This window comes from Kitasatospora sp. NPDC048545, assembly GCF_040651155.1.
GTDB lineage: Bacteria > Actinomycetota > Actinomycetes > Streptomycetales > Streptomycetaceae > Kitasatospora.
The window spans coordinates 1-57032 of the sequence record NZ_JBEZIQ010000042.1 but is presented as its reverse complement, the minus strand read 5'-3'; the positions used below and the strand labels follow the sequence as shown (position 1 = coordinate 57032).

At 72.3% G+C, this 57032-nt stretch carries 48 protein-coding genes and 3 pseudogenes (1 of these 51 running past the window's edge); 23 read left to right on the top strand and 28 right to left on the bottom strand.

Annotation, left to right across the window (positions count from 1 at the left end; genetic code table 11):
- Window positions 1–1056 carry the 3' portion of a hypothetical protein gene (locus tag AB0D10_RS32115; RefSeq protein ID WP_360262478.1) on the top strand. Its footprint begins 123 nt before the window's first position, so only the last 1056 of its 1179 coding nucleotides appear in the window; the start codon falls outside the window, past its left edge; its stop codon occupies window positions 1054–1056.
- A 531-nt stretch (window positions 1057–1587) separates the two neighbouring features.
- A pseudogene (locus AB0D10_RS32110) lies at window positions 1588–2052 on the top strand (maleylpyruvate isomerase N-terminal domain-containing protein); the annotation flags it as partial.
- 86 nt (window positions 2053–2138) lie between these two features.
- Here the strand turns inward: AB0D10_RS32110 and AB0D10_RS32105 are convergent.
- Both AB0D10_RS32105 and AB0D10_RS32100 read right to left on the bottom strand, forming a co-directional pair.
- Complete coding sequence (locus tag AB0D10_RS32105) at window positions 2139–2564, bottom strand: hypothetical protein (RefSeq protein WP_360262477.1); 426 nt, start codon at window positions 2562–2564, stop codon at window positions 2139–2141.
- 314 nt (window positions 2565–2878) lie between these two features.
- Window positions 2879–3316, bottom strand: a complete 438-nt coding sequence (locus tag AB0D10_RS32100; RefSeq protein ID WP_360262476.1) for a hypothetical protein — start codon at window positions 3314–3316, stop codon at window positions 2879–2881.
- Window positions 3317–3436: 120 nt separating this feature from the next.
- On the opposite strand from AB0D10_RS32100, the gene AB0D10_RS32095 reads away from it, so the two are divergent.
- Window positions 3437–3586, top strand: a complete 150-nt coding sequence (locus AB0D10_RS32095; RefSeq protein WP_360262475.1) for a hypothetical protein — start codon at window positions 3437–3439, stop codon at window positions 3584–3586.
- Window positions 3587–3683: 97 nt separating this feature from the next.
- Here the strand turns inward: AB0D10_RS32095 and AB0D10_RS32090 are convergent, their stop codons facing one another.
- From AB0D10_RS32090 to AB0D10_RS32080, 3 genes are all read right to left on the bottom strand, one after another.
- Window positions 3684–4370 (bottom strand): hypothetical protein, encoded by a 687-nt coding sequence (locus AB0D10_RS32090; protein ID WP_360262474.1) that lies wholly within the window; start codon window positions 4368–4370, stop codon window positions 3684–3686.
- Between the two features lie 167 nt (window positions 4371–4537).
- Window positions 4538–5053 (bottom strand): hypothetical protein, encoded by a 516-nt coding sequence (locus AB0D10_RS32085; RefSeq protein ID WP_360262473.1) that lies wholly within the window; start codon window positions 5051–5053, stop codon window positions 4538–4540.
- Between the two features lie 422 nt (window positions 5054–5475).
- Window positions 5476–8607 carry a BTAD domain-containing putative transcriptional regulator gene (locus AB0D10_RS32080; RefSeq protein ID WP_360262472.1) on the bottom strand — a complete coding sequence of 1044 codons (3132 nt, stop codon included), beginning with the start codon at window positions 8605–8607 and terminating at the stop codon, window positions 5476–5478.
- Between the two features lie 438 nt (window positions 8608–9045).
- Here AB0D10_RS32080 and AB0D10_RS32075 point away from each other — a divergent pair, with 438 nt between their 5' ends.
- Window positions 9046–9636, top strand: a complete 591-nt coding sequence (locus tag AB0D10_RS32075; RefSeq protein ID WP_360262471.1) for a hypothetical protein — start codon at window positions 9046–9048, stop codon at window positions 9634–9636.
- 1364 nt (window positions 9637–11000) lie between these two features.
- Here the strand turns inward: AB0D10_RS32075 and AB0D10_RS32070 are convergent.
- Window positions 11001–11951: a hypothetical protein gene (locus AB0D10_RS32070; RefSeq protein ID WP_360262470.1), complete on the bottom strand. Its 951-nt coding sequence runs from the start codon at window positions 11949–11951 to the stop codon at window positions 11001–11003.
- A 275-nt stretch (window positions 11952–12226) separates the two neighbouring features.
- On the opposite strand from AB0D10_RS32070, the gene AB0D10_RS32065 reads away from it, so the two are divergent.
- Both AB0D10_RS32065 and AB0D10_RS32060 read left to right on the top strand, forming a co-directional pair.
- Window positions 12227–13132, top strand: a complete 906-nt coding sequence (locus AB0D10_RS32065) for a hypothetical protein (RefSeq protein ID WP_360262469.1) — start codon at window positions 12227–12229, stop codon at window positions 13130–13132.
- A 363-nt stretch (window positions 13133–13495) separates the two neighbouring features.
- Window positions 13496–14158, top strand: coding sequence for an SGNH/GDSL hydrolase family protein (locus tag AB0D10_RS32060; protein WP_360262468.1), 663 nt, complete (start codon window positions 13496–13498; stop codon window positions 14156–14158).
- Here AB0D10_RS32060 and AB0D10_RS32055 read toward each other — a convergent pair.
- A complete protein-coding gene (locus AB0D10_RS32055) occupies window positions 14116–14373 on the bottom strand; it encodes a hypothetical protein (RefSeq protein ID WP_360262467.1) in 258 nt (85 codons plus the stop codon). The genes AB0D10_RS32060 and AB0D10_RS32055 overlap by 43 nt on opposite strands.
- Before the next feature lie 1866 nt (window positions 14374–16239).
- Between AB0D10_RS32055 and AB0D10_RS32050 the strand changes: the two genes are divergently transcribed.
- Genes AB0D10_RS32050 through AB0D10_RS32040 form a run of 3 tightly spaced genes read left to right on the top strand, consistent with a single transcriptional unit; the run spans window position 16240 to window position 19390 of the window.
- Window positions 16240–17343, top strand: coding sequence for a bifunctional DNA primase/polymerase (locus AB0D10_RS32050; protein ID WP_360262466.1), 1104 nt, complete (start codon window positions 16240–16242; stop codon window positions 17341–17343).
- A complete protein-coding gene (locus tag AB0D10_RS32045; RefSeq protein ID WP_360262465.1) occupies window positions 17340–18989 on the top strand; it encodes a phage/plasmid primase, P4 family in 1650 nt (549 codons plus the stop codon). Before AB0D10_RS32050 ends, AB0D10_RS32045 begins: the two co-directional genes overlap by 4 nt.
- The gene (locus AB0D10_RS32040; RefSeq protein WP_360262464.1) at window positions 18986–19390 is read left to right on the top strand and encodes a DUF6009 family protein; all 405 of its coding nucleotides are present in this window, start codon (window positions 18986–18988) and stop codon (window positions 19388–19390) included. The genes AB0D10_RS32045 and AB0D10_RS32040 overlap by 4 nt, the downstream gene beginning before the upstream one ends.
- A 108-nt stretch (window positions 19391–19498) precedes the next feature.
- Here the strand turns inward: AB0D10_RS32040 and AB0D10_RS32035 are convergent, their stop codons facing one another.
- The 3 genes from AB0D10_RS32035 to AB0D10_RS32025 form a co-directional block, all read right to left on the bottom strand.
- The gene (locus AB0D10_RS32035; protein WP_360262463.1) at window positions 19499–19777 is read right to left on the bottom strand and encodes a hypothetical protein; all 279 of its coding nucleotides are present in this window, start codon (window positions 19775–19777) and stop codon (window positions 19499–19501) included.
- Between the two features lie 411 nt (window positions 19778–20188).
- Entirely contained in the window at window positions 20189–20350 is a 162-nt protein-coding gene (locus AB0D10_RS32030) for a hypothetical protein (RefSeq protein WP_360262462.1), read from the bottom strand.
- 681 nt (window positions 20351–21031) lie between these two features.
- The gene (locus AB0D10_RS32025; RefSeq protein WP_360262506.1) at window positions 21032–21571 is read right to left on the bottom strand and encodes an HAD domain-containing protein; all 540 of its coding nucleotides are present in this window, start codon (window positions 21569–21571) and stop codon (window positions 21032–21034) included.
- Window positions 21572–21877: 306 nt separating this feature from the next.
- On the opposite strand from AB0D10_RS32025, the gene AB0D10_RS32020 reads away from it, so the two are divergent.
- Window positions 21878–22312, top strand: a complete 435-nt coding sequence (locus tag AB0D10_RS32020; RefSeq protein WP_360262461.1) for a hypothetical protein — start codon at window positions 21878–21880, stop codon at window positions 22310–22312.
- Between the two features lie 41 nt (window positions 22313–22353).
- Here the strand turns inward: AB0D10_RS32020 and AB0D10_RS32015 are convergent, their stop codons facing one another.
- The 3 genes and pseudogenes from AB0D10_RS32015 to AB0D10_RS32005 form a co-directional block, all read right to left on the bottom strand.
- Complete coding sequence (locus tag AB0D10_RS32015) at window positions 22354–23064, bottom strand: DUF6193 family natural product biosynthesis protein (RefSeq protein WP_360262460.1); 711 nt, start codon at window positions 23062–23064, stop codon at window positions 22354–22356.
- A gap of 178 nt (window positions 23065–23242) precedes the next feature.
- Window positions 23243–23602, bottom strand: a pseudogene (locus AB0D10_RS32010) (transposase); the annotation flags it as partial.
- A gap of 1183 nt (window positions 23603–24785) precedes the next feature.
- Window positions 24786–25349 (bottom strand): GNAT family N-acetyltransferase, encoded by a 564-nt coding sequence (locus AB0D10_RS32005; RefSeq protein ID WP_360262459.1) that lies wholly within the window; start codon window positions 25347–25349, stop codon window positions 24786–24788.
- A gap of 2348 nt (window positions 25350–27697) precedes the next feature.
- Between AB0D10_RS32005 and AB0D10_RS32000 the strand changes: the two genes are divergently transcribed.
- Window positions 27698–28333: a hypothetical protein gene (locus AB0D10_RS32000; protein ID WP_360262458.1), complete on the top strand. Its 636-nt coding sequence runs from the start codon at window positions 27698–27700 to the stop codon at window positions 28331–28333.
- A 1237-nt stretch (window positions 28334–29570) separates the two neighbouring features.
- Here AB0D10_RS32000 and AB0D10_RS31995 read toward each other — a convergent pair.
- A complete protein-coding gene (locus AB0D10_RS31995; RefSeq protein ID WP_360262457.1) occupies window positions 29571–33083 on the bottom strand; it encodes an NACHT domain-containing protein in 3513 nt (1170 codons plus the stop codon).
- A gap of 191 nt (window positions 33084–33274) precedes the next feature.
- On the opposite strand from AB0D10_RS31995, the gene AB0D10_RS31990 reads away from it, so the two are divergent.
- The 4 genes from AB0D10_RS31990 to AB0D10_RS31975 all read left to right on the top strand — a co-directional run bounded on the left by AB0D10_RS31990 (window position 33275) and on the right by AB0D10_RS31975 (window position 36165).
- On the top strand, window positions 33275–33562 hold the full coding sequence (locus AB0D10_RS31990; RefSeq protein ID WP_360262456.1) for a hypothetical protein: 288 nt from the start codon (window positions 33275–33277) through the stop codon (window positions 33560–33562).
- A gap of 237 nt (window positions 33563–33799) precedes the next feature.
- Complete coding sequence (locus AB0D10_RS31985) at window positions 33800–34033, top strand: hypothetical protein (RefSeq protein WP_360262455.1); 234 nt, start codon at window positions 33800–33802, stop codon at window positions 34031–34033.
- 1115 nt (window positions 34034–35148) lie between these two features.
- Complete coding sequence (locus tag AB0D10_RS31980) at window positions 35149–35862, top strand: hypothetical protein (protein WP_360262454.1); 714 nt, start codon at window positions 35149–35151, stop codon at window positions 35860–35862.
- 57 nt (window positions 35863–35919) lie between these two features.
- A complete protein-coding gene (locus tag AB0D10_RS31975; RefSeq protein WP_360262453.1) occupies window positions 35920–36165 on the top strand; it encodes a winged helix-turn-helix domain-containing protein in 246 nt (81 codons plus the stop codon).
- Window positions 36166–36272: 107 nt separating this feature from the next.
- On the opposite strand, the gene AB0D10_RS31970 is transcribed toward AB0D10_RS31975, so the two are convergent.
- The 6 genes from AB0D10_RS31970 to AB0D10_RS31945 form a co-directional block, all read right to left on the bottom strand.
- Complete coding sequence (locus tag AB0D10_RS31970; RefSeq protein ID WP_360262452.1) at window positions 36273–36578, bottom strand: DUF6087 family protein; 306 nt, start codon at window positions 36576–36578, stop codon at window positions 36273–36275.
- Window positions 36579–36610: 32 nt separating this feature from the next.
- Window positions 36611–36880, bottom strand: coding sequence for a hypothetical protein (locus tag AB0D10_RS31965; RefSeq protein ID WP_360262451.1), 270 nt, complete (start codon window positions 36878–36880; stop codon window positions 36611–36613).
- A 21-nt stretch (window positions 36881–36901) separates the two neighbouring features.
- Window positions 36902–37762: a cupin domain-containing protein gene (locus AB0D10_RS31960; RefSeq protein ID WP_360262450.1), complete on the bottom strand. Its 861-nt coding sequence runs from the start codon at window positions 37760–37762 to the stop codon at window positions 36902–36904.
- 89 nt (window positions 37763–37851) lie between these two features.
- Window positions 37852–38091, bottom strand: a complete 240-nt coding sequence (locus AB0D10_RS31955; RefSeq protein WP_360262449.1) for a hypothetical protein — start codon at window positions 38089–38091, stop codon at window positions 37852–37854.
- Window positions 38092–38690: 599 nt separating this feature from the next.
- Window positions 38691–38951, bottom strand: coding sequence for a hypothetical protein (locus tag AB0D10_RS31950; RefSeq protein WP_360262448.1), 261 nt, complete (start codon window positions 38949–38951; stop codon window positions 38691–38693).
- 283 nt (window positions 38952–39234) lie between these two features.
- Complete coding sequence (locus AB0D10_RS31945) at window positions 39235–39594, bottom strand: hypothetical protein (RefSeq protein ID WP_360262447.1); 360 nt, start codon at window positions 39592–39594, stop codon at window positions 39235–39237.
- 282 nt (window positions 39595–39876) lie between these two features.
- Here AB0D10_RS31945 and AB0D10_RS31940 point away from each other — a divergent pair, with 282 nt between their 5' ends.
- Together AB0D10_RS31940 and AB0D10_RS31935 are read left to right on the top strand one after the other, a co-directional pair.
- Window positions 39877–41163, top strand: coding sequence for an XRE family transcriptional regulator (locus AB0D10_RS31940; RefSeq protein WP_360262446.1), 1287 nt, complete (start codon window positions 39877–39879; stop codon window positions 41161–41163).
- Complete coding sequence (locus tag AB0D10_RS31935; RefSeq protein WP_360262445.1) at window positions 41141–41659, top strand: NUDIX hydrolase; 519 nt, start codon at window positions 41141–41143, stop codon at window positions 41657–41659. Before AB0D10_RS31940 ends, AB0D10_RS31935 begins: the two co-directional genes overlap by 23 nt.
- 61 nt (window positions 41660–41720) lie before the next feature.
- Here AB0D10_RS31935 and AB0D10_RS31930 read toward each other — a convergent pair whose 3' ends face one another.
- The 5 genes from AB0D10_RS31930 to AB0D10_RS31910 form a co-directional block, all read right to left on the bottom strand.
- Window positions 41721–42005 (bottom strand): hypothetical protein, encoded by a 285-nt coding sequence (locus tag AB0D10_RS31930; protein WP_360262444.1) that lies wholly within the window; start codon window positions 42003–42005, stop codon window positions 41721–41723.
- A 507-nt stretch (window positions 42006–42512) separates the two neighbouring features.
- A complete protein-coding gene (locus AB0D10_RS31925) occupies window positions 42513–43193 on the bottom strand; it encodes a fasciclin domain-containing protein (protein WP_360262443.1) in 681 nt (226 codons plus the stop codon).
- Window positions 43194–43342: 149 nt separating this feature from the next.
- Window positions 43343–45112, bottom strand: coding sequence for a molybdopterin-dependent oxidoreductase (locus AB0D10_RS31920; protein ID WP_360262442.1), 1770 nt, complete (start codon window positions 45110–45112; stop codon window positions 43343–43345).
- Window positions 45113–45358: 246 nt separating this feature from the next.
- Complete coding sequence (locus tag AB0D10_RS31915; RefSeq protein WP_360262441.1) at window positions 45359–45784, bottom strand: hypothetical protein; 426 nt, start codon at window positions 45782–45784, stop codon at window positions 45359–45361.
- A complete protein-coding gene (locus AB0D10_RS31910) occupies window positions 45781–46038 on the bottom strand; it encodes a hypothetical protein (protein WP_360262440.1) in 258 nt (85 codons plus the stop codon). The genes AB0D10_RS31915 and AB0D10_RS31910 overlap by 4 nt, the downstream gene beginning before the upstream one ends.
- 421 nt (window positions 46039–46459) lie before the next feature.
- On the opposite strand from AB0D10_RS31910, the gene AB0D10_RS31905 reads away from it, so the two are divergent.
- From AB0D10_RS31905 to AB0D10_RS31895, 3 genes are all read left to right on the top strand, one after another.
- Window positions 46460–47044 carry a sigma-70 family RNA polymerase sigma factor gene (locus AB0D10_RS31905; RefSeq protein ID WP_360262439.1) on the top strand — a complete coding sequence of 195 codons (585 nt, stop codon included), beginning with the start codon at window positions 46460–46462 and terminating at the stop codon, window positions 47042–47044.
- Complete coding sequence (locus AB0D10_RS31900) at window positions 47041–47799, top strand: anti-sigma factor (RefSeq protein ID WP_360262438.1); 759 nt, start codon at window positions 47041–47043, stop codon at window positions 47797–47799. The genes AB0D10_RS31905 and AB0D10_RS31900 overlap by 4 nt, the downstream gene beginning before the upstream one ends.
- A gap of 63 nt (window positions 47800–47862) precedes the next feature.
- A complete protein-coding gene (locus AB0D10_RS31895; protein ID WP_360262437.1) occupies window positions 47863–48249 on the top strand; it encodes a creatininase family protein in 387 nt (128 codons plus the stop codon).
- Window positions 48250–48320: 71 nt separating this feature from the next.
- Here the strand turns inward: AB0D10_RS31895 and AB0D10_RS31890 are convergent.
- Window positions 48321–48518, bottom strand: a pseudogene (locus tag AB0D10_RS31890) (antibiotic biosynthesis monooxygenase); the annotation flags it as partial.
- Between the two features lie 225 nt (window positions 48519–48743).
- On the opposite strand from AB0D10_RS31890, the gene AB0D10_RS31885 reads away from it, so the two are divergent.
- Window positions 48744–48869 (top strand): hypothetical protein, encoded by a 126-nt coding sequence (locus tag AB0D10_RS31885; protein ID WP_360262436.1) that lies wholly within the window; start codon window positions 48744–48746, stop codon window positions 48867–48869.
- Entirely contained in the window at window positions 48869–49351 is a 483-nt protein-coding gene (locus AB0D10_RS31880) for a hypothetical protein (RefSeq protein WP_360262435.1), read from the top strand. The genes AB0D10_RS31885 and AB0D10_RS31880 overlap by 1 nt, the downstream gene beginning before the upstream one ends.
- 66 nt (window positions 49352–49417) lie before the next feature.
- Here AB0D10_RS31880 and AB0D10_RS31875 read toward each other — a convergent pair whose 3' ends face one another.
- Complete coding sequence (locus AB0D10_RS31875; RefSeq protein ID WP_360262434.1) at window positions 49418–49813, bottom strand: hypothetical protein; 396 nt, start codon at window positions 49811–49813, stop codon at window positions 49418–49420.
- A gap of 276 nt (window positions 49814–50089) precedes the next feature.
- Here AB0D10_RS31875 and AB0D10_RS31870 point away from each other — a divergent pair, with 276 nt between their 5' ends.
- Window positions 50090–53122 (top strand): BTAD domain-containing putative transcriptional regulator, encoded by a 3033-nt coding sequence (locus tag AB0D10_RS31870; RefSeq protein WP_360262433.1) that lies wholly within the window; start codon window positions 50090–50092, stop codon window positions 53120–53122.
- Between the two features lie 98 nt (window positions 53123–53220).
- On the opposite strand, the gene AB0D10_RS31865 is transcribed toward AB0D10_RS31870, so the two are convergent.
- Window positions 53221–56298, bottom strand: a complete 3078-nt coding sequence (locus tag AB0D10_RS31865; protein ID WP_360262432.1) for an AAA family ATPase — start codon at window positions 56296–56298, stop codon at window positions 53221–53223.
- Window positions 56299–57032: the final 734 nt, after the last annotated feature.

Here is a 57032-nt window from a genome sequence, read left to right as displayed (position 1 = left end):
GTGCGCCGGCTGCAGCTGGCGGGGCACCGGATCGACGAGCCGCTGCTGTCCTACTGGCTGAAGGGGCACCGGCAACTCCTCGTCGCGAAGGCCAACCGGGTGCCCTCACCGGCCGACTCGGCCGCGCTCGCCCAGGTGCTGCGTCCGGACGCCGCCACGACGGCCGACCTGCTGATCGGGCACGGCGAGGAGATCGCCGCGCTTCGCGCCCGGCTGGTGGAGTTCGGCGGCGCGGGGTGGCGACGGAAGGTGGTCGCCCACCTCGGCGACGCCGACGGCGGGGACGCGGACGAAAGCGCAGACGCGCACGACAGCGCGGACGCAGACGACAGCGCGGACACGGACACGGAAGCGACCCCGAGCGCGCGCATCACGAGCGGCACCGTCGAGGGGCTTGCGACGGCGCACACCATGGACGCGCGCCTCCACCGCGCCACCGTACGCCGGTGGTTGCCCGCGACCGCGGCCGTCCTGGTCGCGGCCGCCGTCCCGCCGTTGTTCCTCCTGTCGGAGCGCGGCGGAACCGGCACGGACCGGGCGACGTCGGCACCACCGCCGCAACCGCCGGCCGCGAGCGTCCCGGCGGACCTGTCGACAGCTGCCCCGGAGCGTCCGGATCTGCCGCTGTTCTCCCCGGCCGCCGGGGCACGGACCGAGATCGGCGGCAATCACCGCTGCGGGCGGGTCCGGTACGTCAACGGTCTCGCGTGGACGCCGTGCACCCGGGTGGACGAGTCCGGCCTGAGCTTCGCGGTCCTGTTGACCAACACCGGTCCCGCGGCGGTGACGGTACGGGCCAAGGTCGGCTGGGTGCGCGCCCGCGACATCCACCCGTGCCCCGGGTCCTGGGGCACGGGTGTGCGGGTCGTGGTGGCGCCCGGCCAGTCGTTGCTGAGCCCCCCGGAGCAGTGCGTCCATCCGCTGCTCCCGGCGACCGCGTTCCAGGCACGGGCCGAGGTCGGCGAGCCGGACGACGTGTCCGTCTACCGCGAGATGTCGATGACGGTCCACATCCAGCCCGACGGCCGCAGGGCGATCTGGGCCGACGAGGCCTGAGGACCGACCGGATCCGGAGGAGACGAGCCGGTGGTCGTCGGGGCAGTCCTCGTGGGTGTGCCGGACGAAGCCGGTGATCACAGCTACCTTGGCGCTGTTCACTCGACGTCGGAGGTTCGCAGCATGGCTCCGGCGAACAAGGACGGCATCGTCTCCGTCACAGGAACCGCTGTCGAGATCTTCACGGACCGCGACGTCAAGGGCGTCGGCCTCGTGCTCCACGACGGCAACGACGACCCGGAGACCGACGGCGGCTCGGTGGGCTCCACGGGAGCACCGCGTACGTCGGAGACGAGTTCGACGACACCGTCTCATCGCTCAAGGTCCGGTCGGAGCACGGTCCCCCTTGGTGGTCGACGAGACGATCAACGGATCGCGCTTTCAACTCGTGGGGCTGCAGCAGCAGAACTCCCTGAGGGTGGATCTCTGGCCGGATGCGGTGACCGAGTCACCACGGCTGCGGCTCGGTCGGGCCCGGCCGAGCCGCGCGCCGTCCTCACCACCGACCGCTCGACCGCGTTCCGCGCCGCGATCGCGTCCGCCCCCGACCTTGACGTCCAGGTCCCGTCCTGCCCGGACTGGACGCTGCGCGAACTGGTGCAGCACCTCGGCGACGGCCGCCGCCGCCAGGCCGCCATCGTCGCGGCGGGCCCGGACGCTGAGCCCCCGGCGAGGACGGACCCGAAAGGCGCCCCGACCGCGCCCCGCGACCGCGAAGCCCTGGACGCCTGGCTCGCCGAGTCGACCGAGCTCATGCTCGACGCGATGCGCGATGCGCGAGGCCGGCCCGGACCGCGGCTGCTGGACCTGGTGGGGCCGCTCGCAGGCCCCGGAGACCAGCGGAGCCGTGGCCCGGCACCAGATCCAGGAGATCGCCGTCCACACCTACGACGCCCAGCCCACCCAGGGGGCCGCACAGCCGCTGCCGACGGACGTCGCGGTCGAGGGCGTCGACGAGTTCCTGACGACCGTCTCGCGACGACCGTCCCCTGGCCGTCCGCCGCGGCGGACGCCCCCTTCTCCGTGTGCCCATGGCCCATGGCCCATGGGCTGATGGGCTGATGGGCTGATGGGCTGATGGGTCAGCGCACGGTGACGGTGAAGACCGGGGAGGCGGTGCTCCCGCTGATGATGCGCAGCTCGTTCAGGCCCTTGAGGCCGAGCTTCACACCGAGCGAGTAGGAACCGGTGCGGGTGGTGTGGACAGAGGCGGGCAGCGTGACCCAGGCGCCGTGCTGCTTCTGCTGCAGGGTCACGGTGTTGCCCGCCTTGAGGCCGGTGGTGGTGCCGGTGACACGGAACAGCTGCCACGCCTGGACGGAGGACACCGACGGCTTGGCGGTGATCCCGGCCTGCGCAGCGTCCGCCTGCACGACGGCCGCGGGCTGGGCGGCGCTGGTGGTGGCGACGGGGGTGGCGGCCACGGCGGTGCCCGCCAGCCCGAGGGAGAGCACGGCGAGGGTGGTCACGGCGGCCAGGCGCAGGTGGTTCCGCTTGGAGGCGATCACGGGTGCACCCCTTTCGAGGGGAGGTGGTTGTTCGGCCCGAAGGCGTCGATGCCGCGGTTCGGGCTCGGCCACCCATAGAGACGCCATGTACCGGACATCAGTTGTCGACGGATCGTCACCAACGTGTAACAGTCGGCGATCATGCGGGGCAGGGACGTCATGCCCCCGTTTCACCCCGACACGCTGGCGTGACGGCCCCTCACCGCGCCGCGTCCCAGGCGGTGACGGTCAACCGGAAGGCACCGATGCCGGAGGGAACCGCCGTGGTCGTCACAAGGACCGAACGGCCAGGGCCAGATCACCGCAGGCCCTTCTCAGTCGCCGCTCCGCAGCTCGTCCAGCCCTGCTGCGAAGACCGGGAGGACGTACTGCTCCGTACCGTGCCCCGGCATCTCGATCTTCTTGAGCTGCCCGCCGACGACATGGGACACCACCGGTACGGGCAGGGCCTCCGGCCAGAGGCCTGTTCGCTTGCCCTCCGAGAGCACCCGGCGGAAGGCGCCGGTGGATCCCCGCAGGCTCCGGCCGTTCGCCTTCAGTTGTTCCGCGGCACACTCGCCTTCGCCTTCGACGATCTGGAGCAGGATCTGTTGCGCCCTTGGCGGCAGGCGGTCGTAGTACGAGCGGGCCCGCTCCGGGGTCCAGTGGTCGTCGGCCACCGCGGTCACGACGGCGGCCGGCATGGCGGCGAGGGCGAGCAGCTTCTCCAGCACCTCGGGGGTCGGATTCTCCACGGTGATCGTGATCTTCATGGCGCACACCTTGGCAGCCAGAGATTCTGAGCACAAATAACCACGGCAAACACGCTACAGACGAAGCGCGCCTCACGGCGGGGCACGGACCTCTCCCGGGCCGACGTCAGGGACCCGGCCGTGCTCGCAGGGCTCCCCGCCCTGCGCCGGTATCTCCCGCCCCGGGACGGCGGGAGAGCGGACAGCGGACAACGGGAGAGCGGCGACGGCGCCCACACCCAGCGCGTTCACGCCACCTGGCGCGCCTACCTCGACGCCACCCTCACCTGAGAAGGCGGGCGCCGGGCGACCGATCGACTGCTCCTTGTGAGGTCGGTCGTGGTCTTCGCGGTCGAGGCGTCCGCGAAGACCACGTCAGAAGGCCCGGTCAGTGGACCTCGACCTCGACGGCCGTACGGATCTCCAGGGCACGTCGGGCGAGGTCGTCCAGGCGGGTCACGCCCTGCTCGTCGATGACGCCGCCGACCGTCATTCCGTCCGCCCAGATACAGATCGTCCGGGACGCGGTCGGAGCCGTCAGGACCGCGCAGTCGAGCGCGCCGCCGAGCGGGCCGGCCGGGTAGTCCTTGCGGCCGGTCACGGTCTCATTGATCCGGCTGGACACGTCGGACCCCCAGATCCCGCCGAACTGCCGGTCCAACTCCCCGCGGGCGTCCGGGAAGCTGCCGGTCATCCCGGCCACCAGGAGGGTGCTCCGGCCCGATCCGGCGGGGCCGTAGCCCGCCACCGACACGTCCCGGTAGCGGCTCAACGCCGTCAGGTTCTTCTGCAGGTGGCCGCGTTCGGCCACGACCACCTCGTCGTCCGGCATCCGTTCGTGGTCGCCGATCCGGTCCGCGAGGACGATCCGGTGCGGGGGCGGGGCTCCCGCACCGGTCACGGCGGCCACGGTCAGGGCGGTGACCAGGGCGACGACCACCCCGCCCCCGATCCAGGCCCTGCGGGGCACCGTGCGGTACCAGGGCAGCGGGGCCACCGGCTCCAGGGTGTTGGCCCAGATCGCCTGGAGGCCGCTGCGCTTCTCGGGCGGCTGCTCGGTTTCCATTCCCACCATGTCATCTCATTCATGCAAACAAACGTTCAACGGATTGCCGGATGGTACGTCAGCACTCGAATGATGCGCAGCGCATTTCCGGGCCCGACGGACGTTCACCACCCCCGCTGCCCCGCCGGTCGCTGCCGGTCGCTACTGGTCGCTACCGGTCGAGCGGACGCCACCGGTCAGCCGGTCCCCCCGCCGGTCCCCGACCCGTGCACGGCCTGCTCCCAGAGGTCCAGCCCCGCGCGGAGGAGTTCGCGCACGGCCGCGGTCTCCTCAGCCGTCCACGCGCCCTCGCCGGCGGCCGGTTCGAGCGCTTCACCGCCGAAGACCTTCTCGTAGGCGCTGTCGTGAACCGTTCCCTGCACCGGGAGGGGCGGGCCGTCGCTCAGGCTGCGGGACAGGTCCTCGAAGAAGTTCCACGCTTCCAGCAGCAACCCCGCCGAAGCCGAGCCGAGGTCCGGGTGCTCGACCCACCGCCGTACGACGCCCAGGTCGAGAGTGCCCTCGCCCTCCTGGAGGAGCCTCCAGCCGTTGCGGTCACAGTGTTCCTGCAGCGGCGTGTGCTCGTGGAACGCGAGGAGCCTGCCACGTTCGTCGACGGCGAACTCATCGGAGGCATCGCCCTCTCCAGGCCGCCATATCAGCGTCAGGTCCCCTCTCCTGGTGACGATGCGGTACGGAAAGTGGTCAGCCATGCCGGTCTCCCTGGTGCCGGGCGGCACGTGCCACCTCGGTCGTCCTGCCCGCTCGTGCCCGCCGCGTGGTGCCGTCGGATCCGGTGCAACGGCGGGGTGCCGGGTCTGCGGGTCCGGAAGCCGCCCGGACCCGGGACAGCGGAAGAAGGGGGCGGCACCTCCGGTCGGGTCCGTCCCCTGCGCGGACCCGACCGGCAGCCCCCGAGGGGGCGTGGGTGGGACAGGGACGCGTCGACCGGGCTCTGATCGTGTGCGCCTGTCCTGTGCCGTGGGGGTCGAGCTTAGGGAGGTGCGTCTTACCGATCGCTTACCGGTCGCCTTCTGGCCCCTTCCGGTCACCTCTGGTCGGACGGTCGTCGCCAGGCGTGCGGTGAGTGAGGGCCGAGCAAGCCGGGCGGACCCGGCCCCGGGTGGGAGCGCCGTCAGGTGCCGTACGACGGGGTGTCGCCGGGGCCGGTAGCCGGGGTGTCGCTCAGTTCACGGGCCTCGGCGACCACGCGGCCCGCCGACTCGGGCAGCCCGGCGGCGTCGTAGGCCCGGCCGAGCGCCCGGAGCGCCCTCGCGAGGAAGGAGCGCCAGCCACGGGCGCGCCACACCAGGACCGACTCTTCGAGGTACGCGACGGCCGAGGCGTGGTCGCCCGCCGCGAGGTCGAGTTCGCCGAGGATGCCGAGGGCCTGGGCGAGGTGGTGTCCCAGGTCGAAGCGCCGGGCGATGGCGAGTGCGGCCTCCGCGGTGTCGCGGGCGCGGCCGTCGCCGATGGCCGCGTACAGGGTGGCCAGGTAGAGGAGGGAGAACGCTTCCACGTAGCGGTCGTCGAGGGAGCGGGCCATGGCGAGCGAGCGGGTGAGCAGTTCGTCGCCCCGCTCGACCTGGCCGGCCCGGCCGTGGGCGGCGCCCAGGAACTGGATGGCGGTCGCCTCGAAGCGGGTGTTGCCGATCAGCCGGGCCAGGCGCAACGTTTCGGTCAGGTGGTCGATGGTGCGGTCGAGGTCGGTCTCGCCGTACGCGATGGCGATGATCTGGTGCGCCCGAGCCTGGCCGCCCGGGTGGTCGTGGACGGTGGCGAGGTCCAGAGCGCGGCGGGCCTCGTCCAGGGCTTCCTGCTCGCGGCCTTGGGCCACCAGGCTCCAGGCGGCCAGGACGAGCGCATCGGCGGTCCCGCGCGGCTCCCCCACCTGTTCGAACAGGCGCTGAAGGTGCCGTGCGCGGTCCCCCAGGGAGACCATCGTCTGGGTGCCGTCCGCCAGGTCGACCGTCGGATGGGAGCCGTCGGCCGGGGTGGTCCAGGTCGTCACCTCGATGAGGCCCCGGGTGAGCACGGCCGTGCCCAGGTCGTCGCCGGCCGCCCGGCAGGCCTGGAGGGCGGCCAGGTGCGTGGTGCGCCAGTCGTCGTACAGGCCGCGCACGTCGCAGTACTTCTCCTGGCAGGCGGCGAGGTCCCAGGCCAGCGGCACCATGCGCAGCGCGGCGGCCTGCCGGGCGCTCGCGTTCAGCGCCGGCTGCTCGGCGTCGAACCAGGCCATCGGGTCGTCCAGCAGCGCGGCGGTGACGGCGGACGGCAGCGGGTGGCGCGGGGCGGAGCCGTGGATCGGCGCGAAGCAGGGCCCGGGCACCTGGTCGGCCGCCTGTTCGGCCAGCCGGAGCCAGGCGCCGAAGGCCCGTTCGAGCGCGGCGGTGCGCTCGGTCGGCTCGTCGGCGGCCTCGGCGTGCTCGCGCGCGTACAGCCGGACGAGGTCGTGGAAGCGGTAGCGCAGGTGCGGCTCCGTTCCGTCCTCCTGCAGGAGCTGGGCGTCGATGAGCTCCTCCAGCTGCCGCTCCGCCTGCTCCACCGGGACGCCCGCCATCGCCGCCGCGACCCACGGGGCGAAGTCGGGCGCGTCGAGCAGGCCGAGCAGCCGGAACGTGCGGCGGGTCGGCTCCGACAGCCGGGCGTAGCCGACGGCGAAGCCCGCCCGCACGGCCAGGTTCCCGGCCTCCAGTTCGTCGAGGCGCCGCCGTTCGTCGCGCAGCAGGTGGGCGAGCCGGGCCAGGGTCCAGCGCGGCCGGGCAGCGAGGCGGGCCCCGGCAATGCGGACCGCCAGCGGCATGCCGCCGCACAGCTCGACGATCTGGGCGGCGGCCACCGGCTCGGCGGCGACGCGGTGCTCCCCGAGGATGCGGCGCAGCAGTGTCTGCGCGTGGGGGGCGTCGAGTTCGTGGAGGTCGATGAGGCGGGTGCCGGGAAGGGCGGTGAGCGCGGCACGGCTGGTGACCAGGACGGCCGGGCGGGGAACGGCGGGGCGGGGAACGGCGGAGTGGGAAGCGGCGGAGTGGGAAGCGGCGGAGTGGGAAGCGGCAGAGTGGGGTCCGTCGGCCGGGCAACTGGTCGAAGGCGCCGGTGTGCCCGGGAGCAGCGGTCCGATCTGGCGCTCGTCGGCGGCGTTGTCGAGCAGGACAAGCGTGCGGCGGCCCGCAAGCAGGGTGCGGTACAGGGCCGAGCGTTCGTCCAGCGAGGCCGGGATCTCCCGGGGGTCGGCGCCGAGGGCCCGCAGGAAGGCGGCCAGCACCCGGGCCGGGTCGGCGGGCGACTCGTCCGCCCCGCGCAGGTCCGCGTACAGCCGGCCGTCCGGGTAGTCGGCGGCGGCGCGGTGCGCGACGTGGACGGCCAGCGCCGTCTTGCCGATGCCGCCCATGCCGGCGACGACCGGCACCCGACCGGCCGCCAGGACGTCCAGGACCAGCCGCACCTGCTCCTCACGACCGGTGAAATCCGTGACGTCACGAGGGAGTTGGGAAGGCACTCGGGTCCGCCCCGGGTCCGGTCGGGCACCCTCGCGGTCATGGGCCAGCAGTGCCAGGAAGACACTCTGCACCTGCTCGCCCGGCTCGATCCCCAGCTCCTCGGCCAGCCGTCGGCGCAGCGACTGGAAGCGGCGTAGCGCCTCGGCGGCCCGGCCGTCCGCCGCGAGGAGTTGCAGCAGGACGGCGTGTACGGGCTCGTCGAACGGGTGGTCCTCGGCGAGCGCCGTCAGGGCGTGAACGGCGGTCCGGGCCGCGCCAACGGTCCCACCCGCCCCAGCTGACCCGGCTCCAGCCACGCCGCCGGCCAGGGTGAGGGCCGTGGCACGCACCGCGCCCTCCACCGAGGCCACCAGCGGGTCCGCACGGTTCACCCGCTCCAGCCCCGCCAGCACCGGGCCCCGCCGCAATGCGACCGCCGCCGCCGGGTCCCCGTCGGCGGCGAGCCTGCGGAACCGTCCGAGGTCCACCGTGTCCGGCCCGGTCACCAGCCGGTACCCCTGCGCGTCGGACTCCAGCGCCACCGCCGCGTCCCCGAACCGCCCGAGCCAGGTGCGCAGTCGCGACATCCCGGTGTGCACGGCGCCCCGGCCGACCCGCTCCGACTGTTCCGCCCACACGAGGTCCAGCAGCCGCCCCACGGGCAGCCGCTCGCCCTCCGCCAGCAGCAGGGCCCCCAACAGCCCCCGCAACACCGTGGCCCTCGGCAGCACCTGCGGCTCGCCGTCCACGGCGACCGTCAGGGGACCCAGCAGCCCGAACGTCATCCTCATCCGCTTCAGCCCCCAGAAGTCACGACGGCGCCGAGGCCCGGCCGCGCCGCCCGGCCGTACCGCCCGACGGGGCGGCGGCCACCGGCCGCGGCACGACCACGACACTAGTACGGGCACCGAGCACCGGTGTCCACCGGGCCCGCGCACTGCCCGGTGCGGCCTCCGTCCCGCCCCGGGCACCGAAGCACCGGGCTGCCGTGGTCACGGAAGGGCACGGACAAGCGGGCGCCGATGTGGTACCCAGGTGAACGCGCATGATCACTCCATGCGGACAGGCTGGACCGAAGGGGGACATCGGTGAGCGCGCCGACCACACCAGAGCGACCGTCAGATCGGACGTCCGAGCGACCGTCGGATCAGACGTCGGAGCGACCGTCGGAGCGGCCCGCACCGGCGGGCGTCGTTCCCCCGCAACCGTCGAGGCCTCCCGGAGTCCCGGTGCCGCACCACCCCGGCACGCCCCGGTTCGACCTCCAGGGCTGGGGGACGATGATCACCGCGCTCGTGGGCGTCGCCACCCTCGGCGCGGGCTTCGCCGGAGGCTTCTTCACCCAGTCCCAGGTCAGCGGCTCGGATGCCCGACCACAGCCGGCGGTGACCGTCACCGTCCCCGGCCCCACGGTGACCGTGCCCGGTCCCACCGTCACCCTGCCCGCGGCCGGCGGCCCGGCGGTCTCCCCCTCCCTGAACACGCTGCCGACCGGCGTGGCGGCCGGCAGTCCGCCCCCGACGGCTGTACGCGTGCTGACCGCAGCCCCCGACGGCGGCCGCGGCGGGACGAGGACGGTGCTCACGGGCAAGGGCTTCCCACCGAACGAGATCGTCCGGGTCTCGTTCGTCGTCAAGGGCGACCTGGGTGAGGACTACCGGGTCCGCGACCTGCGCGACACCCTGACGGACGGCGCCGGTGCGTTCTCCGTCGAGGTGGTGATCCCGTCCGACCTGAACGGCGACGCGAACCTGAACAGCTACCTGAGGGCCCGGACGTCCACGACGAAGACCGAGACGATCTTCGACCTGACCGTCTGACCGGGCCGAGTGGCCGGGTGGCCGAGTGCCCGTCGGAGCCTGTGCCCCACCGGGTCCTGCCGCCCGGACCGCACATCGGCCCCGTGCGGCACCGCCGCAGCAGCCGGAGCGACGGGGAACTCACGAGTGCGGACCCCAGCATCGATCCGCCGTCGAGCCGCAAGGTGCTCGACGTGGTCCGACCGCCGACCGCGCCGACCGCCCCGGGGGAGACGGACGCCACGGGCACCGATCCGACGGTGTGCTCCGACGCGCAAGCGCTCCGGACCCGAGCGGGAACCGCTGAGCGCAGTTCACCCTCCACGAGGCGGCCCTGACCGCCCCGTACACGGCGGACGACGGGGGCACGCCCCGGCATTCGCCGGCCGGGGCGCAGAGTTTGCTGCAGCGCGTACCGCTCGGCCCGTGCCCGGCTCCGGTCTCCGGGACCGGGTTCCTCGTCGGGCCCCGGCCTGGTCGCGATCGTCGGGCGCAGTCCGGAAGGCGAGAACGCCGGCGAGGTCCGGGCCGGCCCCCGCCACCGCAACGCGCTGCGGCCGCTCGCCGGGCTCGACCTCGGTTGGCGGCGCTTCGACGGGTGAGCGACGGGTGAGCGATGAGCGGGGCCGAACCCGAACCGCCGACAGGCCGTGGCGAGGTGGGTCAGTCGGCTCCGGGCTCAGCCGGGTTCGCGGGGGATCCGGGCGACGGCTCACGGCGCAGTCGTGCGGGTCCGCCCGGCTGAGGGCTGTCGGTACGTCCAGCTGCCGGCCCGCTTCGTAGGCCTCGGTGAACGGTTCGTCGCCGAGCAGGGCGCGGCTGCGGGCGGTCAGTGTGCGGATCTGCGGGTCGGTGCGGTCGTGGGCGCCGCGTAGTCTTGCCGCGGCTCCAAGCAGGGTGGCGGTGTCACGGTGCCGCCCGCGGAGTGCGGCGAGGCCGGCGACGCCGACCGCGACCGTCGCCACGATCGGCATGTCGCCGCTGCCGAGCGCCGCCGTGTACGCCCGGCGCAGCGAGCGCTCGGCGGCCGGACCGTCGCCGCGTGCGAGCCGGATGGTGCCCCGCACCGTGCCGATCAGGGCCTGCCCCTGGTCGAGGTCGAACAGGGCCTGCTGCGCGAGCCCGGTCTCGGCCGTGCCGAGCAGGTCCCCGGCCCGGGCCAGGTCCCCGGTCTGCGCCCGGAGGGCGGCTTCCCGGACGGAGAGCAGGACCGCCGTCTCCGGGGACGCCGAGCGCAGCGCGCGCGGCCCGGCCTGCGGCGATCAGCGCGGCTGCCCGGGTGGTGTCACCGAGCCGGGCGTGGAGGTCGACCAGGCGCAGGTCGACGAAGACCTCGTCGCTGAGGCTGAGCGATCCGAACGTGGCGGCCGGCCGTTTGGCCTCGTTCAGGTCGGCCGGCGCGCCGTCGAGGTCGCCGTCGTACTGCCGTAGCAGCGCGCGCAGCGGCAGCGCTTTGGCCAGGCCCCAGCGGTCGCCGGCTCCGGCGAAGCAGTCCAGCGCGGCATCCACGTGCCGCGGGCCTGGTCGAGACGGCCCTCGTTCTCGGCGAACTGGGCCCTGCGCAGGTAGGCCAGGCCGGTCGACCACGTGTCCGGTGTGTCGGCCGACCGCCCGAGGAGGACCGGCGGCAGCTCGGTCCCCAGCAGGAGGGCCAGCCCGGCGGCAGCCAGCACGCCACCGGCACCGGTCGACCCCGGTTCGCGCGGCAACCGGTCGGCGAGTGCCCGCAGCGCATCGCGCTGTTCGTCGCGCTGTTCCTCGCCCCGTTCGTCGCACCGTTCGTCGCACCGTTCCTCGGTCAGGCCGCCGGCGGGCGTGCCGGGGGCGGCGGCGGTAAGTGCCAGCAGCCCCGCGGCGACGGCGCGTTTCGCGCTCGGCCGCGCGACGGGCGACCGGGTCGCCGCGCGGAGCCAGTGGGCCGCGTCGGTGTGACGGCCGAGCATCTGCCAGTACCAGGTCAGGTTCACCGCGAGGTCGACCGCGTCGTCGGAGGCACCGGCAGCGGCACCGTCTGCGGTGTCGCTGCCGTCGCTGCCGTCTGCGGCACACAGGTGGCGCAGAGCCGCGAGCACGTTGTCGTGCTCGGTGCGCAGCACGCGCAGTGCGTCGAGCTGCCGGGGGCCTCGCAGCAGCGGGTCCTGACGGGCGACCAGGTCGGCGAAGTGGCGTGCGGCCCGCTCCCGGGCGTCGGTCAGGGCACCGTGCTCCGCCAGGCGCTCCAGACCGTACGCGCGGATCGTCTCCAGCATCCTGTAGCCGCCGGTGTCCGGCGTGAGCTGCAGCAACGGTCGGTCGACGAGGCCCGCGAGCAGCTCGGGTGCGTCGGCGGCAGGCACGTGTGTCCCGGCGCAGACGGCGGCCGCCGAGACCGCGGTGACGCCACCGGGAAGGACCGAGATGCGTTCCGCGACCGCGCGTGAGTCCGGGTCGAGGAGGTCCCAGCTCCACGCGATGACCGCGCGCAGCGTGCGGTGCCGGGGCCGGGCGGTGCGGCTGCCGGTGGTGAACAGGTGGAAGCGGTCGGACAGCCCGGCGGCCAGGCCTGCGCGAGCGGAAGCGTGCGCAGGCGGGCTGCGGCGAGTTCGAGGGCGAGCGGCATGCCGTCCAGGCTGTGGACGACGCGCAGCACCTCCCCGAGATTGTGCCCGTCGACGGCGAACCCGGGCCGTACGGCGGCCGCCCGTTCGGCGAACAGGCGCACCGACTCCGTACGGTGGGCCTGCTCGATCCCCGGGCGCGGCGCAGGCAGGGCGAGCGGACCGAGCGGGACGAGTGCCTCGCCGTCGACCGCCAGCGGCTCCCGGCTCGTGGCCGGCACCCGCAGCTCGGCGCAGCGGGTCAGCAGGGCCGTGACGAGGTGGGCCACGGCGTCGACCAGGTGCTCGCAGTTGTCGTCCACGAGCAGGCTCTCCCGGCCGTCCAGCTGATCCGCGAGGACGTCCAGCTCACCAGTCCGTTCACCAGTCCGTTCACTGGTCGGCTCACCTGTCGGTTCACCAGCCTGGCCGACGGCCGGGCCACCGGCGGGCCCTCCGGCCAGGCCACCGACCGGGATGCCGACCGGGATGCCGACCGGGGTGCCGCGCAGCCGCGCGGAGGCCTCGAACAGCGCCGGGCCGCGCAGCCCGATCGCGGCCGGCAGCGCGGCACCGACCTCGGTGGACTCGATGACGGAGGCCCGGGCCAGCCGGACCGCGGCCGCGGGCACCACCGCGGCGACGACCACGGGCTCAGTGCCGGGACGGTCACCCCAGAGCGCCACCGCCTCGCCGAGCAGGGCCGCCGCCGCGGCCGGGTCACCTACATCTGCACCGGCGCAGGCACCGTCACCTCCACCGGCACCGACACCTCCAGTTCCACCGGCACGGAGACGGTCACGGCCCTCGGCGGCGAGCCGCTCGAACCGCAGCACGTCCACGTCGGTCGGTTCCACAGCCAGCCGGTAGCCGCCCGCGGGTCGTGCGATGACGCCGGCCGGGCCGAGGGTTCGGCGCAGCCGGGAGACGAGTGCCTGTAGGGCGTGGGCCGGGTCGGCGGCCGGAAGGTCTTCAGGCTCGGCCCAGATCGCGTCGACGAGGCCGCTCCGCTCGACCTCGCGTCCGCCGGCCAGGGCGAGCCGTACGACCAGGGCCCGTAACCGGGCACCCGGTACGGGCAGGGTGGTCCCGCCCCGGGACACCCGGAAGTCGTCGAGCAGCGTGACCCGAAGCCGCCCCTCCCCGTTCATCCCCGGATCTTCGCACGCGCCCGGCCGGCTCCTCACATCAGGTCCCTGGCCGCCCGTCCCCGTGTCAACGCCGTGTGCGCCCCGTGTGAGAGGCCTGCGGCAGGCTCGGTGTTCCCGGCGGGATCCCCCGCCCCCGAAGCACGAGGAGCACACATGACGATCACCCTCTGCCCAGGAAGCACCGTGATGTTCACCGGCGACTCGATCACCGACTGCGGGCGGCTGGAGAGCGAGGACGGCCTCGGCTTCGGCTACCCGCTGCGCATCGCCGACGAGTGGGGCCTCCGGCACCCGGAGCGACCCGTGACCTGGCTGAACACCGGAATCGCCGGCCACAAGGTGATGGACCTGGAAGCCCGGTGGCAGGCCGACGTGCTCGACGCGCGCCCGGACGTGGTGTCGATCCTCGTCGGCGTCAACGACATGGGCTGGCACACCCTCGCCCCGGACGGCCACGTGATCCCCGCGCGGGACTACGCGGCGGGCTACCGCCGGCTGCTCGCGCCACTGGCCGAGGCGGGCACGGAGCTGATCCTCGTCGAGCCGTTCCTCCTCCCGGTCAGTGGCACCGTCGAGGCCGGTCACGCCCTCGTCGACGACGAGGTCCGGAAGGCGTGGCGGTCCGACCTGGACCCGAAGATCCAGGCCGTCCGCGACCTCGCGAAGGAGTACGGCGCGCACCTGCTCGCCGCGGACGTCATGTTCGCCGAACTCGCCGCGGAAAACGGGCCGGAGCACTGGGCGGCGGACGGCGTGCACCCGACGCCGGCCGGTCACGCCGCCCTCGCGGAGGCCTGGCTGCGCCTGGTCGAATGACACCGCGGCGCGCAGGCCCCCGGCGGACAACCGGACGGCAGAACGACCAGGCAGGCTGCCGGCCACTCGGGCGACATGACCTCGTACAGGTTCCCGGTGTCATCGGTGAAGTCCAGGCCGCGGGGGCACAACGGGTGGTCGGTCCGGCTGTTGTCGGGTTCGGCGGGATCGTCGCCGTAGGCCAGGTGGTGGCCGACCGGGTTCTCGACGGACATCAAGTCCAGCGTCAGTGAGTCGTTGACCTGCACCGGGGCGACCCGGCCCCACCGTCCTCCACGGCCAGGGGCGGAGAACTCGATTTTCCGCGGAAAATCCCACGTCACCGCCCCACTCCCTCCGCCCCCACTGTCCCCACGCCCAGCACCGCCTCCGACCCCGCGCCCCTTACACCCGCCGGGGCACCCGGAGCCCACACTCGGCCTCGAAGGTCGTGGCCGTGAACAGGAAGAAGCGCGACGCTTCGTCGAGCACGCCCGGTCCAGAACCCGTCCCAGGTCATCACCGGCGCAGCATCGCATGCACCACTGACATCGACCGGTGCTCCGGAGCGCCAGCAGGCGCCGAGTCACGGACCGCTGTCGGCGATGTACGGGTACCTGCTGGTACCCGTACATCGCCGGCGGAGTGGGCGGCGGGGCCGACAGGGGGTGCGGACGCCCTCGGCGAAGCCGGCCTGGTCGGTCCTCGGGTGCCGGAACAGCAGGCCGGCAGTGGTACCCGACGGTCCAGGTCCTCCGGTAGCTCCACAGCCTCCCCCACAGCGGCAGCTCGAGCAGCTCCCCTCCGTGTCCGGAGGACACGGGCGTCGCCGCGTCGCCCTCCTGTGCGGCCACCGGCCACCGAGTCCAGGAGCCCGGACAGCTCCCGGGGCCGATCACCCGTCGTCAGCACCACATCCAGCCCGACGCCCATCCGCAAGGTCCTTACCACCGAGGAAGACACTGCCGTCGCCCCGGTCGGTCGGGGGAGGCGATCCGTGCCCGCAGGATCCGCGAGCACAACGACCCGGGCGGAAAAAAGTCACGCACGTCCCGCGACGGGTTCGGTCGCTGTCTGCCGGCAGCGACCGGGGATCAGCTACCGAAGGGCAGCGACCGAAGCGGAGGGGACCGGTCCCTCGCGTTCGGTCGCTGGGTTCTCCTCGGCGGCGGAAGGGTCTCGTCCGCGGTGTTCAGGCCTGTCACCTGCGGTGGAGCCTGCCGACGGGGGCGGACGCTCTCCGTCGAGGGAAGTGGCGAAGCAATCCTGGAGGAGAGTCGCTTCGGTCGCTGTCGGCGTCAGATCTCCTACAGGGGACACTCCCGGCAGGGCAGCGGATGGTTCGTCTCGGCACGGTGGTCCGGCTCTCCCCAGTACTCACCCGGGGCTCCGCACGAGCCCGGGGAGCTACTGAAGCGACCGAAGCGACTCAAGGAAGGAACTCCTCGGTCCTGCTCGTGCACCGGTAGGGCGGAGGTGCCTCCCGCGGGGGCTCCACCCCGCACCGCTCAGGCAGCTACCGAGCTACCCGAGCTACCGAAGCGACTCAAGCGACCGAAAACCGGACCTTCAGGCTGTCCTGACACGCGCGACACGCCGAGCGACCGGGCGAGAGAGACTCGGTCGCTACGGTCGCTGGGCTTCAGTCGCTGGACAAAATCCCAGGTCAGAGGCTGTGTGCCCACCCCCGTAGCGACCGAAGCGACTCAAGGTTGGGTATATGAAGACATTCCCGTGTGCGTGTGCGCGTTATAGACCCGGGCTACAGTCGCTTCAGTCGCTGTTTGGTGGGAAAACCGGTTTTGACCTGCGGAAACGTCAGCGGACCGAAAACAGCGACCGAAGTGACTCGGTCGCTCCCCCAGGGTTGGGTCGCTCAGTTTCCCGGCAAGGGACGCCACTCCGGGTGCGTACGTGCTCGCTCGGATAGTCTGTGTGAGCTATCTTCTGGACTTCAGTCGCTTCAGTCGCTGATCCGGCGCTCACCAGTGCCCTGACCTGGCTTTTTGCCCTCAGCTACTGAACGAGCGACTCAAGCCGGATCAGCTACCGAGCGACTGAAGCAGCTGAAGCAGCTACTGAACCAAGGGGGAGGGACCAGCGTGACGGCGCCGCAGGCCGTGGGGAGCGACCGAACGGGCCGCCAGCCGGACGCGCTGGCTGTCGCTCGCTGGTGTGCCCACCAGGGTTGGCCGGTCCATCCCCTGGCTCCCGGGCGCAAGACACCGCCCGCGAACTGCCAGGACTGTCAGGATTCCCCGCACTCCCCCGGCGAGTGCGCCTGTCCCGGCTTCGGTCGCTGGTGCCACGGCTTCCACGCCGCCACCCTCGACCAGGACGTCATCACCGCGTGGTGGCGGACCAACCCCGACTTCGGCACCGGCGTCGCCTGCGGGCCCGCAGGCCTGGTCGTCATCGACGTCGACAGTCACGCCGGCACCGTCCCCGCCAGGGACCGGATCCTGCCCGGCATCCCGATCCACGAACACGTCGACCTCGAAGGCCTGGAGGACGGCTACCACACGCTCGCCCTGCTCGCCGCGCTCCGTAGCTCCCCCGATCCTGCAGAGGACACCTCCACACTGCGCGTCCGTACCCCCTCCGGCGGCCTGCACATCTGGTACCGGGACGACGACCACCGCCGCTTCACCTGCTCCAGCGGCTCCTCCACCGGACGGGCGCTGGCCTGGCAGGTCGACGTCCGTGCCCACGGCGGCTACATCGTGGCCCCCGGCACCACCACGAGCGCGGGCACCTACACCGCGCTCCCCGGTGCCTGGGCACCGGCCCCGCTCCCCCGGTGGCTCGGCGAGGAACTGGTCCGCACCGGACACCTCAAGGACAAGCCGGAGTCCCAGCCGACCGTCCCGGCTCCCGTGCCGGACCGCGCCCGCCAGGCCGTCGTGGCCGCGGGCGGCGGCAAACGTGGAGCCGAACGGGTCCTGGAGACCGTCCTCCAGGACGTGACCGACTGCGCAACGACGCCGGAGGGCGCCGGCTTCACCGGCAAGCTCAACCGTGCCGCCTACACGGTCGGGGGCCTGGTCTCCGCCGGGCACCTGACCCACACCGCCGCCGAGCAGCTGCTCCTCGATGCCGCTCGCACTGCCCGTCCTGCCCAGGACCGGCACAGCTCCGCCGTCATCCGTTCCGGCCTCGCCGCCGGCGCCCGGCAGCCCCTGCACATCGGGAAGGCCCGCGGATGACCGACAGCACCCGCAAGAGGACGGTCTTCGACCCCGTGGCCGCAGCCCAGCAGATCCTGGAGTACCCGCCGGTTCCCGGTCCCGCGCAGGCCCCCTGGCACGGCGCCGCCGTCCAGGACAGCCTGCTGGACGAACCCGGTGAGGTCTCGCAGGCCCCTGCCCAGCCCGCGCAATCCGCGCAACCCTTCCCCACCGCGTCCGCGCAGACCGCACCGGCGCCCAAAGCCGCCAAGGCCTCGGCCGGTCCGCAGGCCAGTTCCCACGGCCTGCTGCCCGACTCCCTCTCCGACCGCGGCAACGCCAAGCTCTTCGTCCACCTCTACGGGCGCGACTACCGCCACGTCCCCGGCATCGGCTGGTACCGCTGGTCCACCCACCGCTGGCAGCTCGACGAGGACGACACCGTGCTGTGGGCAGCGGGCGAGATGGCCGAGAGCGTGGCCACCCACGACCCGCGCGGTGTCTACACCAACACCGACCTGCGCCGGCATCGCCGCCGCGCCCTGTCCACCTCCGGCATGAACGCCATGCTCGCCCAGGCCAAGTCCGCCCCCGGCATGGTCCTCAACGCCGCCCTCCTCGACGCCGACGCCTACGCCCTCTGCACCCCCGGCGGAGTCGTGGACCTGCGTACCGGCGCCATCGTCCCGCCCGACCCGAAGGTCCACCACCACTCCCGCTCGACCACTCTCGCCCCCGCCCGGATGCCCACCCCGCGCTGGAACCGCTTCCTCACCGACACCTTCGGTGACGACAAGGAAGGCCGCCAGACCCGCGACTTCCTCCACCTGCTGCTCGGCTACTCCATCAGCGGTGACGTCGGTGCCCAGGTCATGCCCTTCCTCTACGGTCAGGGCAAGAACGGCAAGTCCGTCCTCCTCGACGTCATGATCCAGTTGCTCGGGGACTACGCCGACGCGGCCCCGCCCGGCTTCCTCATGGCCAAGACCTTCGACGGCCACCCCACCGACCTCGCCGAACTCCACGGCCGCCGCATCATCGTGTGCTCCGAGCTCAAGCCCGGCGACCGCTTCGACGAGGCCCGGGTCAAGCTGCTCACCGGCGGCGACAAGATCAAGGCCCGCCGGATGCGCCAGGACTTCTTCTCCTTCGAGCCCACCCACAAGCTCTGGCTGCTCGGCAACCACCGCCCAGAGGTCGGCACCGGCGGCTTCGCCTTCTGGCGCCGCATGCGCCTGATCCCGTTCGAACGGGTCGTCCCCGAGGAACGCAAGATCGACAACCTGGCCCACGTCCTCGTCGCTGAGGAGGGCCCCGGTATCCTCGCCTGGCTCATCGACGGCGCCCGGCGCTACTTCGCCGGGGAGAAGGACCTCGCCGGTCCCCAGCGCGTCCAGGTCGCCACCACCGCCTACGCGGAGACCGAGGACCACGTCGGTCGCTTCCTCAAGGAGGCATGCCTCACAGGCGAGGGCATGCGGGCCGAACAATCCCAGCTCTTCGGCGCCTACACCCGCTGGTGCGGCTTCGAAGGAGCCAATCCCGTATCCGGACGTGCCTTCGCCGCACGAGTTCGCGAGACACTGGGTATGACCTCTCCCAAGGAGATGGTCCTGTCCAACAGCCGCAAGTACTACCCGGGCATCGGCCTGATCACCGACGACACAGAGGAGCAGAACGCGTGAGCGCGCTGATCGACCCGGCCGAGCTCGCCCACGAAACCGACCTCGTCTGGCTGGAGGACACCGCCGAGCTGGACTACGTCCGCCAGTCACTGGACCGCCTCACCACCCGCCGCGGCCGCCCCGCGTACCACCGCGACGGCCGGATGGTCGGCTACGCGATCCTCGGCCCCGACGCCAAGTCCTCCCGTGCCTCCGGCACCTTCCGCCGGCGCGTCTTCTGGCTGCTCCCCCACGACCGGGACCAGGACCCGAACGGCCTGTACTCCACCGGCGCCCCCTCGGAGGCCGTCGACCCGCGCACCGTCGCCCCCGGGGTCAAGGGCTACAAGACCGAGCGCTCCGAGGGCGGCCCGGCCTCGCCGGCGATGCTGGAGCTGGGGATAACGCTTCCGAAGGCCTGAGGCCGAAGGCCCCAGGCTGGGGACCTCAGGCCGAGGCCCTGCCCCGCGGGTCGTGGGGCAGGGCCTCGGCCAGGGCACGAAGGGGCACCGGGCGACGAGGGTGTGTTCCTACCGCCCCTCTCGGTGCGGCTCCTCCGAGAGGGGGGCCTGGCCCGCCAAGAGACTCTCCAGGAACTGGCCGTGTCGGGCGGGTGCGTTGCTGCGGGCCTCCAGAGCCCTGGGCTGCGTCCGCAGCACCTGGGTCTTCTCGGTCGGGTCGCTCTGATGGGGCCGGTCGGCCCGACCGGCCCGGTCGGGCCGGGTGCCTCGGTTGGCCCGGGCGGCCCGATCGGCCCGGGCGGCCTGTTCGGAGACCATGACACCGAGGACATCGGCGAGGTCGGTCATCGACTGACGCGGCTCGGCAGGGTCCACACGGACCGCTTCCGGCGTCCGAGCCCGGTCGTTCCCGGAGGCGCGGACATCGGTACCGGTCCGGACAGTCCTCGTGGACTTCGTCGCTCCAGTCGCTGCAGTCGGCGTCGTGGGCGCCGTTGTCAGTGCAATCCCGGTCGGCGTGACCGCGGCCTTGGCCGCCGCTCCGCGCTTCACCGTCGTCACCGCCTCCGACCTTGCAACCCGACCCCGCGCCGCCGTCGCGGGCTTCGCCGCAGAGCGCTCGGCTGCGGACTCCTCGCGCAGACGACTCACCTCCGCCTCCAGCGCCGCCACCCGTGCCCGCAGTTCGTCCAGTTCGCCCATCTTCTCCACTTGCCCAGACCCTCCCCGGCCGTCATCCACGGCCATTGACATGCGGCTTCAGCCTAGCCGGGGGTCCTGGTCGCGCCCGAGGGCGTCCACCGGCTCGGCGACGCGCGCGACGAACCGCCGCATCAGTGAGAACGGAACCGTCTGCTCAGGGGCGACCGAGATGTTCGGAGGGCTCTCCACATCCGGGTCGCGCGCGAAGGCGGTGACCACGACCACCCCCGGGCATCACGGCATCCTCGTGCTCGGTCGCGGCCCAGGAGGCGGGGGTCATGCGCGCCCCACTCGGCTCGAACACCCGTGCTTCGATCGAGTTGACGCGCTGTGCTCGGGTAGACGTCACCCTCCTCCTCCCAGAGCTTCGATGCCATGCCGGCATGCCGCCAAAGCGGCGCGATGGTGCTGCCCCTGGCCCCCTCTGACGCCGTCTCCGATGAGCCCCTTGACGCGCTTCTGACGGAGTGAGGAGCCCGAAGCACAGACGTTCACCGCTCCCGAACCGTCCGGACGGATATCGCCCCACAGCCTCGACTGCCCCGAAGCGTCCGGCCCCGCCTCTACGATCCCCCGGTGACCGATGACGAGATCGTCGAAGCCTGCCGGAGGATCGCCCGGGACCGACAGGCGCCCCCACCCGCTCCGTATGGTGCCGTCGTCCGGGCGGAACGTGTCATCGAATTCGTCTTCCCAGTGGCTGGTGGCCGGAATGAACGGAGAGCTGAGCTTCGTCTGGCCGGATGACGAACCGATGGAGCGCGAGGACTCTGGGCCGGCGTGTCGGTGAGCACGGCGGCTGACGGTCGGGAGAACTGACCCGCACCCGGCAGTGAGGGGCGCGCTGGGCAGCGGTGCTGCTTCAGATCCCCCTGGCTGTCCGAGGTGGGGAGCCGCCCATCAGACCAGCAGTCGTGCCCAGTCCGCCAGAGCCGCGAAGTCGTCCGCCGTCAGTCCGATCGTCGGGTCGATGTGGCGGAGGAGCGCCGGAGCGGGGTGGTGGGCCTGGACCCAGGTGCGGTCCGCGTCCGTGATGTTGTCGTCGACCCAGGCGAACGGGCGGCCTTGAGCCCAGGACACGATCTTCGATGTCTTCCAGAACACGCCGTCATCGGGCTGGGGACGCGGATCCGGCCAGGTGATGACCGGCAGCGTGGGCAGTCCCAAAAGGGGCGCAAGGAAGTCATTGGCCTCCTCCTCCCAGGTCGTCGCCCACACCAGGTCGAACGGCAGGGCAGTGAGCGCCGGTCCGTGAGCCGGGTTCAGCCAGACCCGCAGTGGCTTCGGCGCCTTGTTGGGAAGACCCCAGGCCCGGAGCCTACGGCGCTCGGCCGCCTCCCACTGGGGCGTCATCAGCCGGTGCGTCTCGTAGCCCTCGGGCCGCCGGTGCGGTTTCGCCGCGTTTGGATTCAGTGGCCCGTCGACGTCTATCAGCAGCATGGGCCGCATCAGCTCACCCCCGGAGATCGTCCCCGTACGGTACCGGTCGATCCCTGGCGGGCCGACGGGACTTTCCCGCCGTGTTCATCCGGGGACGGTCACCGCGGCTCTCCCCCGCCCCCGCCGGATGTCGGAACCGATGCGAGGATCCGGGAATCCGGTCTGACGATTTTCCGCAGAAAATTCTGATCCCCGCGAGACCTCGAGCTAGTGCTCTGACCGTTTAGGTTCACCGGGTTGGTAGTCGTGACGAGCCGAGCTTCTAGAGTGAGGCGTCACAGCTCAGCGGCGGGGTGGGGAGGATTCATGGCGGGGGTCGAGGTTCCCGGGCCGGAGTCGGACTGGGAACGCGCGCCGGAGTACCAGGGCGGAAAGCAAAATCCAGCCTTCCAAGCCAGCATGTGGGAGTACGCGGCCAGCTCCTTCCGGCTGGTTGCCGGCCTGTCGCCGTCCCTGGACGTCTTGGCCGCGCGGCTGCGGTTGGACATCGAACGGGGTTGGGAGGACCTGGGCCCGGTGGACGCGGCGATGTTCCGCATCCAGAAGATCGATTTCGCGCTCAGCCGGCTGGAGGGCAGCCCCGCCCCCGATGTCTTCGTCTGGGTCGGCCGCGCTCAGCCTGACGTCGAGGTGGCGCTCGACGTCCTGCTCGATGCTCTCGGTATCGGCAAGGAGGCAATCACCTTCCGCGACAACGGCGAGGGCGGATTCGTCGATGCGCGGAACGTCTCACTGCCCTGAGGGCGGGAAGCTACGCTGCTTCACCGATAGGGCGCGACGCTTTAACGCGCCGGCCCGATCCCCTCCGGCAGGACGGCCACCACGTAGGCGACGGCCTCCTCCGGCGTCTCGAAGCGCGCGAGCAACTCGCTCCGGTTCCGTACCCCGTAGGACCCCTCGTCGTGCGGCCAGATCATGTACCCGACCCGTGTCGTGTTCCATCGCGCCGTGGTACTGGTGGAGAACCAGAGGTTGTGGTGGCTGGTCACCGGCATCAGTTGGCGGAGCACCGGCTGGGCGTACGCGGCCGCCAACAGCGCATGCACGCGCGGGAACCGGTTCATCGGCGGCATGTGGATGCGGTCGAGCTTGAGGCACCACGCCAGCTCGACGGCACCGAGCGGCTCCCGCTCGTGCGCGAGGGCCCAAGGGCGGAAGTCGATGCCCGGGGCCTGTTCCTTGGTGTCCTCGAGCCCCGCTCCGCCGGTCCAGGCCGCAGCCGCCCGGACCACCTCAGCCGGATCGGCGGTCCACCCGCAGGCCAGGCAGTGGCCGTGGCTCTGGAGGTACACCCAGAAGGCCCGACGCTGCTCGTCGGCCGGATGCACCCTCACCCGCCGGCCGAGCCCCGCGTCGACGTACACGGGTATGCCGCCCCATGGTTCGTCCAGCTCAGGCAGGACGACCCCGAGGCCCTCCGCCGCACGCCCCAACATCTCCTGGAGCACCCCGCCGCCCCAGTTGCTCTCGCCGACCCCCACCCCGAAGCTCATCCCGCCAGTATGCCGTCAGAGCGCATCGACGGTCCCAGTCGATCAGGTGCCTCCCGGCTCCGGGCCAGGCGGGTCCGGAGGTTGGCCAGGTGCCCTTCGGCGACCCAGCTGGAGGCGCTCTCGCTGTTCCGGGCCTGGCCGTCCCAGGACGTCGCGGAAGAGTGCTGATCGGAGCAACTCACGCCGCGAGCGCTGGCCTGCCGCCCCAGCGGATGCCTTTCTCGCTGCGGATACGGGCACGCTCCTTGCGCTGGGCGGCGAGTACGTCGGGGCGGCGGGCGTTGGTGTTGCGCCAGCGCAGGTAGGCGTGCAGGGCCCGGGTCTGGACGGTGTGGTTGCGGTGGTTCGAGTTGGCGACGGTGAACTGCCGCAGCGGCCCGAAGTGGGCCTCGATCGGGTTGGCCCAGGAAGCGTAGGTCGGGGTGAAGCACAGCTCGACGCGGTTCTTCCTGGCCCAGCGCCGGATCGTCTCGCCCCTGTGGGCGGACAGGTTGTCCAGGACGACGTAGATCGGGGCGCCGTCCGGGCGGGCCGCGCGGCGGTCAACCTGTGCACACGGACAGGCTCAGCCACCAAAACCCCAACGATCGGACGGACGGACGTCACCGCACATCCAACCGCCACGACCGCCAACCCGGCGAACCAATGCGGTCAGAGCACTAGCCATCGGGTGGTGCCCGCATGGCGGTAGGGGATCACTCGGTTCCCGGCTCGGTTGTGCAGCCATGCCGTGTGGAGCTGCCTGGAGGTCACGGCGGCAGAAGCATCACGATCGCAGTGGAGCGGCGCTCGTACGTTGGCTTTGGGGAACGGCCCAGCAACGCCTGGAGCACCGGCCCTCTTGGCGACGCGCGATGGTGGTCCCTGTCTGCGGCAGTGGGGTTGTTCGTCGCTGTGGCGGTCGGGCAGTGGGGTGGAGAACGGGGTCCTGCAGGGCGCCGGCCGCTTGCCGCTCGAAGGCTCTCGACCGTCGGACAGCGGTAGCGGTATGGGTGAAGGCCTTACCGTGGCCCTCGTTTCACCCGTTGCCGACACGTCGGGCCCGGTCTTGCTTTCCCCGCCGATCTCGCTGGCCAGGCTGATTGTGTCTGCCCCTGCCGGGTGGGTGTGGGATTTTCTGCGGAAAATCGGCTGGGGTGGTGGGACGGGCTGTTGTGATCCGGACGGGATGTTGGTGGGCTGGATTCTGGGCGGTCTCCCCCACAACTGGCCCCGTCCGTCGGTGACGCTTCGTAGGGTCGGTCTCGGCTGGGCTCGGATTTTCCGCAGAAAATTTCGGGGCTCGGAGCGCTGTGGAGAGGCCAGTGGTGTGGATCTTCCATGGCGGGTTGGCGCGACGCCAACTGCTGACGTCGGGCGATGGCGTTCGGCAGGACTGGGATTTTCTGCGGAAAATCGGAGCCGGGGTAGCCGAGGCGTGCTGAGGTGGCGGGTCGCCTCGGTGTGATGCCGGATGCGTTTCTCTCGCCCCGGATGCTGTCCGGTCTCCTTCACCGCGGGTTCCGTCGGGCTGCAACTTGTTCGTGGAGTCGGTCGTGGATGGGCTCCGGATTTTCTGCAGAAAATTTCCGCGCGGATCGCAGTACGTCTCGGCGGATCCGGGTCGGGTCCGAGAGGTCTGTGCGGTGCGTCGGGGGCCGCTCGAAGTTCCAGTGGTTGGCCCGGGCACCGAGGCCGTCGGTTGGATCGAGGAGTGAGGGCTTCCTCGTGACCGCTGGCCGTCACTCGACGGCGGCGCGCAGGTCCCGGATGTACCAGTTGAACCGTGTGCCGTCCCTGCTGTGCGTCTGCCGGCCAGGGATGAATCCTGCCCGCTGAGCCACTGCGGCAGATGCGGGGTTCTCCGGTTCCACCTGGATCACCGCTTCCGTCCCGCTCTCGCTGGCTGCGTACCAGGAGGCCAGGAGGACCGCGCGGGTTGCCAGGCCGCGTCCCCTCCAAGACGGGTAGAGGCCGTACGCGATATTCACCTGACCGGGACGTAGACCTTCCCCGGTGAACCGCAAGTCGATCGTCCCCGCGAGTACCTCGGGGGTGCCGACCCGGATGCCGAACGCGCGGAGTGGACTGGCGGCCTCCCACTGTTCCCGGCAGTGCTGGAAGTACGCTTCAACACCCTCCCGGGTGCTGGGGCCGCCGTTGAGCCAGCGCACGAGTAGCTCATCCTCGCCCGCAAGGTGCGCCTCGACATCGTCCAGGCGCAGTGGGGACAGAGTGACGATTCCATCGGACAGCCTCACTTCATGCATCTGCCGATTCTTGATGTCAGAGCTGTGTTGCACCATCGGGTTTCCGTGGGACGACGTCATGCGGGTCGCCCGCTACAGGACATTGATCTTGGCGTGGTCGATGGTTGGCCCAGCCCCTTCCCGCCCTCTCAAGATCAATTACGGGACAGCCCTTGGCCTGTTCGGCACGTCGTGCGTGGTGGAGATGGCGAGCTTCTGGTTGTTTGATTCTGCCGGGCCGGATGTGCCTGGCCATGTCGGTGGGGCTCGGATTTTCTGCGGAAAATCGGGTGGGGGGTGGTTGGGGGTTTCTGGGGCGGGTCGGAGTGATGCAGGGGTGAGCTGTTGGTGGGCTGGGGTCTGGCCGGTGTCCTTCGGTTGCGGCTCGGTCTGCCGGCAACGGTTCGTGAGGCCGGCCTCGGCAGGGCTCGGATTTTCTGCGGAAAATCGAAGCCGGGGCGGTCGAGGCTTGCTTGTGTGAGGGGGTGGGTCGGCGTGCTGTCGGATGGGTCTCTGGCCCCCCGGATGCTGTCCGGTCTCCCTCACCGCGGGTTCCGTCGGGCTGCAACTTGTTCGTGGAGTCGGTCGTGGATGGGCTCCGGATTTTCTGCAGAAAATTTCCGCGCCGAGCGCACTACGTCTCGGCGGATCCGGGTCGGGTCACAGAGGCCTGTGCGGTGCGTCGGGGGCCGCTCGAAGTTCCAGTGGTTGGCCCGGGCACCGAGGCCGTCGGTTGGATCGAGGAGCAGTTCGTCCGGCACGTCGAGCGCGGTGGAGACGGCCGGCTTCTGATCGGCCAGGCACTCGGAGATGGAGTCCGGCCGGTAGCCGGGAACTGAGGAGCCCGGTCGGTAACCGGGAACTGAGAACCCGCACTCGACCCGGCGTCCTGTACCCACTCCCCCGGCGCCCTTGCAGCTCTTCCGGCATTGACATCGGGCGGGCATCCGATGTGCCGCCTCGGGGAGCTGGCCGTCGTTGACCAGGTGCTGATGACGGACCGGGAGCCATGTGCCGAGTGTGTGCCGCCGTTGGCGTATGCGGGTCGTCGGGTGCAGCGGCTGCGGTTCCAGCATGGGCGGAGGGAGGGCGCGCTTGAGGCGAGGGGCGGAGGACTGGTACTCACGGGACGGGATGGGGTGGATCAGTGAGGCCAGGACGGGGGAGTGCCTTGGACGAGTCGCCGGTGGTGCCGGAGTAGAACGCGGGGGCGTGCATCCGGGGGCAGTCCGATTCGCCGGCGAGTACCGCACGATCGGAGGTGGCGGGGGAGTGGCTTCGGCGCCGAGGGGCCTCACTCTGTCCCGTCGCGGTCTCCTGTCCGCCGAGCCGGAGCCGCAGGAGATGCAGGGCGGGATCCGGATCACCGGTGAGAACGGGCGGCGGTGACCGTGGCGCCGGTGGCCTTGGTGTGGGGGAGGAGACGGTTGGCGGGGTGACGGCTCGGGTCGGGGGTCGGAGGCGTTGAGTAGTCGCTGGGAGGTGACGCCGATCAAGGTGCTGGGGTCTCAGGGGTGTCCTCGTGCAGAGGGGCGGCGGTGAGCCGAACGGCGGTTTCGGAGGGGTGCCGCGCCCGGCGCAGATCAAGCCCTGGTGATCACCTCGGGCGATCCCGCCACGGGCCACCCCCGTGAGTGCGTCCGCGTCCTCGACGCCCTCGACGTCCTCGATCAGGCACCCTGCACACTCGTCGGTCGCTCCGAACCCGGGGTGAACTCATCGGAGACGGCGTTGATCCCCCGGGTCGTCGCCCGCCTCGGCGAGGACGGCGACCACGTTCGCCGAGTAGGGCGCTCTGTTCGTTTCGGCAGAGCCGGTGCGGCGGCAACGCGGACCGCCGGCCCCGGCGCCGGGCCATGGGCTGGAGCAGGGGTGCCGAGCGAAGGCGGCAGCGGGCGACGGCCGCCGTGGTCGGGGAGGGCCGGGACCATCAGAGCCTGCGCGGACTGTGGCGGCAGGGGCGGATTCGTTGCGGGCGATCGGTTCGTTGAGCACCGTGAGGACGGTCTCACCGGTGGGTTCGGCGAGCGGCGCACAGCATGTTCCGGTGCACCCTCTGGGTCGTCGTCGTGCGGTAGGTCCACCTGTCATCCGCTCTTTGGCGCCAGGTGGTCATCCAGCCCCAGCGGGCTGCCGAGCAATTTTCCGCGGAAAATTCGGCGGACTTCAGCGGCCGACCCTTGGCCGACCCTTGGCCGACCCTCGGCCGAGACACGGCCCAGTCCGGCGGCAATCCTGGGCTGTGATGAGCTGCGGCTCTGCCCACTCAGGTGGTGATCGGTGGGCGCGAAATTTTCTGCGGAAAATTCTTGAGCGGGGGCCCGAGCGAGCAGACACGTGGAGCGGCAGCAGCGCCGCCCGGTTCGGTGAGCAGGGCGGAATGTCAGTGCCATCGGGGATGCTCGGTGGCTGATGTCGTCGAACCAGGGGGCCCGCAGATGTCGATCCGTATTGCCAGTCGTCGCCGTGCGATGGAGTCATTGACCGCAGCGTTCCCAGGCGCAGAGATCATCGACGTGACCTCCAAGGCGCCGGATCCGTGGGTGCGGCTGAGCCCGTTCTATCCTCATGGCGGCATCCCGGTTCCCTTCAGCGACGGTGTGACGAGTCAGTCCGTGGAAGGTATCTGGCAGGCACTCAAGGTTTTCCAAGACGCAGACGTCGACCCCGCCAAGCTCGGGGTCACCACCATGAAAGGACTGAAGCGGACGGTTCGTCGATGCGGTCCCGTCCGGGGCCACCGAACCGGTCTGAACGGCGACCGGCTGCTGTCCTACGAATCGGCTCGGCGCCGGATCTACCTGCCGGCCTACCGCTGGATCCTTGAGCACCGAGTGGCCGACTTGGTCGAGCAGATCAGGACCAAGGACGATGTCGTACTCCTCGACTACACCATCAACGGAGATGTCACCGACCCGGCCAGCCCCCTCTCCCACGCGGCGCTCATCCAGCTCCACGTGGAGGGGCGCTGGCCCGATGAGGACGATGAGGACAGCGACGGGTCTCTTTCGGAGGGACCAGCGGTCGAAGGTCGTGAGTGATCCGGGCGTAGGGCCACCGGTTGGGTGGTGGTGCCGGGTGGCCCATAGCCGGCACCAGGACAGGCAGAGCGATGCCTTTGAGGAGCAGGCGCCGTGCCGTGGCGGAGGCGGCTGAGGCTCACCGATTTTCTGCGGAAAATTTCTGGAGGGCATCGGGTATCGGGCCTCGGGTATCGGGTCTCGGCCATCGAGGCCGGGCGTCGGGGGAGTGAGGCCGGGCTGGTGCCCTTCCGGCTGAAGCACTCCGGCGCCCTGTTGGGCCGGCTCTCGGCAGACAGTGGGGGAGTGGTCCGCAAACGGTTGTGACGACCTTGAGCTCCCCCGATTTCTCATTCGAGGGGAGCCTCCCCCCGACAGTGTCGGATTGACCTCGACGGGAGGATTCGCCGCCCCGACTGCATAGAGGGCCATCAGGGCCACCCCGGAATTTGGAAGATCCCTCTGGTGACCGTCACCGTTTGGCGCCCTTCCCCGAGGTCACCGCGTCGGCCGATCTGATCCTCAACCCGTTGACGGTCACTGCCGACCGAAGAGACTCGCCCCGGCCACGACGACTGTGCTGGGAGTCCGGATGTTTCGCCCGGATCCGCTTCACCCCATCCGGCGCTCATGACCCGCTTGCTTCGTCAGCACCCTCTGGCCATCTCCGCAGAACGCGGCTTCAGCGACCGCTCCCCGAGCGACGGCTGACGGCTGACGGCTGACGGCTCATGGCGGACCTGAGCGTCTGCCACGTGATGTCGACGGGCGGAGTCGGTTGGCCCGCTGCCCGTGGCGGGTCGGGACACGGGCAGATCGGCCAGGACATGAATCGGACGGAGGTTCGGCTGACTCGTGTTCCTGGGTCGACCTCGGAAGAGCGTCAGCGCCCTCGACGGGTGGGATTGGCCGACCGAGTAGGCGGAGAGGACAGGATTTCGCCGTTTGGCGTCTTTGCGCTCGGAAGCTTGAACACAAAAAACCCAGTAGACGGCATATAAACAAGTTGGCCATCAGCCACCAGCCGCCCTCGGCTGAGGCGGTCAGACTCGCCGCCACGCACCCGAGCGCCAAGATCGGCCGTGTCGAGACCGAGGGCACCCTCGTCGCCGTCGCCGTCGCCGTCGCCGTCGCACCCCGCGCAGCTTCGCCGACGCCCCCGCCGTCGGAGGCGGGGGCGACCTGGGCACTCGATCCGTCCGGGCCCTCGATCCTCCGTCCGGGTCTCGATGCCGGACCGTCCCGCAGGTGCCGCCGGTCAGGCCGAGGCGGCCAGCCAGGCTTGGAGCTGCCGCAGGACGGCGGCTTCCGCCGGGGCGGGGCGTGCGGCCAGGGCCTCGCGCAACGTCCGGTCGGCTTCGCCGTGCGCTTCCGAGGCGATCAGTGTCTGGAGCGCCTGCCACCGGGTCGAGACGGCGGCACCCGCTGTGCTGCAGATGCGGCACCACAGCGGGACGGCTTCCTCGCGCAGGCCCTCGGCGGCCAGGAGCGAGGCGAGTTCGGCGACCTGGTCGATCGTGGCGAGGGCCGCCGAAGCCCGGTCGAGGATCGTGCGCACGGCCCCGCTGCCGGCCACGGCCACCCAGGACCGGACCACGGCCCGGAGCTCCGGCCTGGTCAGCCCGGGGTCGTCGAGCAGTCGGCGGCCCAGGTCCATGACGGCCGCGTCCTGGCCGTGTTCGACCAGGACGGGCAGGAGGCCGGCGCACAGGGCCGTGCCTCCGTAGGGGCGGTGGTCCAGGGCGTCGAGGATCTCCTCGCAGGCCGACGCTCCGCCGCGCTGCAGCAGGATGCGGGCGGCAGTCACGAACGCCGGGTTGCTGCTGCCGGGCTGGTGGATCAGGCGGTGTGCGAACGGCATGGTGGCCGTAGGGGTCGCTCCGGCGTCGATCAGCAGACGCAGGGCGGACGCGTGGTCCTCGGGCGTCGCGTCGAGCTTCTCCAGCCACTGCAGCATCTCGTCCGCCGAGTCCGGGCCGAGGGCCCTGGCGAGGACCATGAATTCGAGTTGGAGGCTGTACCTCGACCGTGGTGAGGCGTCGAGGCTCATCCGGACCAGTTCGAGTGCCTGGTCGGTGAATCCTTCGAGCAGCAGGGTGTGGGCGATGCTCGGGCGCTCGTCCGCGTTCCAGGGCGAGTGTCCCCGCATGGACCTGACGATGAGGTCGGCTCCGGCCACACCTTCCGCGTCGACCCACGCCGTCACGACGTCGCCGATGTCATCGCTGCTGATCGACTCGTTGAGCAGGCGCTGCGTGAGCGGAGCCGCCTCGTCGGTGAGGCCGAAGCGGAGCAGCGTGAGGATCAGGCCCCTGGTGGTCCAGATCAGGGGGTCCTTCCGGGTACCGATGACCTGGGCGACCTCCTCGGCGGCCCGCAACCCCTCGACGGCGAACCAGAGTTCTCCTGCCCGCTCCAAGCGCTGGTCGTTGTGCTCCGGGCCGGCGAGGACGGACCGGGCGAGTTCCGCGACGCCCTCGGTGACACCCTCCTCCACGAGCAGTTCCCCGGCCGTCAGCCGGTCCCAGGTGGAGGCACGGGGATCGGTGAGCAGTCGCCGCAGCACCTCGGCCCGGAACGGAGCGCCCGAGGGGTCCAGTGCGGCCAGGTGCCGGCAGCACAGGACCACGGTCCCCGGCTCCTCCGTCGATGCCATGCCTTCGAGGACGACGACCCCTTCCCGCAGGGAGGCGACGTTGGCGAGCGCGGCGGCTGCCCCGGTGCGCAGGGCCGCCGGGACACCGGCCTGGCCGGCGATCGCCCGCAGGCGGGCGGCGAGCCGACGGTTCCCGCGCAGCTGGGACAACTCGGCGAGGACCTCGGAGTCGGGCGCGGAGAACCGGGGGTTGCCGTCGTCGGCGAAGTCCAGGAGGCGGTCGATCACCGAACGCTCCAGTGCTTCCCCCAGTGGAACCCCCGCGGTGACCAGGCGCAGCGCCAGGATCCGGTGCGGCAACTCGCCGGCCAGCAGGTGCCGGACGATCACGGCGACGTCGTTGCCGGGTCGACGGGCCCAGAGGGCGGCGGTGAACAGCATGCGGTTGCGCGCGCCGGCGCTCGTCGCGGCAGCGGACCAGCTGCCGAGGTCGGGGAAGTCGGACGGGATCGCGGCGGCCTCGTCCCGGGCGGCCAGGAACTCGGCGAACGACTGGTGGAGGAATGACAGTTCGGTGCCGTCGAAGGACAGCACCCCGCTCTGCGCCAGGAACTGCCCGAGTTCGCCGTCCGACTCCTCAGGCCAGTGCGTCCCGGCCGGGAGGTGGGACGCCAGCCACTGCCGGGCACTGCGGAGGAGGGACGTCGACGGCGATCCGTCGAGGCGGGCCCATGCCAGGTGGGTCACCAGCAGGTCCCGGTTGTCCAGCAGCCAGGACGCCATGTGGCCCCGGTCCCGTTGCTCCCAGCGTCGGACGAACCGTTCCCTGACCTCGGTGTTCCCCTCGCGCGCGGTCCTGAGCTGCTCCAGGAACGCCTCGTACAGGGCGATCCGGCCGCGGGGCAGCGGAGCGTGGGGGTTGCGGCTGCGGTAGGCGGCGGCGATGGTCGCCAGCAGCGGCACCCGGAGCACCTCGTGCAGGCCCGCCTGGTCGACCTCGTCCAGGAACCTGCGGGCGTGCGTGACGGCGTCGTCCATGCCCTGGGCGCGGAACCAGCGTTCCGCGAAGGCGAGTTGTTGGTCGGCGTCGAACCCCTTGAGGGTGTAGAAGCCGACGCCCGGCAGCTCCCCGAAGGGTTCGAGTTCGCCCTGGGGGAGGGGCCGCGAGGTGATCACGAACCGGAAGTGCCCGCCGGGCGTCATCTGCTCGGCGAGCGTCCTCAGGACGTTGTGCCGGACGATCGGTGAGGAGACCTCGTCCAGGCCGTCGACGACGACGAGCCACCGGACGCCGTGCGCGCGGTCGGCGAACCGGTCGTGGTGCACCGGATCGGCGTGGGTGCCGCTCCGGTTGACCGCCTCGCTCAACTGCCGGTACCAGGCCTGCGGCAGGTGGAGGCCCGCCGAGGTGATGCGGACGGCGACCACGGCGCTCGGGTACCACGGCACCGTGTCGTCCTCCCGCAGCCAGTACCTGGCCACCTGCCGCACGAGGTGCTGGCTGAGGGTGGTCTTGCCGGTGCCGGGGCCGCCGGTGATGAAGAGGTGGCCGTGGGCCGACAGGGCCTCGGCCAGGGTGGACGCCGGCCGGGACGGCCGCTGTGGTCCGGCCCGGTACGGCCGCTGTGTCTCGTCCCGGTACGGCCCGTGAGGTTCCTCCCGATCCCCGTTCTGCGCGAGCGGTTGGACGTCCTGCTCCACGTAGATGTCGGACAGCGGCGGTTTGACGACACCGAGCACGTCGTACGGGAACTGCTCAGCCGCCGCAGCCTGACTGCGCAACAGGCCGTCCAGCCACGGATCGGGCAGCGGAACGTCGGTCCAGTCGACGTCCGGGATGCCAGCGGCCCGCGTCCTGTCGCGTCGGGCGAGTTCCCGCCGCTCCAGCTGCCGCCTGGCGCGCTTCCACACGGCGGTGACGGCCTCCGGGGGCTGCCCGAGCGCCGTCGCGAGCTGCCGGGTGGTCGGCAGGCTGCACAGACGGCGGGCGTTGAGGATGTCGTAGACGCTGTCCTTGGGGGGAAGCGCGGGGGCACCGGGCGGGCGCGGGGCGATCCGGAAGGCGTTGACGCTGACGTGCCCGGCGGCCCGGAGCGCCGCGTGGAACCACTCGGCGAGTTCGGACAGTTCCGGCAGCGGCTGCTGATCGGTCTTCCTCGGCCGTCCGTTGGGCATGGGCTCGCTTTCCTCGGGGCTTCGGGGCTCTGGGCTCGGGGCTCTATGGCGCCGGCTCTTCGGGGGTTCTGGGGTTCCAGAGGTCCTGGTGCTCTCGGGTTTCCGCAGAGTTTCCTCACGCTAGAGGGAAATCCCGTACCGGGTGGAGGGTTTGTCGCATCGGTTCGGCGAACGACGGGGAAGGCAGCGCGATGGTGTTCGACGCAGTGGTGACAGGTCTGGGTGACGCCCGGGCGGCGGCCGTGGTCGTTCCGGTGGTGATCGGGGCGGTGGTGCGTCGCTGGCTGCACTACCGCGAGGCCGTGCAGCGGGAGGCGGAGCGAACGCGCCAGGTCAGCACCGTCATCGCGGGCACTGAGTCGCGGCACCGGGCCGAGGTCATGACGGCGTGCGAATGGCTTCGGGCCGGTCCGGACGCGCGTGGCAACGGAAGTGGCGTCGGCATCGGCGTCGGTACCGACAGTGGGCAGCAGTCTTGAGCATGGGCGAGGAGGCGACTGAAGGGGCCTCTGAGGGCCTGGAGGGCTGGTTGAGTGGATGGAGGTGTCTACGGGCCCGGGGGCGCTGCTGAGGGGCCTTCTGGGCGCTTCAGGAGCCCTCTGTGTGGCCAGTGCGCCCCTGGGGCCGCGTCAGCCGGTAGGAGTGCCGGTCGGGCCGTCGGTCGGGCCGCCGGTGGTGCCGAAGCGGGTGTGGAAGTCGGTCGGGGTGGTGCCCAGGTGTCGGGCGAAGGCGCGGCGCCGGGTCTCGTCGCTGCCGAGGCCGCTGCGGCGGTCGGCGGCGGTGACGCTGTGGCCGGCGAGGAGGAGTTGCCGGGCGCGGTCCGGGCGGACGCGTTCGACCCAGCAGGCCGGGTGATGTTCGGTTCGGCCTGGAAGAGCCTGCTCGGGTGGCGGGTGCTGACGGCGGCGATGGCGGCCGTCGCGGGCGGGCTGTGGCCGGCGGCCGGGTAGGCGAGGACGGCGTCGGTCAGCGCGCGCAGCAGCTCGCTGCGGGCCGGCGGGGTGGCCAGGGCGGTGGAGAACGGGGACCGGCGGCCGGGGCGCTGTGTGAAGACGACCGGCTCACAGGCCACGGCACGGGCCGCGTCGGCGCCGTGGTCGTGCCGGTCCAGGGCGAGCGCGAGGTCGGTTTCGGCGTTGATGCCCGCGCTGGTTCCGGCGTGGTTCCGGCGGGCCCCGGCGGTGGTGCGGCGGGTGAGGGCGTCGCCGAACTCGGCCGGCACCCGGGCAGTGCGTGCCGACACCCGGTGAGAGGGGCTGCCACGCCCCCTGGTCCCGCACGTGGGCGGGACGGCGTTGCTTCGCTGTGCGCCCCTGCGGCCCGTGCTCCCGACTCGTCAGGTCGATTCATCGGGACGTCGGTTGAGGCGACCGCGCCGCCTCCGGAAGTGACCGCTACGCGGCGCCGTCAGGGGAGTCCCCGGCGTACCCGCGCGGCGGCGGGACGAGGACCGACCGCCGAACGTGCGGGCCTGTCCGTGAGGCCGGCCGGGACCGCGGGGACGGGGGATTCTTGGGGTCCCGGCCGTGGGAGGCACCGGCCATCGTGGGGGCGTGGCCGGCCTGGTCAGCAGCCCGGAGAGGGGGTGGTGGGGCTGCCGTGGCGGGAATGCCAGACCTGACCGGGGTCGGTGAACAGGCCTCTGACCTGCAATCTTTATGGCCGCGGACACGCCAGGAGGGTGGGAGTGGCTGCCCTGGGTGAGGCTTGGTTCCGTCATTCCGGACCCGGAACGCCCGGCTCGACCTCTTCGAACACTCTGGGTGTCGGCAGCCCCGGCCACCCCGCCTCGTCCGCGCTTCTGTTGGGTTCGTGTCGCGATTTCCTCGGTAGGTCGATGACATGACGCCACGTCGGTCGATGCAGCGGGATCGTGACCCCTGTGGTCTGCCTGGTCTGCCCCGGTCCACCCGGTCCACCCGGTCTGCCCCGGTCCGCCCGGCGCGGCCGTCACGCGCCGGCAGGACCCTCCCGTGGGGGTAGTCACGAACATGATGGAATGTCATATCCCTTTTCCTGAAAGGACTTTCACGATGCCGGTCGACTGGCCGGCCGAGATGTTCGTGTGACGCCTGCACCGGGCGGGGACGGCGGGGCCCGGGTCGACCCGCTGCTCGCCGACCGGGTCACCGAGGCGCTGCTGCTGGCCGGTCTGTCCGTCGCCCACGGCGGGCACGGGCCCGGTGTCCGGCTGGGGCCGGCGCGGCCGTCGGACGACTCGGACGACTGCGCGGGCCTGCTCGCCCTGCACTGGGAGCCCGGCCCCCGGCTGGTGGCCGCCGCGGCGATGGAGGGGCCCGAGGACCCGGTGGCCTCCGCCCGCCGGGTCGTCACCGCGAGCATGGGGACCGCGCTGGCGGAGCTGCTACCGGGCTTCGGCATCGAGGTCGTACCCGGTTCGGCAGGTGGGGAGGTCCGCGTCTCCCGCGTCAGTGGTCCCGCCCCGGCGGTCGGCTTGGGCGGCCTCGCCGCGGCGCCGGTCGGGGCCCGGCCGCAGGAGTCCGGCGTCGGGGCCGATGTCGTCGCCGCGGTCCGCCGGGCCGCCGCGCTCGCCGGCCTGCCCGTCGCCGACCGCCTGTCCGCGCCCGGCATCACCCTCGGCCCGTGCCTGCCGGTCGACGACGGCGACGACACCACGGGCCTCGCGGACCTCGGTTGGAACCCCTCCCGGCGGCTGTCCACGGCCGCCGCCGACGACGGACCCGCCGCCGAGCAGGCCGCGCGCGCCCACTTCGCCGTCCGGGACGCGATGCGCCATGCCATCGGCGACGGTACTTAACCTGTCCATGGCCATCCCTGGCTATGCCTGGTAGGCCCTCCCGGCTACGGTCAGGGTGTGTTCGAGTTCAGCCCCGCCCGCTCGAAGTGGGAACAGATTGCCGAGGCCGTTGCGGCGAGGATCACGACCGGCAAGCTCCGGCCCGACGACAAGTTGTCCGAGGTCGAGTTGACCGATGAATTCGGCGTGGACCGGAAGACGGTTCGCAAGGCGGTCGCGTCGCTTCGGGATGCTCGCTTGGTGGTCACCCGTACCGGCATGGGCAGCTTCGTGACCCACCCGAGCGAGCGCGGAGAGCAGTAGGCCCCGCCCTGCCGGAGTTCACCAGCGGGATGGGGCCGAGGGGTGCGGGTCCGGCATGGATCGTCTGTTGATATTGACGCCCGCGTCCCAGTCGGAGCTTATCGCCCCTAGCTCTTGCGGTGTCGCCCGTTGCCCTTGCGCAGTAGAGCAACGGGGGTGTCATCCTGCGGTGGGGCGAAGTCGTCACCACGCCGAACGATCATGGGGTACGCGTCGGCGTAGGTGTCGGCCACGCCTACCGGCTGCCACTCCTTCCCGTCCCACTCCACCACCAGGCGCGGCGTGTCTTGGAACAGGTGGCCCCGCCGGACTTCCGGGTCAAGGGTCAACGCGTCTCGGGTGCCCGGCGGTCGCTCCCGGTCGGCACGTGCGTCGTACCAGTCGGTCACGGTTTCGTCGTCGGGTTCGAGCACTGCTGATCCTCTCGCACGGCGTCACTCCGAGGTTATCGGCCAGCGTCGTCCGGCGGGATAGTGCCGGGCCAGCCGAACAGACCGAGGATCGGGCGGTTCCGCAGGGCCTCGGCGTACTCGGTAGACCCGTCGAACTCTCGGACGTTAGTGATCGGGTCGTCCGCGGCGTTCAGCATGGCAACGGCGCAGGTGAGACAGAAGTCTTTGCCGGTGTCGAGATCCCGCAGGTTCGCGTACCGCTGGCAGCCGATCCACTGGCACATTCGGCGGTGCCTGCCCCCGGTCGCCTGTCGTCGCGCCATGCTGAGCGGTCCTCGGCCTCTCTACTTGGGTTCCTGGCCGAGCACCGAGAGACGCTGTGCCGAGCGGAGCCTCAGAGCGACCGTATCGGTCGGAAGTTCGGCCAGCGAGTCACGGAACAGCTCGACCAGTTCGCTGGCCAGCTTGGTGAAGTCCTGCCCACCGAGGTTCGGCGGAAGCGCCTCGCGCAGGGCCTCGCGGTCCTCGCTCAGCTCCCAGAGCTTGCGCAACGCCCAGTGCTTCGTCAGGAGTTGCACACCGAAGGTGATGTGAAGGCTGTGTTCCTCGGCGCTCTGTCCCGCGTGCACCCACCCACGCGGGATGAACAGCACCTGCCCGGCCCGCAGTGTGGCCGAGAAGTCCGGGGTGTCCGTGGCGAACCGGAGTTTGTCCTCGGGAGAGAACCCGATCTTGGACCAGTTGTGGTGCTCCAGCGGGTTCACGAAGGTCGGGGCGAACAGTCGCCAGTCCTTTGCGCCCTCGGTTTGCGCGATGAAGACGTGATGACAGTCCCAGTGCCACCCGAACCCCTGTGCCTTCCCGGCCGGGGTGAGGTAGAAGTTCCCCGTCACAGGGTGGCCGAGCATGGACGACAGTTCCTTGCAGAACTCCATGATCGGCGGGTAGGACCGGTGCAAGCCGTTGAGAACCAGGGTGTCGGTCGGGTGGTCCGCGGACGGCCGCTCGGCGGTCAGCACTCCGTCACGGACCATGCCGAACCCGCTCGGACGGATATCGGGGTCGGCGAGGATATCCCGGGCCGCTTCCCTGGTGGCGAGCCGTTGCAGGTCCGCCGCATCACGGTCGTACACCGTGGGCACCGAGGGCCACGCGTCCCGGAAGGTGTCCGGGTCGGTGACCAGCCTTGAAAGTGCAGTCTGCACGGTGGCGCTCCCTTCTCGTAGGGTGGGGCAAGAGGGGCGACCGCCCCACCTGAATTGGGGCGGTCGCCTCTCGTTCACTTGCTGGTGTGTCAGGCGCCGATCAGGTGGTCGTACTGGCCGGCGGCGAAGGCGTCGCGCAGCTTGCGCAGCTCACCGGGGGTTCCGGTGATCACGGCGCCGTCGTTGTTGATGTTGGCAAGCGCCACCAGGCCGTCACCGGCGTCGGCGACCGCGAAGCACTCCACCTTGTCGTCCAGGTGGGAGTACGACGCCACCGACCACTCCAGGCCCGGGTGCGACGCCGGGTTGAACTCCACGGACTCGTTCACGTGCGTTCCTCTCTTGTCGACGGGAACGGCGGGTGCCGTGCCCGGCGGTTCTACCGCTGCACCGTGTGGCACTGCGGGTGGTGCCCCGCCCCGGCGGTGGATCGGCATGCCCGTCCGCCGGGACGGGAGTCTTGGGGCCCGCCCTGGTCGGTTCACGGAAGGGCGACCAGAGCGGGCGGTCATTGGTGGTGCGGAGTACCCCGCCCGGGTCGTCCGAGCCGTCCATTTCCCGTCACCGGGGCGGGGGTTGTGCAGCCCGGCGCAGCGCAGGCACCGCCGGGAGTCAGGGAACTACTTCGTGGGCAGGGCTCGGTGTCGGCCCGTCTCGGCGCGGCGCCGTCGGCGGAGCAAGCGGGACCACCGGGCGAGCTGATGCGCCCGCTCGCCGGCTCGGGTCCGTACGGCGTTCCGGCGCCCGGCCTCGGTGAGCCGGTTCCGCAGCAGGGCGAGGCACCATCGGCACGTGGACAGCTCCACGTCGATTCCGTCGAGCGTGCCCGACCCGATAGGGGTCACGTCCCGCTCAATGCCGCACGACCAGCACCAGCCTGGGGCCCATGGCAGGCCCGGCGGGACATGCGGAAGAACGCCGGTTTCGATCACAGCCGAGCCCGCTGCTCTGCCTCGGATCGGTCGAGCCTCGCCCGGACCCGGGCCTGTGCGCGTCTTCGGCGCCGCCTGCCCTCGACCCATTCCGGGCCGTACACGGTGCCGATCATGGCGACTGCCAGGGCGACGAACGACCACACCCACTTCCGCGCGTCGTCCGGGTCCGCCACGGAAACGCCGAGCGCGAGGCAAGCCGGCCCGGCGCCGACCCCGAGCGCCAGCAGCCCCGTCAACAGAGTCTCGCGGATCACGTCGGCTCCTCCCTCGGAACCGTGACCATCGGGCGGTAGGCCAAGTGCCCGTAACTCCGGTGCTCCGGGCGCTCCGCCGCGTGCTCGAACGGCCACAGCTCGGCCGTCTCGCGGTCGGCGTGCTCGCCCGAGTCCGCTCCGCACGGCGTACCGTCTTCGTCTTCGCCCTCGCAGTAGACCAAGTGGACTTCGTCCCGGTCCGGGGCCGGACCGAACGTCCACAGGAGGAAACGGAAGCGTCGCCGAGTGCCGAAATCGCGGGCGAGTGCATCTAGCGCCACAGTCACCCAGCCTTCACGGGGCGATCGGTCACCATGTCCGTACGGACCCGCTCGTTGACCGTGGCCCCCCGAACGATGTTGGGGTCCGCCGTCCACGGCTCACCGCCCGACAACGGGGTGATCCGCCACAGCTCGCCGTCCGGCCCCGAGTAGGTGCCGACCATGCCCCGCGCAATGTCCACCACCGGATCACCGTTGCCCAGCATCCACAGCGGCGTCACCGTAGCCTCGGCTCGCTCCGCCGGACGGTCCTCGGCGGCGAGGGTGTCGACCCCGGCCCGAATGATCTCGGCGAGCCGGTCGGCCGCCTTTGGCTCGACCACCCCGAGATCCACCCGCGCCACGCCCGTCGCCGGGTCCACCGGGACCACGACAAGATCCGGGAGCGGGCATCCGGCTTCCCTGGCAGCCGCGCCGAGATCGGCGCACGCGTTCTCGGCGTGCGTCTGCTGCTCCCGGTGCAGGCGGGAGAGATGCGATTCACCCACGGTGGCGCCTCACGTCTTCGTATCGGCCTTTCGACTGACCGACATTCAACGGCGCTTACCGATCCGCACGGGACTCCGAGACAGTGACTCCAAGTTGGAGTCTGTGCACTCCCAGTGGCTCTACGATCGGAGCACGTAGTCACGGGGAGCGATTCAGTGGAACAGCAGCCACCCGGCCCGCGCGAGGTTGTCGCCGGGCTGCTTGGAGATGAGCGCCTGTTGACCATCCTCCGGGCGAGAGACATGGGCGCGCTGTTCAAGTTGCTGAACACGCGCGGGGTCAGCACTCGGCGCATCGCTACAGCAGCAGGCATCGGCCAAGGTCGGCTGTACGACTACATGAACGGCCGAACCAGGGTCGAGAAGTTGATCATGTTTGAGCAGATTGCCGATGCCTTCCACATCCCGGGTGAACTATTGGGGCTGGCCCGGCGCCCCTGGGAACCCACCGCACCAGCAGAGCCGTACCGCGCACCGCTCGGTGAAGTACTCGCCCATTCAGACGATCTCTCGGCCATGGACGCCTTTCGGAGTGCGGACAGGCAAGCCGGGGGCGGTCGGCTTTACAGTGCAGTGGTGCGGCACCTCCGGGACAGCGTCGCCCCCCGCCTGGTTGACGGAGCATCTGGCCCCGCGGTCTTCGGCGCAGCCGCAGCCTTGACCGAGATGGCCGGCTGGATGGCGCATGACTCCGGTCAGGACCGGATGGCTGCTGCCCACTTCTCGAAAGCGCTGCCGCTTGCCCGCACCTCTGGTGACCTGCCCCTGGCCGCGCACGTCGCTGCCAGCAGCAGTCACCTTGCGCTACAGACGGGCGACCCTCGGGAGGCAGCCCATTGGGCACTGCTAGGAATTGAACTTGCCCGCTCCGGGCCACACTTGCCCAGTCTCATGGCGCGACTGCACACGATGCACGCCCGTGCACTCGCGGCAACTGGACAGTATGCGTCCGCGACTGCCGCGCTCGACCAGGCGGGGGTGTCCCTTGACCTCGGCGCCGACGACGAACACCCTTGGCTCTCGCCCTTCGATCACGCGACGTTGGCGAGCGAGTCCGCTTTGATCTTTGGCGACTTGGGGAAACTCGGTCCCGCGCTCAAGTACGCTGAGCAGGCAGTCAGTCTGCGCGAGGAAGGTCGAGCCCGCTCCCTGGCCCTTAGCCGAATCACGCTCGCCTCGCTGCACGTGCGGCAGGGCAACCTAGACGCTGCCGTAGGCGTCGGGGTCGAACTCCTCACCACCAGCCCAACCATGGGCTCGGTCCGGGTGGTACATCAACTGGACGGACTCCGGGCCCAGCTCAGCCAACACACCACCTACCACCCCGTTTGTGAGTATCTGGCACGATTCGATGATGAGCGCCGCACACGGGCGCTGCTGCTAGCCGACATCATGCCGCAGCAAAGGGGAGGAACCGGCCTTGACGACACCGCCCACACCTGACGACCCGGAAGCTTGGAACGCCTATCTCGCCGAGGGCAACGCCAAGCAGGCTCGCAAGCGAGTCGCAGTTGACTTGATCATCCGCGACCCGCAGGGCCGCGTACTGGTCGTCAACCCCAGCTATAAGCCTGATTGGGATCTGCCGGGCGGCATGGTCGAAGCCAACGAATCCCCCGAGGACGCGGGTCGGCGAGAGGTCCGCGAGGAACTAGGACTTCATCTCACTCCCGGCCGACTCCTGGTGGTTGAGTGGGTTCCGCCGCACGGCCCGTGGGATGATCAGCTTGCTTTCATCCTTCACGGCGGCGAGCTTTCAACCGAACAGGTGGCCCAACTCAGGCCACACGACGATGAGTTGTCAGAACTGGCCTTGATGGACCCTGGTGACGCTCGCCCCCTGCTACGCCCTCGCTTGCACAACCGCTATGACGCTGCCTTCGCGGCATTGGCCGACGGGCACGCTCGATACCTGAGCGACGGGCACCCGATTCACTGAACCGCGGGAACCGCCCAGGGCCCCGCCACCCGTTTCCGAGGGCTGCGGGGCTTCGTCGTGCCTACGCGGCGAGGGCGACCAGCTCGACCACCAGGGCATGCGTGTGCCGGACCGTGGTCACCAGCGACAGCCCCGCCGGGGTCGGCTGGTCCGCCATGCGGTCGACCAGGTACACGCCCCATCCGGGCTCGGCTCGCCGGACGGGGATGCGCTGGACTTGCATTCCGTACCGCTCGGTGATCCTGGCGCGGGCCAGTACGGCGCCGAGGCGGAACGCCGTGTCGTAGGCGTCGCCCTGGTCGTCACGGCTCAGGATGAAGTGCCGTTCACGGCTCCACGCGCTCATGCTGCCACCACCAGATCACCGGGACCGCCGGGGCGGTGTCGCCCAGAGTCACAGACGGTCCAAGGGGTGTCGTGCACTCGCCAGAGTCCCGAGCCCGGGTCGTGCGTCCACTCGACCAGCCCGAGAATCCCTTGACTGGTCGTCTCCCGCGCGACCAGTCGTCAGCTCAGGACAGCCGGGTACCGAGCACGGCGGGCGGGGCTTGCGTGGCACAGGGCTGCCTCCGATCTGTTGGGGTAGCAATTTGATGACGCCCCGTCATGGGAAGATCCACACGAGTCGGCAGTGAGCCGAACCACTCAGCCGGCTGCTGCGGTGGTTGCTGCTGTCGCTACGTCGGCCTGATCGGCGGCCTCGGTCGCTCCGGTCGCTCCGGTCGCTGGGCCGGCGGATCCCGGTGTCTCGGTCGCTCCGGTCGCTGCCGTGCCGCGGGCCGCCCTGTCGGGCGTCGTGTCGGACGCCTGTCGGCAGGGCGGCCCGCGGCACGTGGGCGGGGCCGGAGAGGTGTCAGGAAGCGGGCATCAGGACGGTGTCGACGATGTGGACGGTGGCGTTCGCGGTCTGGACGTCGCCGCACAGGACCTTGGCGTTGCCGTTGACGGTGAAGTCCTGTCCGGAGCCGGTGACGGTGAGGTTGTCGCCCGCGAGGGTCTTGTGGGCGCCGGTGAGGGCGGTGGGGTCGAGGCGCTGCGGGACGACGTGGTAGGTGAGGATCTTGGTGAGCTTGTCCTTGTCGGCGAGGACGGCGTCCAGGGTGGCCTTGGGGATCTTGGCGAAGGCGTCGTTGGTGGGCGCGAACACGGTGATGTTCTGGGCGGAGTTGAGGGTGTCGACGAGACCGGCCTGCTTGACGGCGGTCACCAGGGTCGACAGCAGCGGGTTGTTGGAGGCGGCGGTGGCGACCGGGTCCTTGGCCATGCCGGTGAAGGACCCGGCGCCGTCCTTGGGCACGGCGGTGCAGGCCGCGCCGAACGGCTGTCCGCTCAGGGCGGCGCCGGTCGCCGTTCCGGCAGCGGCAGCGGCAGTTGCCGGGGCTGCGGCGACGGATGCGGACGAGGAGGCGGCGGGCGCCGCGGCGGTGGACGAGGAGCCGGAGCCGTTGCTGCCGCAGGCGCCCAGGCCGAGGGTGAGTGCCGTGGCGACGAACAGGGCGGCGGCGGTGTGGCGGCGGCGGTGGGTGACGGTCATGTCGGTGTTCTCCTTGGCAGGGGTGTGACGGCCGGTCCGTCGGTCGGGCCGGCCGGGGTCTCGGATGTGAGGGTCGGGGGCAGGGGGTCAGGGGGTGACAGTCGGGGGGCGTCACGGGTCGGGCATGAAGCGGGTCACGGGGTGATGCGTCAGGACGTCACGGTCACGACCGTGCTGTGCCAGCCGGTGGCGCCGGACGGGAAGGGGGCGGCCCGCACCTCCGTCTGGACGGCGCTGGTGGCGTCGGTGGCCCGGACCTCGATCCGGTGGGTGCCGGGTGTGGCCCCGGTCCAGGTGTGGGTCCACTGCCGCCACAGGTCCGGTCCGGCATCGGCGGCGAGCAGCGCCTCCTGCCAGGGACCGCCGTCGACCCGGACCTCGACGGCGGCGACGCCACGGTGGGTCGCCCAGGCGGTGCCGGCCACGGCGACGTCACCGGCGCGGACCCGGGCGAACGGGGCCGGCACCTCGATGCGCGAGGCGGTGCGCACCTCGCCCGTACGGTCCCAGCCCCGGCGCACCCAGTACGGGTCGAAGGCGGCGACGGTGGTGACGTCCAGGTCGACGAGCCACTTGGTGGCCGAGGTGTAGCCGTAGAAGCCGGGGACGACGCTGCGGCAGGGGAAGCCGTGGGCGACGGGAAGCGCCTCACCGTCCATCGCGACCGCCAGCAACGCGCGCCGGCCGTCGAGCACCGACGCCAGCGGGGTGCCGATCGTCATCCCGTCCTGGGACCGGCCGACCAGCTGGTCCGCTCCGGGACGCACACCTGCCCGGCGCAGCAGCGCCGGGAGAGAGGCGCCGAGCCAGCGCGTGGTGCCGACGTACGGCCCGCCGACCTCGTTGGAGACGCAGGTCAGCGTGTGGTCCAGCTCCTCCAGGGGCTCGTGCAGCAGGTCGTCGAACGTGAGGAGGAGCGGGTGGTCGACCATCCCGCGGATGCGCAGGGCCCAGCGGCGCGGGTCGATCCGGGGGAGCGTGAGGGCGGTGTCCACCCGGTAGAAGTCCGCGGTCGGTGTGACGAACGGGGACAGGCCCGCGACCTTGGGGTGGACCGGAACGGGCAGTGGCGGCAGCGGTCGGGCGGCCGGGGGGACGCGGACGGCGTCGCGGGCGGCGGTGACGTCGTAGCGGCGGTCCGACAGTGTGCGGCCGACGACACCGCCGAGCGCGCCGACGGCGATCGTCCCGCCGGTGGCGGCCAGCACGGACCGGCGGCCGGGGCCCTGCGGGGCGGGCGGTTCCTCGGCCGGTACGGCTGCATCCGCCGCCGTAGCCGTAGCCGTAGCCGTAACCGGCGCCGCCGCCGCGTCCGGCTCCGCTTCGGGCGCCGCTTCCGGCGCCGCCGCCGTGGCGGCGCGCAGCCTCTGTGTCAGCCACCGGACGGTGGCCACGCCGACCAGGCCGGCCACCAGCGCCGGTGCGGCGTCCGCGGGCCCGGCACCGGGACGGGACAGGGCGGCCCAGGTGCCCAGCCCGCCGAACAGGGCGAAGACACCCGCGCCGACGGCCGGTCGACGGGCGGCCAGCAGCCCGGCCAGTGCGGCGAGCAGGGCCATCGTCAGGTGGATCCCGCCGAGCAGCACCGTCTTGTCGCTGGTCCCGAACGTGCGGACGGCGTACTCCTTGAGCGGAGTCGGCGTCAGGTCGATCGCCGCCGAGCCGACCGCGAGGACCGGCGCGGTGTCAGGGCCGGTGAGGGCGGCGACCAGTTCGCCCGCCCCGAGCGCGGCCACGGCCGCGGCCACTCCGGCCGCCGCGGCCAGTGCCGCCGTGACGGTCGGCCCGGCCGCCGTGACCGGCGGGGGCGCCGCCGTGACCGCTCCGGCCTGCGCGCGGCGGGTGCGGCGGGTCGGGCGGCTACGGCGGGCAGGGCGTCGGCCGAATGGCGGTGGGGTCGGTGTCGGGTCGGTACTCACAGCCCCGATTCGTCGGCTCCCGGGGCCCGGATGGGTGGGATTTCCACTTCACCCGCAGGAGTGGCAGTCCTCGAACGCGCGAACGCGCGAACGCACGGACGGTCGGACGGGAGGGAACGCGGGCGGAGGGGGCCGACGGGCCGACAGGCGAACGGGCGGTCCCGCCGTGCAGCGCGGCGGCGGGACCGCCCACCGGTGTCCGACCGCCGCCGGTGCGGCGGGAGACCGGCTGGGGGAGGGAGGTGGTCAGTCGAGCGCGCCGCACAGGGCGGGGGCGGTGGCTTCCTGGGGCAGCGCGGGGTTCAGCTCGCTGGGCCCGAGGACGCCGTCGTACCTGCCGTTGTGGTTGTAGTCGATCCCGTGGATCACCACGACGGCGTTGTCCGCCCGGACCTGCTGGGCGACGACGCTGGTGAGCTGGATGGTGCGGGAGTAGTGGAACGTCCCGGTGGAGGGGAAGCGGTCGACGGCCAGGGCGCTGGCCGGGCTGGTGTCGCCGGTGGTGGTCAGGGAGGTGCCGATCGGCCCGTAGGCGGGCAGGCCGTCGGTGGTGCTGATCGCGGGGTGGCCGTTGTGGAGCGTGGCGGCGTCCGCGGTGGGGCACTCGCCGCCGCCCTTGACGTGGATGTGCATGGCGTGGGGGGCGCCGTCGAGCAGCCCGCCGGCGTTCACCGTGACCCTGGCGGTGTCGTCGCTGTTGAGTACGACGGTGGCGGTTCCGGCCCGGCGACGTGGTTGTCCGGCACCGGCAGCAGGATCGCGAGGGTGAACCGGGAGTGCTGCGGCGACAGGTACGGCGAGGCGGCGAAGGCACCGGCGGCCTGCGGGCCGTCATCGGTGCCGGGTCCGCCGTGGGCGGCGGCCGGCAGTGCGCCGACGCCGGGCAGGAGGGCGGTCAGGACGGGTGCGAGGAGTCTGACTTTCATGACGATCGGTCCTTCCGGCGATCGGTCTTGGTGATGATCGGTCTTCGTGGTGATCGTTCATTCGTGGCGATCGGTCCGTGCGGGGGATCTCCGCGGTCCGTTCGGCGCCGCACGTGGAGCGGGGCGGCACACCCGGGCAGTACGCATTCGAACGACATGGGCCCGGCCGGTGCGCTCCCGGACGTGAACCGCTCGTCCCACCAGGGATTCGCACTCCGCACCCGGGCGGATCGGTGGCGCGAAAAGAGCGGAAACGGCGGGCAATCCGGTCCGTGAGCGGCTCCGAATGCGGGATGTCAGCTGGTTCTGTTGGCCCCGGCGGGAACCCCGTGTCCCGGCCGTGGGTCGTGGGGAGGCCCGTGATGTCCGCCGTCCGTTCGTGGGGCCCACCGCCCGCCCGCCGTGCCGACGGAGTGGTCGGATGAACGCCGTCGTCCACCTGTCCGGCCCTGCCCGTCCGGGCCCGGACCTGAAGGAACTCCTCACCCGGGTTGCCCTGGGGGACCAGGACGCGTTCTCACGGCTGTACGACGCGGTGGCCGGACCGGTGCTGGGGCTGGTGCGGCGGGTCCTGCGGGATCCGGCGCAGTCCGAGGAGGTCGCCCAGGAGGTGCTGCTGGAGGTGTGGCGCACCGCGGCCCGCTACCGGGCCGAACGCGGCGAGGTGATGCCGTGGGTGCTGACCATCGCCCACCGGCGCGCCGTGGACCGAGTCCGGTCGGCGCAGGCCGCGGCCGACCGGGACCGGCGCGCCGCCGGGGCCTCCCACACCCCGGCGTTCGACGAGGTCGCCGAGCAGGTCGAGAGCAGGCTGGAACGCGAGCAGGTCCGGCGGTGCATGAGGATGCTGACCGAACTGCAGCGGGAGTCGCTGACGCTCGCGTACTACCGCGGGTACACCTACCCGCAGGTCGCCGAGGTTCTCGGCGTCCCGCTGGGCACGATCAAGACCCGCATGCGCGACGGGCTGATCCGGCTGCGCGACTGCCTGGGGGTGGGAGCATGAACGTCACAGACCCGCACACCCTGACCGGCGCGTACGCCGCGCACGCCCTCGACCCCGACGAGAACGCCGAGTTCGAACGCCACCTGGCCGGCTGCCCGTCCTGTGCCCAGGAGGTGGCCGAGTTCGCGGCGACCCTGGCCAAACTCGGCACCGCGCAGTCGGAGGTGCCGCCGCAGACCCTGAAGGCGAACGTGATGGCGGCCCTGCCGACCATCCGCCAGGAAGCCCCGCACACCACGCCCGCCCCCGGACAGGGGCCGTCCCGCCCCGGGCGACGGGCACCCCGGTGGACGAAACTGGCGCTGGCCGCCTGCCTGGCCCTCGCGGCCTCGGCCGGCGGTATCGCCGTCCAGCAGCACCACCGGGCCGACCAGGCCAGGGCCCGGGCAGCCGCCCTCCAGGTCCAGCAGGACCGGGTCACCGACCTGCTGACCGCACCCGACGCCCGGACGACCACCGGCAGTACCTCCGGGGGTGCCGCCGGCGGCGTGGGCACCGCGGTGTGGTCCCACAGCCGAGGCCAGGCCGCCTTCCTCGCCTCCGGCCTGCCGGCGCCGGCCGCCGGCACCACCTACCAACTGTGGTTCAACGACTCCGGCACCATGCGCCCCGCCGGACTGCTCCCCGGCGGGAACGGCGCACGACTGCTGTCCGGACCGCTGGACGGGGCGGTGGGCATCGGCGTCACGGTGGAACCCGCGGGCGGATCGCCGCACCCCACCTCGGCACCGGTGCTGCTGCTGCCGTTCACCTGAGCACGGTGCCGAGCCGCAGGCGGATGCGGCCCGGCACCGTCCGGCGGAAACCGGGCCGTGATCATGGCATCCGGCCGCACCGAAGTCGTCGTCCCCGTCCGACTGTTCTTCAACTCCCCTGGTCAAGAATCGAACCGGCCATCCGTGCACAGACATGCCGAGGAGCCCGATACCATCGGCATCGGGTTCCGACCCACCGGACCACCGCTCTCCCGCCAAGGTTCCGGGGTGGTCCGGCACGGCGCCCCGGAGCTCATCCGCGAGGGAATCGCGCAGGACGACCACTCCGCTCCGGAGCGCCCGTACCTCCTCACGCTCGGAATGGCCGGCTACACGAAGAACGGCATCATCGGACATCCGTCCCTCGGAACGGCGGCGAAGGGCAAGGCCCTCCTCGACAGCCTGTCCCAGTCAGCCGCCGCTCACCTCTCCCTCATCGCGGGCGGCTGAGCCAGCACTTCGGGCCCTGCCCCGTCAGGGGAAGGGCCCGAAGGAAGAGAAGGAGCAGTGACCGAGCAGACTCAGGCGTTCTTGGGGCCGGCTGACTGGACGACGTCGAAGGACCAGAGGGTGGAGCCGCAGGCGGCGGGACGCTTGAGAGCCTCACCCTCACCACCGTTCTGGTGGGCCGACTTCATCGGACCCTCCATCCAGGCCTGGAACGACTCCTCGTCACGCCAGCGCGTGTAGACGAGGTAGTCGTCGGTGCCCTCGACCGGGCTGCGGAATTCGGCCCCTTACGTAGGGTGGCCTCCGGTGTGCCGCATCGACACCCGTGCTCCAGGCGGGCTTCGCCGCAGGGGTGAGGTCGAGGGGGTGGGGGATCGGGCGTGGGGGCGTCAGCGGGGAACGGTGGTGGTTCCGGCGCCATCTCCGCGCAGAGCGTCCAGCCGGCCGGAGGCGATGACTTCACCGGCCCCGACCCTCCCGATCTCCGTGGTGCCGTGCTCAAGGGAACCGGGCTCGCCCGGGGCATCCGGCTCGCGGCCGGAGACGTCATGAACGGCCTTGGTGACCTCGCCGCAGCACCCGTCGAGCGCCAGCTGGCCTACCACCCGCGGAGCAGGTGATGAACGGGACGACGACCGGCCGGGTCCACGGGGTCGAACTCGGTCTCGGCCTGATCGGCATCGGCCGTCCCTGGCCGACCCCGGATGCCGCCAGGTGCCCGGTCGAGCAGGCCAGGGCGCTGCTGGACCGGGCGATCGAGTTGGGCATCCGGGTCTTCGACACTGTCCAGTTCCCGGCGAACGCCGCCCACACCGGCTTCGGTGCCGTCTTCGCCGAAGCGGAGCGCTCCCACCTGCCCGTGCTCGACCGGCCGATGGCCTCCGGTGGGGTTGCCGGTACCGGCAACCCCTTCGCCTACCACACGGCTTCCTTCCGGTGCGCGGTGGTCCTCACCGGCACCACGAAGGTGGGCCACCTCGAAGCGAACGCGGAGGCGTTCGCCTCCGCCGTGGCTGTGGTGGAGGGGACGGGGACGGAGACGGCGGAGGGGCCGCCTCCAGCGAGGAGTCCGGAACGAGCGCTGCCGTCGGGGAGGCACTGACCGTCGGTACGGCGGCCGCGTGAAGAGGCCACCTGGTCCGGTCCGGTCCGGTCCGGGCGGGGCCGGTCAGGCCAGGGCGTCGAGGAGGCGGTTGAGTTCGGGGTACCAGGCCCGGCAGACGTTCAGGCGGGTCGCGTTGCGGTCGCCGGGCAGCACGAAGCCGAAGTGGCTCCACAGCAGGCCGCGCCGGAGGGGGACGAGCCGCCTGGCCACGTCCGGGAGCGGGACGCGGTGGGCCAGGCCCTGCGGGCGCACCCGGATCGGGTCGACGTCGTGGAAGGCCAGCGAGCGGTCGGTGAGGGTGACGAAGCAGTCGTTGTTGTCGAAGACGCCGATCAGTGCGTACCGGTACGGGCTGCCCCCGCGCAGGACGCCCACGGTGGCCACCGGCTGCTCGCCCGGGAGGTCCCGGGCGACCGCCTCCGCCACCTGTTTCACCATCGTCGACTTGCGCAGGGCCATCCGCTGCTCTCCTCCTCGGTGCCGGCGTGCGCCGGCCGGTCGGGTTCCGGTCTGCGGGGAGCAGGCCTCGTGGTGACGCTACGAACCGTCCGGGCCGCGGGGCACGACGGGGCGCACCGAAGGCTTTGGGCCCCGGCACCGTGAGCACCCGGGGCCGGGCGCCACTCCGGTGGGGGACAATGGGGGCTCGCTGCGGCCGGGCCGCCCGGCGCGTCGGCCACCCGCTGCCCCGGCCGGCACCGTGGACGGGGCAGTACGGAACGGTGGAGCGAGGACATGGGCGGACTGCGGATCGCGGTACTGGGGCCGCTCCGCGCGTGGCGCGGCGAACGGGAGCTGGACACCGGCCCGGCGCAGCGGCGCGCCGTCCTGGCGGCCCTGGCGCTGCGCTCCGGCAGGGTCGCCACCGCTGAGGACCTGGTGCGGGACGTGTGGGGCGCGGAGCCGTCGGCCAGCGCCCCGGCGGCCCTGCGCAACCACGTCTCGCGGCTGCGTGCCGCCCTGGAACCGGAGCCGTCCACCCCGAGGGCCCTGCTCTCGCGGGCCGGCGGCTACGCGCTGCACCTGGAGGACGGGGCGCTGGACCTCGCCGAGGCGCAGCGGCTGCGGGCCGAGGCGGAGGCCGCCGAGGCGCGTGGCGAGGCGGAGGCGGCGCTGCGGCTGACCGGCCGGGCGCTCGGCCTGTGGCAGGGGGTGCCACTGACCGGTGTCCCGGGCGACGGCGCGCAGCGGCACCGCGACCGGCTGACGGAGTACCGGCTGGCGCTGACGGAGGCGCGGCTGGAGCTGGAGCTGCGCCTGGGCCGGCACGCCCCGGCGGTCGCGGAGCTCACCGCACTCGCGGACGAGCACCCGCTGCGTGAGCGCCTGCGGGAACTGCAGATGCTGGCGCTGTACCGGTGCGGCCGGCAGGGGGAGGCCCTGGCGGCCTTCGCCGGGGCCCGGGCGGTGCTCACCGAGGAGCTGGGGGTCGATCCCGGGGCGGGCCTGGCGCGTCTGCACCAGCGGATCCTGACCGCCGATCCGGCGTTGGACGCGGACCTGGCCGGGGCTGCCGGGGCGGCGGGGTCGGTGAGTTCGGTGGGTGCGCTGGGTGCGGTCGGCCCGCTCGGTCCCGTCGGTGGGGGCGGTCCCGTCGGTGGAGCCGGTTCGGTCGGTGGGGAGGGTCGCGAGTCGGGTACACGGCCGGTCGAGGGCGACCGGCGGATCTGGCCTCGTCCGGCCCAACTCCCACCTGACGTACCGGACTTCACTGCCCGTACGGAGGACGTCGCGGCGCTGCTGCGGGCCCTGGGCGGCGGCGGACACGAGCCCCGGACCGTATCGGCCGCACCGACCGCACCGACTGCACCGACTGCACCGACCGCACCGACCGCACCGACCGTCTGGACGGTCCACGGGATGGGCGGCGTCGGCAAGACCACCCTCGCCGTGCACGCGGCCCACACCGCGCGCGAGCGGTTCCCCGACGGCCAGCTGTACGCCGACCTGCGGGGCGCCGGTGCCGAGGCCGCCGATCCGTACGACGTCCAGGAGGTGTTCCTGCGCGCGCTGGGCGTCGCCTCCGAGCACATCCCTGCGGACCGCGCCGAGCGCACCGCGCTCTACCGTTCGCGGCTGGCCGGCCGCACCCTCCTCGTCCTCCTCGACAACGCGGCCGGGACCGAACAGGTCAGCCCCCTGCTGCCGGGCACGCCCGGGTGCGCCGTCCTGATCACCAGCCGGGCGCCGCTGGCCTGTCTGCCGACGACCGGCCGCACCGCGCTGGAGCCGCTCAGCGAAGCGGAGGCGACCGGTCTGCTGGAGCGGCTCGCCGGCGCCGAGCGGTGCCGCCGGGATCCGGACGCCACCCGTGACCTGGTGCGCGCCAGCGGCATGCTGCCCCTGGCCGTCCGCATCATCGGCAGCCGCCTGGCCGCCCGGCCGCGCTGGAGCACGGTGTTCCTCGCGGAGCGGCTGGAGGACCGGCGATGGCGGCTGGGCGAACTGGAGACCGGCAGCCTCGCCGTGGAACCGGTCTTCGACCTCGGCTACTCGGCGCTGGAACCCGACCATGCCCGCGCCTTCCGCCTGCTTGCGATCCCCGAGGTCCCCGACCTGTCCGTGGCCGCCGCCGCGGCCGTCCTGGAGTGCGGCCCGCGCGCGGCCGAGGCGGTGCTCGACGAACTCGCCCACGCCGGACTGCTGGAACCCGCCGAACCCGGTCGCTACCGCTACCACGACCTGCTGCGCCTGTTCGCCCGGCACCGCACGCTGGAGGCCGACACCTCGCCGGAGCGCCAGGGCGTGCTCAGCCGGATCGCCCGCTTCCACCTCGCCGGGACGGCCGCCGCCGTCCACGCGGAGTGGCCGCACAGCCGCCTGCGCCGTGCCGTCGACCCGACCACCGGCTCCACGGGTCCGGCGTTCACCGACGAGGCCCGCGCCCAGCAGTGGGTGATCAACGAGCTCCCGGCGATCCTCGCGGTCGCCGCCCAGATCCTCGACCACCCCTACCGGCCGGTGAGCGCCGAGGACACGGCAACGCTCGCCGGCCTGCTGGCGCTGCTCACCGGCTACCCCGACCTGTCCGTGCCCTGGCCCGCCCTGGACGCCGCCGCCCGCACACTGACCGAAGCCGGCGAGCGCCACGGCGACCGCGCGGCCGTCATGTACGGCTGCGCGGTGGCGGCCGTCGCCTGCGCGCACACCGGTCGCCACGAACAGGCGCGGACCCTGGCCCGCCGCGCCCACGAGGCGCCGTCCCCGCCCGGCCCCGACATGTCCCACCGGATGCTGCACGTCAGGGGGCTGGTGGCGGGCAGCCGCCCGGACGGCCTCACCGAGGCCCTGACCCACAACCGCCGCGCCCGCGACCTCTCCCGCGCGGCCGGGGACATCAGCATGGCCGCCCGCTGCGCCCTCGAACTCGCCCCGGCCCACCTCGCCCTCGGCCGGCCCGACGAGGCACTGGAAGCCGCCCGCGACGCGCTCGACGGCTGCCGCGAGGCCGAGAGCCCGGCCGGTGTCGTCGTCGCCCAGCGGTCCCTCGCCGAAGCACTGGCCGCCCTCGGCCGCCACGACGAGGCGCGCACGGAGTACCGGGCCGCCCTCGAACTGTGCGAGGCACGCGGACTGCGCACCCAGCACGCCCGCACCCTGCTCTCCCGCGCGGCCGCCCTCGCCGGTACGGACCGTCCGGGCGAGGCCGAGGACTTCGCGGCCCTGGCACTGGCCGCCGCCGTAAGGCTCGGTGACGCCCCGGGCGAGGAACGGGCGCGCGCCCTGCTGGCCCGGGCCACGGGCGGGGCGGCGCCGGCCGAGGGTTGATCCGGCGGCCCCGGCGGCCCCGGCGTTGCCGGCGTTGCCGCACCTCCGACCTGGACACCCGCCGACCGGGACACCCGCCGCCCGGGACACCCGCCGGCCTAGACACCCGCCGGCCGGGGAAGTCCCCGGGGTGTGCCCGGGCAGGGGCCGAGGACCGTAGGGGCGGGCTGCTCCCCGGAGCCCGCCAGCGCGGCCGTCAGTCCGCTGCGGCCGTCGATGGCGAGTTTGCCGTAGACGTTCGTGAGGTGGACCTCGACGGTGCGCAGGCCGACGAAGAGGCGCTGGGCGATCTCACGGTTGGTCAGGCCGAGGGCGGCGAGGTCGGCGACGCGCCGCTCGGAGGGGGTGAGGGCGGCGACCCCGTGGAAGGTCCGGGTGCGCGGGCGGTCCCCGACCGCCCGGAGTTCGGCGAGGACCAGGTCGCCGAGCACGGTCGCGCCGCACTCGTCGGCGAGGCTGGCGGCCCGCTGCAGGAAGCCGCGCGCCTCGGGCAGCCGGCCGGCCTTGCGGGCCAGGATCCCGCAGTCGGCCAGCGCCTGGGCGTGCCGCAGGCGCGCGGGTGACCGTTCCAGGAGCGCGACGGCCTCGCGGAGCAGTTCCAGCCCCTCCGGGCCGCCGACGACGAGTCCCATGCCGTGCAGGGCCGTGCCCACTGTCTCCGGGACGCCCCACAGCCGGGCGAGCCGGACCTCCTCGGCGGCCAGTGAGCGGGCGCCCGCGCCGCGCCGCAGCGCGGCCTGCACCAGCGCGGCCTCGGAACGCCAGGAGTGGAAGGCCGGTCCGGCCATGCCCCGGGCGTAGGCCCGCTTGCCGCAGTGCAGGAAGTCGGCCAAGGCCTCCTCCAACCGGCCCTGGGCCACCCGCAGGCGTCCGCGCACCATCAGCACGTGGTCGTTGACCCAGTTGGGGCTCAGTGTGCCGTCCAGACCGGCGCGGGTCAGCAGCAGCTCGGCGTCGTCGGCCCGGCCCCGCCGCACCAGGGAGTCCATCGCGGTCGTCGTCGCGAAGACGGCGAAGCTGTGCGCGGGCCCGATGCCGATCCCCCGCAGCTCCGCCAGTGCCGACCGCGCATCCGCGTGGCTCTCCGTCAGGCGCCCCAGACGGGCCGCCATGTGCGCCCGTACGCTGAGCGCCTGGACCCGTCCGAGGACGGAGCCGCGGGCGTGCGCCCGGTCCACGGCGGCGTCGGCGAGCTCCAGCGCCGCCTCCGTCCGCCCGGCGGCCCGTAGGGCGATCAGGGCGTCGTAGTAGACGACGGACTCGTCGGACAGCGGGTCGGCCCCCTGGCCCAGGGCCAGTTCGGCGAGGGTCACCACCTCCTGCGGACAGCGGCCGACCATGGCTTCGCGCAGGCTCAGCAGCGCCGCCAGCGGCCGCCGGACCCTGGGGTCTCCGGTGTCGAGGACGTTCAGCTCCAGCAGCCGCCGTACGGTCTGCGGCCCATTGGCCGCGTTCGTCAGGTCGATGTGGAGGCGGTCGATCTCCAGCCGCATCGCCTGGTCGGGGTCCTCCTCCCGGATCTGCTCACCGGCCTGCCGCAGCACCTCCACGGCGTCGGGGTGGCGGTCCAGGGCGAGCAGCGCGCCGGCCAGCCTGCGGGCCACCTCGGCCCGTTCGCCCGGTTCCCGGCACAGCCGCAGGCTGTGCTCCAGGCTGCGCACCGCCACCGGGACGCTGGAGGCGAGCTCCAGCCGCCCCAGCGTGCCCAGCAGCCCGGCGAGCTCCTCCCCGGGCACGTCCTCCCGCAGGGCGCGCCGCACGTAGGCCGCGGCCCGCGCCGGATTGCCCCGTTCGCCCGCTCGCTCGGCGGCCAGGGCCAGCACCCGCGACGCCCACGGCTCGCCCGGCGGCCCGGGCAGGAGGTGGGCGGCGATCCGTTCGGCCGGGGCACCGTGCGCGTGCAGGAACCGGGCCGCCCGGGCGTGGAGGTCCATCCGCCGGCTGGGCAGGACGGTGGACGCGACGGCGGCGGCGACGGCCTCGAACCGGAAGGCCACCCCGGCCCGGGGACCGGCAGCGACCCCGGACCCGGCCTCGGGCTCGGGATCGGACCCGGAATCGGACCCGGAATCGGATCCGGGACCGGGCTCGGAGTCGGTACCGGTTCGGGACTCGGTGCCGGCACCGGTCCGCTGCAGACAGCCGGACCGGACGAGCCCGTGCACGGCGTCCTCGACCTCGGGTTCGGTGAGCCCGGTCACCTCGGCCAGCAGGTCGGTGCCCGGCTCGCCACCGAGAACGGCGACGGCCGCGACGGTGGCCGCCGCGTGCGGCGCGAGCGCCGCCGTCCGGGCGAGGACGGCCGGGCCCAGGTCGGCCGGGACGTGCTCGGCGATCCGTGTGGCCAAGGACGCCCCGGGGTCGTGCTGCCCGGCCTCGCGGAGCCCGCGCAGGACGGCCCGGAGCAGAAGCGGATTGCCGCCGGTCGCCTCGCGGCAGGCGGCCGCCATGGAGCGGTCGGCGGGCCGGCCGAGGGACTCCTCGGCCAGCGCCCCGACCGCCTCCTCGCCCAGGGCGCCCAGCGTCACCCGGTGGCCGAACAGCGGCAGGACGTCGGCGAGGGCTCCGGCGTTCGGGTGAGTTCCCTCCTCGCCGAGCACGGCGAGCACGACCAGGGGCAGGTCGGCGCCGCGGCACAGCAGGTAGCGCAGCCAGCGCAGGGAGCCGGGGTCGGCCCGCTGGAGGTCGTCGACGGCCAGCACCAGACGGCCGTGCCCGGCGAGCCGGGCTACGTGCCGGTAGGACGCGCTGAGCAGCGCTGCCTCCGCCTCTGTGGCCGTCGCCGCTGTTGTTGCTGTTGTTGCTGTGGTCGCTGTGGTCGCTGTTCTCGTCATCGTCATCGTCGCCGTCGGTGCGGCAGCGGGCAGATCGGGACCGGGCGGGGCGCCGGGGCTCTCGAAGAGCTGACGGACCATGGCGAACGGCGCCTCCCGCTCCAGCGGGTCGACCGAGGCCGACAGCACGAGGACGTCCTGCTGCCGGCGGGCCCGGGACAGCACCTCGCGCAGCAGCGCCGTCTTCCCGATGCCCCAGTCGCCGCGGAGCAGCACGGAGACACAGCCCTCGCCGGGGGCCGCGAGCAGTTCCCGCAGCGCGTGCGACTCGCGTTCCCGTCCGTGCAGGGCGGGGCGGCTGCCCGCTCCCGCGAGATCGATCACCGTGGGTATCGCTGCCATGTGCATCAGGACTGTCCGTCGTCGAAGCGATCCGCGGCCCCGGCCGACAGGTGTCGGGACCGGGGGAGGGAAGCCCCGCGGGGTGGAACCTGAGCGGCCGGCCGCTCGCCCGCCGATTCTCGCGCGCGCGTGTCATCGGCGCGTAAGCGTCCTGTCATCGCGGGGGCCGGGGGCCCGGGGGCCCGGGGGCCCGGGGGTCCGGGGGGATCAACGGGGATCGACGGGCGGGGGCTGACGGTGGGGACCAGCGGCGGGCTTCGACACCGGGTGGCCGGGCCAGACCTTTCGGTACCGGCCGTCATGTCCCGGCGGCGGTACCCGGCCTAGGTTGGCCGTGGCCGGTGGCGTGCTGCCCGGCTGTTCCGTGCGGTGGGCCCGGATCCGCCTCCGTCGGTCGACGCGGCGTCGTCCGCGCACCGAGAACCACCGCACCGAGAACCACCGCTTTGCGGAGCCTCCCGTACCGAGTGCCCACCGCACCCGTACCGAGTGCCCACCGCACCGCCGAACACGCCACGACCGAACCACTGCACGACGAACCACCGCAGTACCGAACCACCGCAGTACCGAACCACCGCGTCCCCGAACCACCGCACCATCCCGGCGCCGTCCGGACCCGCATCACCACGAGGAGAGAACCGTTGAGCAACGAGAGCCTGGCCAACCTGCTCAAGGAGGAGCGGCGCTTCGCCCCGCCGGCAGAGCTCGCCGCAGCCGCCAACGTCACCGCGGAC

Bases quoted from the DNA above. Each gene is read 5' to 3' on its own strand.
- AB0D10_RS31925 (WP_360262443.1), bottom strand. From the start codon at position 43,193: ATGACCGTCACCCACCGCCGCCGCCACACCGCCGCCGCCCTGTTCGTC.
- AB0D10_RS31875 (WP_360262434.1), bottom strand. From the start codon at position 49,813: ATGGCCCTGCGCAAGTCGACGATGGTGAAACAGGTGGCGGAGGCGGTC.
- AB0D10_RS31930 (WP_360262444.1), bottom strand. From the start codon at position 42,005: ATGAGCGCGTGGAGCCGTGAACGGCACTTCATCCTGAGCCGTGACGAC.
- AB0D10_RS32085 (WP_360262473.1), bottom strand. From the start codon at position 5,053: ATGGCTGACCACTTTCCGTACCGCATCGTCACCAGGAGAGGGGACCTG.
- AB0D10_RS32060 (WP_360262468.1), top strand. From the start codon at position 13,496: ATGACGATCACCCTCTGCCCAGGAAGCACCGTGATGTTCACCGGCGAC.
- AB0D10_RS32080 (WP_360262472.1), bottom strand. From the start codon at position 8,607: ATGAGGATGACGTTCGGGCTGCTGGGTCCCCTGACGGTCGCCGTGGAC.
- AB0D10_RS32035 (WP_360262463.1), bottom strand. From the start codon at position 19,777: ATGACCGACCTCGCCGATGTCCTCGGTGTCATGGTCTCCGAACAGGCC.
- AB0D10_RS32020 (WP_360262461.1), top strand. From the start codon at position 21,878: ATGGCGGGGGTCGAGGTTCCCGGGCCGGAGTCGGACTGGGAACGCGCG.
- AB0D10_RS31880 (WP_360262435.1), top strand. From the start codon at position 48,869: ATGAACGGGACGACGACCGGCCGGGTCCACGGGGTCGAACTCGGTCTC.
- AB0D10_RS32090 (WP_360262474.1), bottom strand. From the start codon at position 4,370: ATGGTGGGAATGGAAACCGAGCAGCCGCCCGAGAAGCGCAGCGGCCTC.
- AB0D10_RS32100 (WP_360262476.1), bottom strand. From the start codon at position 3,316: ATGAAGATCACGATCACCGTGGAGAATCCGACCCCCGAGGTGCTGGAG.
- AB0D10_RS31865 (WP_360262432.1), bottom strand. From the start codon at position 56,298: ATGGCAGCGATACCCACGGTGATCGATCTCGCGGGAGCGGGCAGCCGC.
- AB0D10_RS31905 (WP_360262439.1), top strand. From the start codon at position 46,460: ATGAACGCCGTCGTCCACCTGTCCGGCCCTGCCCGTCCGGGCCCGGAC.
- AB0D10_RS32015 (WP_360262460.1), bottom strand. From the start codon at position 23,064: ATGAGCTTCGGGGTGGGGGTCGGCGAGAGCAACTGGGGCGGCGGGGTG.
- AB0D10_RS31910 (WP_360262440.1), bottom strand. From the start codon at position 46,038: ATGAAAGTCAGACTCCTCGCACCCGTCCTGACCGCCCTCCTGCCCGGC.
- AB0D10_RS32055 (WP_360262467.1), bottom strand. From the start codon at position 14,373: ATGTCCGTCGAGAACCCGGTCGGCCACCACCTGGCCTACGGCGACGAT.
- AB0D10_RS32025 (WP_360262506.1), bottom strand. From the start codon at position 21,571: ATGCTGCTGATAGACGTCGACGGGCCACTGAATCCAAACGCGGCGAAA.
- AB0D10_RS31870 (WP_360262433.1), top strand. From the start codon at position 50,090: ATGGGCGGACTGCGGATCGCGGTACTGGGGCCGCTCCGCGCGTGGCGC.
- AB0D10_RS31895 (WP_360262437.1), top strand. From the start codon at position 47,863: ATGGCATCCGGCCGCACCGAAGTCGTCGTCCCCGTCCGACTGTTCTTC.
- AB0D10_RS31965 (WP_360262451.1), bottom strand. From the start codon at position 36,880: ATGGCGCGACGACAGGCGACCGGGGGCAGGCACCGCCGAATGTGCCAG.
- AB0D10_RS32005 (WP_360262459.1), bottom strand. From the start codon at position 25,349: ATGGTGCAACACAGCTCTGACATCAAGAATCGGCAGATGCATGAAGTG.
- AB0D10_RS31990 (WP_360262456.1), top strand. From the start codon at position 33,275: ATGGTGTTCGACGCAGTGGTGACAGGTCTGGGTGACGCCCGGGCGGCG.
- AB0D10_RS31995 (WP_360262457.1), bottom strand. From the start codon at position 33,083: ATGCCCAACGGACGGCCGAGGAAGACCGATCAGCAGCCGCTGCCGGAA.
- AB0D10_RS31900 (WP_360262438.1), top strand. From the start codon at position 47,041: ATGAACGTCACAGACCCGCACACCCTGACCGGCGCGTACGCCGCGCAC.
- AB0D10_RS32045 (WP_360262465.1), top strand. From the start codon at position 17,340: ATGACCGACAGCACCCGCAAGAGGACGGTCTTCGACCCCGTGGCCGCA.